The organism is Acidibrevibacterium sp., from assembly GCF_049965395.1.
Lineage (GTDB): Bacteria > Pseudomonadota > Alphaproteobacteria > Acetobacterales > Acetobacteraceae > Acidibrevibacterium > Acidibrevibacterium fodinaquatile.
Genome location: NZ_JBMFWJ010000004.1, coordinates 1 through 55645 on the forward strand (window position 1 = coordinate 1; position 55645 = coordinate 55645).

Sequence of the window (55645 nt, forward strand, 5' to 3'; positions counted from 1 at the left end):
TCATGAACCAGCGGCGTGGTCTCGGTCGGCCCGCTGGTGAGCGACCAGGTCCAGGCGACCCGCAGGGTCTTGACGTTGTCCGGAGTGATTTGCGCAAGCGGGCTGAAGCCGGCGCCGTCATAGGTGCGGCGCCACATCAGCCAATCGGCGGGATCGGGGTGGCGCAGCAGGTCGGCGCTCACCGGGCGCGGCGCCGGGGTCGGCGGCGACTGGGCGGCAGCGGCGCCGGATATCAGCGCGAGCGCCAGCGCCAAGGTGCGCCCCAAAGCGCGCCAGGCGATCGCGGAGGGGGCTTTGGGGAGCGGTGCGGTGCGCATGGCGTCTCTCTCGTGGCCGGGCGTGGGATATTGAGAGATTTCTTGACACAGAGCGAGCCCGCGGACTAGTGGCGCGACCGCCGCCATGCGAGGAACGGATGCGAAGATTGGTGACCCCGCTTTGGGTGCTTTGTTGCGTCGGGCTCGCCGCCGGGGCGCTCGCGGATGCGCCGCCGCCGATCGACGCGAAAAAACTCTTTGCCCGCCATTGCGGCTGGTGCCACGGCGCTTACGGGCTTGCCGCCGACAAAGCGCCGCGGCTCGCCGGCACGGCGATGAGCGAGGACGAAATCCGGGCGCGGATCGAAAACGGCGCGCCGGGCGAAATGCCGGGTTTCGCGAACACGCTTTCGGCCGAACAGGTGGACGCTTTGGCGCGCTATATCAAATCCCTGCCAGCGCCGCCCTGACGCGCCTCTTCGCCCTCACCGCCGCGCGCGCCGCACCCCGAGCCAGGACAGAATGAGGCCAAAGCCCAGGCCCCAGGCGCCATCGACTAGCAGCGAACGAAGCCAGGTCTGCGGCGAAGCGAGGGCGCCGCTCATCGGCAGGCCGTAGGTGAGCACGATGGTCATGATCTCGGTGTAATATTTGAGCGGAATCCATCGCGCGCCGGGCAGGAAGTGCCTGACCCCGGAGACCAAAATCAGCCCGGCGGCGGCGACGATGACCCCGAGCACGAGACCCCACAGCCAAAGCGGCCCGCGCAGCCAGGGGGAAGCGAGGCCGAACACGGCGCCGCCGATCCCACAGAGCAGGCAGTAATTCGCAACCCGCGGCAGGCCGAACGGGATCACCGGGTCCATCGGATAGGGCGCCGGCAGCGCCATCGCGGGGCTAGCGAGGAGGTGGAGTGCTTCCCACATCGCCTGCTCGAACGTCAGCACCGCGAGGGCGGCGGCAACGAAGCCCAAAACAGCCCGTGTCATCGCGGCGACCATCCCGCCCCTCCCTCAGGCGCCGCCAGCGCCGACGCGCGCCGCCTTGGCGCCGAGCCCGTCAAACAGCGCCAGCACCCGATCGAACCAGGGGCGCAGCGTGTCATCGTCGGCGAGCAGCGGAAATTGGCTGATCACGCGCGGCCATTGCAGGCTGCCGGCGACGATGTAATCGGCATAGCTCGGCGCCGCCCCGCCGAGCCAGGGCTGGGCGCGGAGCACCAGCCGAAGCGGGGTCAGGCTGTGGCGCAATCCCGCGAGCCGCGCCTCGCGCCCGGCGGCGAGGTCTTCCAGCGTGCCGCCGAGGCGCGCTTCGCGGCTCTGGCGGAAATAGGGCTGATCGCGGGGATCGAGCGCCGCCCAGATATCGGCGGCCACCATTGAGACGACCCCGACATTCAGGATGGCGTCGGCCCAGGCGTTCAAGAAGCGCGCATGGGCGAGCCCGCCCAGGCCGCCGAACAAGCTCGGCCGGTCGGGGTAGGTGTCTTCGAGATAAGCGGCGATCGCCCAGGAATCGGTGACCACGCGGCCATGATCCTCGATCACCGGCACTTTTTCGGCGCCCAAGGCGGCGAGGCGCGTGGTCTCGTGGAATCGCCACGGCACGGTCTCGACCGCGAGCCCCTTATGGGCCAGGGCGAAACGAGTGCGCCAGCAATAGGGGCTGAAGCGAAGCGCGGGGTCAGCGCCGGCGAGGTCATGGAGGATGATGCTCATGGCGCAAGCCTGCCGCATCACCCCGAAGAGGTAAAGCCTCGATGTCACGGGGCGCGGGGCATCACTGCTGCCAACGCCGGGCAGGCGGCGGGGCGGTCGAAACCTTTCCTTAAGCGAAAGCGGGGACAGTGGCGGGCGAGATAATTCTCTGTTCGGTCTATGACGATATCGCCCCCTTCCGCCCAGGCTTCCGAGAGCTTCGCCAGGGGCAATCACCTCGCTGCCCGCGGCGATTACGTAGCAGCGCTCGCCTGCTACGAGACGGCGCGCACCCTTTGCCCGCTGGCCGCGGGGATTCATTACAATATAGGCCTCGCGCTTGCGCGCTTGGGCCGGGAAAGTGAAGCAGCCCGGTCTTATCGCCGCGCGATCGCGCTCGATCCCACGTCGCACGCGGCGTTCAAGGGCCTTGGCGATGTCTTGCGTGCCCTCGGCCATTTCGACGAGGCGGACACCGCTTATCGCGACGCCATCACATTGGCCCCGAGCCAAGGCCATTATTATCGCGCGCTCGCGCAATGCGGCCTGCTGACCTGCGAAGACCCGCTGTTTTCGGCCATGACGTCCTTGCTCGAGGCGGCCGGGGCGATGCCGGACTCAGATAGGATCGCGCTTCATTTCGGGCTGGCGGAGGTGCTGCGGCGGGCCGGGCGTCATGCGGCCGCTTTCGACCATCTCCTTCGTGGCAACGCCCTGCAGAGAACACGCCTCGTCTATGACGAAGCGGCGATGCTGCGCGTGTTCGAGGGTGTCCGGGCGACTTTCACGCGCGAGATGATCGCGACGGCGAGCGGCGATCGCAGCCGGTCGGCGCTGCCGATTTTCATCGTCGGCATGCCGCGATCGGGGACGACATTGGTGGAGCAGATCCTCGCAAGCCACCCCGCCGTTTTCGGCGCCGGCGAGATTGCGGCGCTGCCCGAGGCTTTGGCGACCTTGGCGGAACGCGCAAGCGGCGGATCAGCGGGGCCCCTCTCTTCGCCGCGTCTTACCGATGCCGACCTGGTTGCTCTCGGGGGGCGCTACCTCGCCCGGCTCAAGGCCGCGGCGGAGCCAGGGCGCTACGCCTGCGTGACCGACAAATATCCCTTCAATTTCCTTAATCTCGGCCTCATCCACATGGCGCTGCCGCAGGCGCGGGTCATTCATTGCCGGCGAGACCCTGTCGATACCTGCCTCTCCTGTTTCGCCAAATTGTTCCATGATGTCCCATTCAGCTACGATCTCGGCGAACTCGGCCGTTATTATCACGCCTATGATGGATTGATGGCCCATTGGGCGGAGGTCCTCCCGCCCGGGATCGTGCTCGATCTGCACCTTGAAGACCTGATCGACGATTTCCCCGGACAGGTGCAAAGGATGCTGGCCCATTGCGGCTTGCCCTGGGATGATGCGTGCTTGTCCTTTCATCGGACAGCGCGGGTTGTTCGCAGCGAAAGCGCCGTGCAGGTTCGCCAAACGCTGCGCCGCGATCTCCACCCGCCGTGGCGGCCGGAGACGGCCATTTTACAGCCGCTTCTCGATGGGCTTCGCGGCCCGCGCTGCGATCGGCCGGAACGCCTCGCTTGCGGGTAATGCGCGCGCGCCGGCGCAAGACCCTTCGCTTGCGGCCAAGGCGCTGACTGTCTAGAAAACCCCTGCTTTGCCGTTTGGCCGCAAGGTGGTTGTCAACAGCGCGGGTGTAGCTCAATGGTAGAGCCCCAGCCTTCCAAGCTGGTTATGGGGGTTCGATTCCCCTCACCCGCTCCAGCCGTGACGGGAACCAGTGCGGCGCAGGGCGGGGCGGCGCAGGGCGGCGCGGGGCGGGGCGGGTTCGATCCCTTCCTGCTGGCGCCGGTCATATTCCTGGTGCTGTGGTCGTCCGGCTTCATCTGCATCAAGATCGGGCTCGCTTACGCCGACCCACTGACCTTTCTCGCCCTCCGCTACGCTTTGGTGCTGGCGTGTCTCGCCCCGGCGATCGCGCTCTGGCGGCCGCGCCGGCCGCGTGGGCGCGAGTGGCGGGATCTCGTCGTCGTCGGGCTGCTCATTCAGTTCGGCTATTTCGCCGGCTGCTATCTCTCCGAGGAGTTCGGGCTTTCTGCCAGCGGGCTCGCGCTGATCACCTCGTTGCAGCCGATTCTGGTTGCCCTCCTCGCGCCCGTCATCGTTGGCGGCGCGGTTGGCGGCCGGCATTGGCTCGGGCTCGCGCTCGGGCTGGTGGGGACGGTGGTGGTGATCGTCTCGCGCGCCGGGGTTGGACAGGTGACGGCGGCGGGGCTGCTCTGGGCCGGGCTCGCGCTCGCCGGAATGACGGCGGGGACGCTCTATGAAAAACGCACCGGCCCGGCGCATCACCCGTTGAGCGCGATCACCGTGCAATATGCCGTCGGCTTCGTGGTGACGCTGGGCTTCGCCGCCGCCCTCGAGCCGATGCGGGTGCTTTGGACGGCGCCGCTCCTGGGCGCGCTCTCTTATCTCGTCCTCGCCAATTCGCTGGTCGCGGTGAGCCTGTTGCTGGCGATGATCCGGCGGGGGGCGGTCGCGCGGGTTTCGGCGCTATTCTTTCTCGTCCCGCCAGCCGCGGCGGTGATCGCCTGGCTCTTGACCGGGGAGGGCATCCCGCCGTTCGCCTGGCTCGGGATGGCGCTGGCGGCAGCCGGGGTCGCGCTCGTCGCCCGCCCGGCGAGGCGGCCGGCGCCCGCTTGTGGCGGGACTGCCGGCGAAAGCTCTTGACATGGGGCGCACCGCATTGTGTCTAGCGCCTTCGCGCGGCGCGGAGGGGTGTAGCTCAATTGGCTAGAGCGCCGGTCTCCAAAACCGGAGGCTGGGGGTTCGAGACCCTCCACCCCTGCCACGCGGCGCGGCGCGTGAGGCGCGGCGTTGTGGGTCGCGGCGTGATGGGTCGCGGGCGGCCATGGTGTCGGCCTCGCGTGTGGCCTGGTGACAAGGGGAATGGGCGGCGTGGCGGTCAATCCGGCGAAGTTTCTGCGCGAGGTGCGCATCGAGGGCGGCAGGGTCACCTGGCCCACCCGCCGGGAGACGGTGATCACCACCGCCCTGGTCGTCGCGCTGGCGGCGCTGGCGGCGCTGTTTTTCTTCGTGATCGATCAGGTGGTCGGGCTCGGGGTCAAGGCGTTGTTCGGATTTGGCGGGTGAGCGCGCACATGCGGCGACAGAGCGGCAGAGCAGCGTTTTGCGGAATGGGAGTTGCGTGATGGCCAAGCGCTGGTACGTGGTGCATGTCTATTCCGGTTTCGAGAAGAAAATCGCCCAGCAGATCAAGGAGCAGGCGGCGCAGAAGGGGCTTGCCGATCAGTTCGGCGACATTCTCGTCCCGGCCGAGGAAGTGGTCGAGCTGCGGCGCGGCCAGAAGGTCAATGCCGAGCGCAAATTCTTCCCCGGCTACGTCCTCGTCCACATGGAGCTGACCGACGAGGCTTGGCACCTCGTCAAGGATACGCCGAAGGTCACGGGATTTCTCGGCGGCCGGCAGCGCCCGAGCCCGATCAGCGACGCCGAGGCCGAGCGGGTGATGAACCAGACCAAGGAGGGCGCCGAGCATCCGCGCCCGGCGGTGCTGTTTGAGGTCGGCGAAAATGTCCGTGTCGCCGAAGGGCCGTTTACCAGCTTCAACGGCACGGTCGAGGAGGTGGACGAGGAGAAAGGCCGGGTTAAGGTCAGCGTCTCGATCTTCGGCCGCGCAACCCCGGTCGATCTCGAATATAGCCAGGTCGAGAAAGCCTGACCCACTACCTCCCTGGGGCCGCCGCGCTCACCCGGGCGTGGCGCCGGCGACGAGGCGGCGCCCGGCGGCGGTGAAGGGGCCGGGCGGGAGCGGGTTCGGAAGCATCGCCAGCGCCAGACCCTCGCATCCTGAGCGCAGCGTGCCAACCGCCTCGCCGCCGCTGAGGATCGGCGTGCCGGGCGGCGGGCAATCGCCCTCGACCATGACCGGGACGAGGCGGCGCTTGACCAGGCCGCGATAGCGGGTGCGGGCGGTCAGCTCCTGGCCCATGTAACACCCTTTGGTCCAGGAAATCGCTTGGAATTCGTCGTAACGCGCTTCGAGGAGCAGGGTCTCGCCGGCCTCGAGGTCGCGCGGACCATCGGGCAGGCCGAGGCGAAGGCGATGCGCGTCCCAATCCCCTTGGCTCGCGTTGGTGGCGAGCGCGAGCGGGCTCAGGATCCGCGTGCCGGCCTCGGGGTGGCGCGGATCGGCGGCTTTGAGGGCTGCCGCCGGCAACCCGTCCGGCGTGCCATGCCAGGCGGCATAGACGCGCATCGCGTCCGCCTCGGTGAGCGTCACGTCCATGCGGAGCCGATAGCGCCCGAGGCGACGGAGCAGATCCGCGATCTGCGCCCGCGCGCTATCGAGAAACAACCGCTCACCATCGGAAAAAATTAGGAAATCGGCGAGCCAGCGGCCATGCGGGGTGAGGAAAGCGGCAAACACCGCGCGCCCCGGCGCGGCCAGCGCGACATCGTTCGAGACCAGACCCTGGAGAAACGCAACGCGATCGGCGCCGGCGAGGGTGATCACGCCGCGGTCGGGAAGTTCGGCAAGCTGGGTCATGCGGGTGACATGGGCGGCGCAGCGACGGGCGGCAAGCCCCCTGGCTTTGGTGGCGAAAATAGGGGATGGAAGGGCATGCAGCGCTTTCGAGTTCGGATCGTCCGTCCCGCCGCGCCGGCCCAGGCGCCGAGCGCGCGCTGATGTGCGGCATCGCCGGGGTGCAAGCAACCGCCGAGGCGCCGGCACCGGCGCCGACGCGGCTCGCGCGCCTTGCCGCGGCGCTCGCTCATCGCGGGCCAGACGGCATGGGCGAGGAGATCGCCGGCCGCGTCGGGCTCGTGCAGACGCGGCTTGCGATCATCGATCTCGCCGGCGGCCGCCAGCCGCTTCACGCCGGCGCCGCGTCTCTGGTCGCCAATGGTGAGATCTATAACTACCGCGAACTGCACGACGCGCTCAGCCAAGGGCCGCACCCGCCGCGCTTCGCCACCGCGAGCGATTGCGAACCGCCGCTTCATCTCTGGCACAAAGACGGGCTCGGCTTCGTCGGCGCCTTGCGCGGGATGTATGCGATCGCGCTCCATGACCGCGCCGCCCGCCGCCTCGTGCTCGCCCGCGACCCGTTCGGCATCAAGCCGCTCTATCTCGCGCAAGGGTCGGAGGGGCTGGTTTTCGCCTCCGAGCCAGAGGCGCTGCTCGCCGCCGGCGTGGTGGCGCGCGCCGTCGCCCCGGAGAGCCGCGAGGAGCTGCTGCAACTCCAATTCACCACCGGCGGGGCGACCATCTATCCCGGCATCCAGCGCGTTTTGCCGGGGGAAATCCTGGTCGCCGCCGACGGGCACGTGATCGAGCGTCATCAGACGCCGGCGCTGCCCGAAGGCGGGCCAGAGGAGATCGACGAGCCGCAAGCACTCGCCCGGCTCGATGCCGCGCTCGCCGACTCTGTCGCGCTGCATCAGCGGAGCGACGTGCCCTATGGCCTCTTTCTCTCCGGCGGGATCGACAGCGCCGCCCTCCTCACCATGATGGCGCGCCTCAACGCGGCGCCGGTGCTCGCCTTCACCGCTGGGTTCGATGTGCCTGGCGCGGCCGACGAGCGCGAGGCGGCGGCAGCACTCGCCCGCGCCGCCGGCGCCCAACACGAGACGTTGGAAATTTCGCGCGCCATGGTCTGGCGCCATCTTCCCGAGATCGTCGCCGCGATGGACGACCCGGCGGCGGATTTCGCCATCATCCCGACCTGGTTCCTCGGCCGCGCCGCGCGGCAGGCTGTCAAGGTGGTGCTCTCGGGGGAAGGCGGCGATGAGATGTTCGCGGGCTATGGCCGCTATCGCAGCGCCATGCGTCCCTGGTTCTTGGGCGGCCGGGTGATGCGCGGGCGGGGGATTTTCGACCGTGTCCCCGGCGTTCTACGCGCCCGCTCCGGCGCCTGGCGCGACGGCATCGCCGCCGCCGAGGCCGCCGCCGCCAGCCCCGGCCGCACCCGCCTGATGGCGGCCCAGGCGAGCGACATCGCCGAATGGCTGCCCAACGACCTCCTGCTCAAGCTCGATCGCTGCCTGATGGCGCACGGCGTCGAGGGGCGGACGCCATTTCTCGATCGCGGCGTCGCCGACGCCGTGTTTCGCCTCCCCGACCGGCTAAAAATCCGCAATGGGATGGGAAAATATCTGCTCCGCGCCTGGCTCGCCGCGCATCAGAAAGCGGCGCGGCCCTTTGCCCGCAAACAAGGCTTCACCGTGCCGGTCGGCGCCTGGATCGCTGAAGACGGTGAACGCCTCGGCGCCCTGGTCGCGGCATCGCCCGGCATCGCCGAAATCGCTCACCCGGACCGCGTCCGCGCCCTCTTCCGCGCGGCGGGTGGCCGGCACGAAGGACAGGCCGCCTGGACGCTGCTCTTTTACGCCCTCTGGCACCGCGCCCACATCCTCGGGCAGACGCCGGCGGGCGATGTGTTTTCCGCGCTGGCGGGGGAGTGACAGAAAAGCGCGAAGAAAAGGTCTTTTTTGAAAAAAGATCTTTTCTTCGTGGGGCAGCGCCTGCGGCGCTGCCGTTCAGGCAGCGCGCATTTGTTCGAGGAAATGGGCAACATTGCGCCGCAGCGTCTCGGATTGTTCGCCGAGGGTGCCAGAGGCGGTCAGAACCTGGTTCGCGGCGGTGCCGGTTTCGCGCGCGCCTTCGCTCACGCCGCCGATGGTTTCCGAGACTTCCGCCGTGCTGCGGGCGGCTTCGGCGATGTTGCGGGTGATCTCCTGGGTTGCCGCCGTCTGCTCCTCGGCGGCGCTGGCGACGTTGCTTGCGATGCCGCTCATCTCGGCGATGGTTTCGTTGATCGTGCCGATGGCGCTGACCACGCCGGCGGTAACGTCGCGGACGGCGGCGATCTGCTTCGCGATGTCTTCGGTTGCGCGGGCGGTTTGCGTCGCCAGCGACTTCACCTCGCTCGCCACCACCGCGAAGCCCTTGCCCGCATCGCCGGCGCGCGCCGCTTCGATCGTCGCGTTGAGCGCGAGCAGGTTGGTCTGGCCGGCGATATCGGAAATCAGCGCGACCACGCTGCCGATTTTCTGCACTGCGTCGGAAAGCCCCCGCACCGCTTCGTCGGTCCGCTCCGCTTCGCTCCGCGCGCGGAGCGCAATCGTCGCCGACGCGCCGATATTGCGTGAGACCTCATGGATCGAGGCGGCGAGCTCCTCGGCGGCGGCGGCGACGGTCTGGACATTGGCCGAGGATTGGGTGGCGCCGCTGGCGACCGCGAGGGCCTGGTCGCTGGTGCGGCTGGCGGTCGCGCGCATGGCGTTGGCGACCTCGTTTAGCGTCGTCGCCGCGCCGGCGAGACCATCGAGTTCGGTGCGCAGCTTGGCATCGAACTCGCCGACCAGGCGATCGACCACTTGCGCCCGGGCAAGCTGCGCGGCACTCGCCGCCTGCTGCTCGGCCTCCAGCCGGCGAGCATCGGCGACCGCCTGCTTGAAAACGCCGATCGCGCGCGCGAGCGCCCCGGTCTCGTCGCGGCGCTCGGTCTCGGTCACCTCCGCGGCGAGATCGCCCTCGGCAAGCCGGGTGGTGGTCGCGGTGAGTTTCTGGAGCGGCGCGACGATGCTGCGCATCAGGAACAGAACCGCGGCGATGGCGAGCCCGATCAGCACCGCACCACCCGCGAGCGAGACATATTTGATGGTGGCGAGCATCCTGTTCTGCTCAACCTGGCGCGCTGCGAAGCGCTCAGCTGCGGTCTTCTCGAATTGCGTCAGATCGGCGCGGACGGCATCCATCTGCGCCTTGCCGGCGCCGCCCGCTTCGCGGTCGCGCGCGTCATCCATCTTGCCGCCGTTGACCGCGGCGATCTCGGCCTCGGCATAATGCTGCCACGCTTGTCCGGCTTTCGCGATCGCCTCTACCCGCTCTTGCTGGTCGGTACTGACGATCTGCTGGCGGAGATCGGCGACCGCATGGCTGAACAGGGCCTCGCTCGCGCGGTAGGGCTCGAGGAATTTCGCATCGCCGCTGATCAGAAAGCCGCGGAGACCGGTTTCCTGATTGACCATCGCGAGTTCGACCTGATGCGCGGCGGTGAGGATCACGAAGGAATTGGCCGTGAGTTCGTTGTCCTGGCGGAGCACGCCGAGCTCCCAGAAATCAAAGCCGCTGCCCACGGCGAGCGGGAGCAGGATGAGGGCGAAGCCGGCGGCGAGTTTCTGGCCGATCGAGAGTGAGGCGAGGAGGCGCATACTAACTTCTCCGAAAATAGCGTGACGTCAGGGCAAGGGCGATCCTACGCGCAGAAAATCACCCATTTCTTAAAGCGGGCAGGACTCTTGCCTTGCGCCGCGTCGCGCCCTAACTGAGCGCCATGACCGAAGAACCCCCCTCCTCACCGCCCGGCGCTGACCGCGAGGCGCCGAGCGGCCCCGAAGCGCTGATGCAAGCGGCGTCGGCGCGCATTCAGGAACTCGAGGCCGAACTCGCGGCGATGAATGACCGCTGGATGCGCGCCGAGGCCGAAAACGCCAATATTCGCGCCCGCGCCAAGCGCGAGGTCGACGAGACGCGGCAATACGCGGTGCAGAAATTCGCCGCCGACGTCGTCGAAGCGGCCGAGAATCTGCGCCGCGGCCTCGCGAGCCTCCCGGCGCCTTCTGAGGGCGAGCCGGAAATCATCGCCCGTCTGCGCGAAGGGCTCGCCGGCATCGAGCGCAGTTTTCTTGCGATCCTGGAGCGTCACGGCATCCGCGCCGAAGACCCGACCGGCGCGATGTTCGACCCCAATCTGCATCAGGCGATGGCCGAGCAGGTGAGCGAAACCCATCCCCCAGGCACCGTTCTGCAAACCTGGACGGCTGCCTGGACGCTGAACGGCCGGCTTTTGCGCCCGGCGATGGTGGTGGTGGCCAAGGCGCCGGAGGAGGCATTGCCGCCGCCGCTCGACACCACGGCGTAACCGTCGCGGCCACGAAAACCACGTCGATGGGCCGGGGAATTTCGTCTCCGGCCCTTGCCCTGACCGAGGGGGCTCAATACATCCAACGCCGACACCAACCACAGAGCGGGGTCGCAGGCGGTGCCGCGAAATCGTTGCATGGGCCGCCCGCCGCCGCTGCGAAGGAGAACGAAAGTCTATGAGCAAGGTTATCGGGATCGATCTCGGCACCACCAATTCCTGCGTTGCCATCATGGAAGGCAAGGATGTGCGGGTGATCGAGAACGCGGAGGGCGCGCGCACCACGCCCAGCATGGTCGCCTTCACGGAAAGTGGCGAACGCCTCGTCGGCCAGTCGGCCAAGCGCCAGGCGGTCACCAACCCGACCAATACGCTCTATGCCATCAAGCGCCTGATCGGCCGCCGCTTCGAAGACCCGATGGTGGCCAAGGACAAGGGGCTGGTGCCCTATGCGATCGTCCGCGGTGACAATGGCGATGCCTGGGTCGAGGCGCGCGGCGAGCGCTATGCGCCGAGCCAGATCAGTGCCTTCGTCCTTACCAAGATGAAGGAGACCGCCGAGGCCTATCTCGGCGAGAAGGTCACCGAGGCGGTGATCACCGTCCCCGCCTATTTCAACGATTCCCAGCGCCAGGCGACCAAGGATGCCGGCCGCATCGCCGGGCTCGACGTCTTGCGCATCATCAATGAGCCGACGGCGGCGGCGCTGGCCTATGGCCTCGACAAGAAGAAAAGCGGCACCGTCGCGGTCTATGACCTTGGCGGCGGCACCTTCGACATCTCCGTCCTCGAGATCGGCGACGGCGTGTTCGAGGTCAAAAGCACCAATGGCGACACCTTCCTCGGCGGCGAGGATTTCGACGCCCGGGTGATCGACTATCTCGCCGCCGAATTCCAGCGCGAGCAGGGGATCGATCTCCGCCGCGACAAGCTGGCCTTGCAACGCCTCAAGGAAGCGGCGGAAAAGGCCAAGATCGAGCTTTCCTCGTCAAAGGAGACCGAAATCAACCTGCCCTTCATCACTGCCGATGCGAGTGGCCCCAAGCATCTCGTGATGAAGCTGACGCGGGCCAAGCTCGAAAGCCTGGTCGATGATTTGATCCAGCGCACGCTCGAGCCCTGCCGCGCCGCCCTGCGCGACGCTGGTGTCACCGCCGGCGAGATTTCGGAGGTCATCCTGGTCGGCGGCATGACCCGGATGCCCAAGGTGATCGAGACGGTGAAGCAGTTCTTCGGCCGCGAGCCGGCGCGCAACGTCAACCCCGACGAGGTGGTGGCGATCGGCGCCGCGGTGCAGGGCGCGGTGCTCAAGGGCGATGTCAAGGACGTGCTGTTGCTCGATGTCACGCCGCTTTCCCTTGGCATCGAGACGCTGGGCGGTGTCTTCACCCGCTTGATCGACCGCAACACCACCATCCCGACCAAGAAGTCCCAGGTCTTCTCGACCGCCGACGACAATCAGACGGCGGTGACGATCAAGGTCTTCCAGGGCGAGCGCGAGATGGCGGCCGATAACAAGCTGCTCGGCCAGTTCGACCTGATGGGCATCCCGCCGGCGCCGCGCGGCGTGCCGCAGATCGAGGTGACCTTCGATATCGACGCCAATGGTATCGTCTCGGTCTCCGCGAAAGACAAGGCGACCGGCAAAGAGCAGCAGATCCGCATCCAAGCCTCGGGCGGGCTTTCGGAGGCTGATATCGAACGCATGGTCAAGGAAGCCGAGGCCAATGCCGAGGCCGATCACAAGCGCCGCGAGTTCGTTGAGGCGCGCAACCACGCCGATGGTCTCAGCCATCAGGTCGAGAAAAACCTGAAGGAGCATGGCGATAAGCTCGCCGCCGCCGATCGCGCCGAGGCGGAAGCCGCCCTGGCTGCGGTGCGGAGCGCGATGGAGGGCGAGGATGCGCAAGCGCTGAAGACAGCGAGCGAGCGGCTTTCGCAAGCGGCGATGAAGATCGGCGAGGTGATGTATAAAGCCGAGGCAGCGGCGTCCGAGGCCGGTGCGGCCGGTGGTGCCGGCGCAGGACAGGGTGGCGGTGCCTCTGCCAATGGCGAGCGTGTCGTCGACGCCGAGTTCGAGGAAGTCGACGAAAAGAAAAAGAAATCCTCCTGATCCCAGCGGTGACGTCTAAGCCGCACGACGTCGCGGGAGGCGGCCGGTCCACTGGATCGGGCGCCCTCCCGCGCGCTGCGGCGTGGCGTGCGAGGAGCTAGATTGATATGGCGAAACAGGATTACTACGCGACCCTCGGGGTCTCGCGCGACGCCTCGGCCGAGGAGCTAAAAAAAGCCTACCGCAAACTCGCCATGCAGTTCCATCCGGACCGCAATCCCGGCGACAAGAAAGCGGAGGCGCGCTTCAAGGAGATCAGCGAGGCCTATGAGATTCTGAAGGACGATCAGAAGCGTGCCGCCTATGACCGCTTTGGCCATGCCGCCTTCGAGAATGGTGGCGGCCCGGGCGCTGGCGCCGGCGGCTTCGATTTCTCGGCGAGTGGCGGGCTCGGCGATATTTTCGATCAGATGTTCGGCGAATTCACCGGCGGCCGCCGTGGTGGGCGCGGCCCGCGTGCCGGCAATGATCTTCGCCAAGCGGTCGAGATCGATCTCGCCGAAGCGTTCCATGGCACCAAGGTCAATCTCCGTGTGCCGACCCGGGTGGTGTGCGACGCCTGCGCCGGCAGCGGCTCGGAGGACAAGACCCGTAGCGCCGAGACCTGCCCGACTTGCGGCGGCGCCGGCAAGGTGCGGGCGCAGCAGGGGTTCTTCGTCATCGAGCGCACCTGTCTCACCTGTCATGGCTCAGGGCGGGTGGTGCGCAATCCGTGCCGCGCCTGTCAGGGCTCGGGCACGGTGCCGCGCGAGCGCACGTTGCAGGTGACGATTCCGGCCGGCGTCGAAGACGGCACCCGCATCCGTCTCACCGGCGAGGGCGAGGCGGGCGCCAATGGCGCGCCAGCCGGCGATCTTTATGTCCATGTCGGCATCCGCCCGCATCCGCTGTTTCAGCGTGACGGCGCCAATATTTTTTGTCGCGTCCCGCTCAGGATGACGCAGGCGGCGCTCGGCGGCGAGATCGAGGTGCCGGTGATCGATGGCTCGCGCGCCAAGGTAAAGATTCCCCCGGGCACGCAGAACGGCGATCAGTTTCGGTTGCGTGGCAAGGGGTTCTCGGTGCTGCGGAGTGCGGCGCGCGGCGACATGTATATTCAGGTCGCGGTGGAAATCCCGCAGCATCTCACCCGCCGCCAGCGTGAATTGCTCGAGGATTTCGAGGCCGAGACCAAGGCGCATGGCAAGGATAGCCCTGAGGCGGAAGGCTTCTTCGCCAAGGTCAAGGAATTCTTCGAAGGCAACCGCTGATTTTCGCCCAGACCGGGCAGCGCCACCGGCGCTGCCCCACCGATAAAAGTCTTTTTGCTTCTTTTTCTGAAGTCAAAAGAAGTTTTTTCCTGTTTCCGCCTTACTTTATACCAGACATACCCGACCGCGTCATTTCCGCCGCTGCCGGAACAGGATCCCCTCTTTCTCCAGTCCCTGGATTTCCTCGGCGCTGAAGCCGTGGCGCGCGAGGATAGCGTCGGTATGCTCGGCGAAGCGCGGTGGCGCGGCGCGTGGCCCGCCGGGGGTACGGGAAAGCTTGATCGGCGTGCCGAGGCCGCGCCAGGCGCCGATGTCCGCGACCATGCCGCGCGCCGCCGTGTGATCATTGGCCAAAGCCTCATCGACCGCGCGCACCGGGCCGGCCGGGAGGCCGGCGCGGAGCAGGCGAAGCGTGAGTGCGTTCCCATCGGCCTCGGCGAGAACGGCGGAGAATGCGGCTATCAGCGCGGCGCGATGCGTGAGGCGATCGGCGTTGGTGGCAAAGCGTGGATCGTTGGCGAGATCCGGCACCCCGAGTTCGGCGCAGAGTTTGCGGAACTGCCCGTCATTGCCGGCGGCGATGAAGATTTGCCCGGTGCGCGTCTGATAGGTCTCATAGGGTGCGAGGTTGGGATGCGGGTTGCCGGTCGCGACCGGGCGGCGGCCGTTGAGAAAATAATTCGCCGCCTGCGGGTGCAAAAGCGCCATCGCGCAATCATGCAATGTCATGTCGAGAAACTGGCCGCGGCCGGAGCGCGTGCGCTCGACGAGCGCCATCAGGATGGCGATTGCGGCATAGAGCCCGGTCGCGAGATCGACCACCGGGGTTCCGATGCGGAGCGGCCCGGTCGAAGGATCACCGTTGACGCTCATGAGCCCGGTCATCGCCTGCAGGATGGCGTCGTAGCCGGGAAGGCCGCCGAGCGGCCCCTCGCCCCCGAAGCCGGAGACGCGGCAATGGATCAGGCCCGGGAAGCGCTGTTCCAGGCTCGCATAGCCGAGCCCCCATTTCTCCATCCCGCCGGGCTTGAAATTCTCGACCAGGACGTCCGCGCCTTCGAGCAGGCGGAGCAGCACCGCGCGGCCAGCCTCGCTCCCGATATCGAGGGCGAGCGCCCGCTTGTTGCGGTTGACGCCGAGGAAGTAGCTGGCGTCGCGGCTGCCATCGGGTTGGTCGAGAAAAGGCGGGCCCCAGTCGCGGACCTCATCGCCTTGCGGCGGCTCGATCTTGATCACCTCGGCGCCGTGATCGGCGAGGATCATGGTGCAATAGGGGCCGCCAAGGACGCGGGTAAGGTCGATCACCTTGATCCCGGCGAGCGCGCCGGGGGAAAGCGGAAGGGGCATGGTTCGGGTTCCGTCGGGTTCGGTCAGGCGCCCCAGACGCGGGCGCAAAAGCCGGGATAGGTCGGGCGCATTTCATCGCAAACCGGCCCGCGCAGCAAGGCGAGCTCGGCAGCACTCGGCAGCGGCGTTGCCGGCACCGAAGGCGGCGTCTCATAGGCAAATCCGGTTTGCGCCGCGATCCCGGCCGGCGTCTCCCCGGGATGGCAGGAGGCGAGGGTGAAGCGCTTGCCGTCGAACGTGAACACCGCCCGCCCGGTGACCAGCGCCTGCGCCGTGCCGCGGCGGAAATGCCCTTGTGGCGAGATACCCGGGGCGGAGATGAAGGCGACCCGCGGCACCAGGACGCGGGGGGAATGTTCCTCGCGGAACAGGATGGTGCGCGGCGTCATCAGATACATGAAGGCCGAGCCGAAACTGCCGGGGAACCGGGCCTCGCGCCCCGGCCATTCGCCGGTGCCAATCAAGTTGATATTCGCCTCGCCATCGATCTCGCCGCCACCCAGGAAAAAGAGATCGATCCTGCCCTGGCCGGTGAGATCGAAGAGTTCGCGCGTGCCCTCGCTGAACGGATTGCCCTGGGTTTTGTGCAAAAGCGAGAGCCGCGCTTCGTGGCCACGCTTTTTCACCAGCCAGCAGGCGGCGGCCGGGATCGGGCTTGCGGCACCCACCGCGATATGGCGCGCCGGCGGCGCCGCGGGGTCGAGGATTAGGCGCGCGAGGATCGTTGCCAGAAACTCCTCCGGCGCGATCCTTTCCCCGTTCGCCGCCGCCAGCGCCATCACGCCGGCTCGCGCGCCGGCATCAGGCGGTCTGCGAGGAAGGCGGAAAAGCCCTCGGCGCTGCGCGCGGCGCGGGCGTACTCGCGCAGAACCGCGCTCTCGGCCGGGTATTCATCGAGCAGCGCGAGCGGGGCCGCGCCGCGCGGCGCATGCGCGATGCCGGTGACATAGGCGCCGCTGATGACGCCGGGCGCGAGACGCTCATCGTCTAGCATGTTGCCACTGATTCGCCGCTCGACGGTCACGAAGCTATCGCGCGCGGCATGCGCCATGGTCGCCAATTCGCGCCGCCGCCCGACCCAGACATTGCCCGCCGCGTCAGCGAGAGAGGCATGAAATAGCGCGAAATCGGGCCTGACCGCCGGGATCAGCAAAATCGGGTCGGGTTCGGCAGCGAAGGGATTGTCGATCACCCGCCAATCCGGACGATGGGCGAGCACGTCCGAGCCGAGCACGCCACGGAGCGGCATGAAGGGAACACCCTTTTCGGCCGCCTGCAACGCGGTATGGATCGCAGGACAGGTGGCGTCGCGCATCGTCAGGGTGCCGGCGGCGAGTGCCGCGACGAAGCGCGGCGCAGTGCCGGCCTCGCCAAGGCTGACGGCGGAGGTCTCGATCTCGGCGACGCACCCCGCGCCGATCAGGAGATCGGCGAGAAAGCCGCCGACCGGGACGCAGAACAGGCGCAATCCCCGCGCCCTGCGGCGGATCAGCGCCAGCGCGAGCGCCACCGAGCCGAGCGAATTATCCGGCGGCAACGCGATCAACGCGCCATCGGGCACGCGGGCGGCGAGATCATCGGGGGACAGCGCTCCGGTCATGGTTTCCTCCTGCGGCAATCAAGGAAAATTAAGCACTTCTTTTTCTGAAGAAAAAGAAGCAAAAAGACGTTCTTCCCGGTTTCTCGGAATGGCAAGCGTCCATGGACGGGCAGTGCCATGGACACTGCCCGACAGGGAAAAGTTTTTTTGGTTCTTTTTTACAAAAAAGAACCGCTTTTACTCGCCTCCGACGAACCGCTCCAGCCAGTGGATGGTGTAATCCCCGGCGAGGAAATCTTTGTCGCGCACGATGCGTTGATGCAGCGGGATCGTCGTTTTGATGCCATCGATGACGAATTCATCGAGCGCGCGGGCCAAGCGAGCAACCGCTTCCCGCCGGCTCGGGGCATGGACGATCAGCTTGGCGACCAGGCTGTCATAATAAGGCGGCACCACATAGCCGGCATAAAGCGCCGAATCGACCCGCACGCCAGGCCCACCGGGGGGATGAAAGACGTTGACGCGCCCCGGGGTTGGTGAAAACGTCAGCGGATCCTCGGCATTGATCCGGCATTCGATGGCGTGGCCAGAAAAGCTTATATCGGCCTGGGTGTAGCCGAGCGTCTCGCCGGCGGCGAGGCGGATCTGTTCCTGCACGAGATCGATTTCGGCGATCAGCTCACTGACCGGGTGCTCGACCTGAAGCCGCGTGTTCATTTCGATGAACGCGAACTGGCCGTCCTGGTAGAGGAATTCGAGCGTGCCGGCATTGCGATAGCCGAGTTCGGCGAGCGCTGCCGTCACCCGCGCGCCGAGGGCGTCGCGCGCGGCGGCGTCGAGCGCCGGCGAGCCGGCCTCTTCGAGCAGCTTCTGATGGCGGCGCTGGAGGCTGCAATCGCGCTCGCCGAAATGGACGACGTGACCATGTCCGTCGGCCAGCACCTGCAATTCGATGTGGCGCGGGCGGTCGAGATATTTTTCGAGATAGACCTGGTCGTTGCCGAAGGCGCTGGCCGCCTCGGTGCGCGCAACCCGCCATGCCTCCTCGAGGTCGGCGGCACTCGCCGCGACCTTCATGCCGCGCCCGCCACCGCCGGCGGCGGCCTTGATCAGCACCGGATAGCCGATCCGCCCGGCCACAGCGCGGGCCTCGTCCAGGGTCGCGACGGCGCCATCCGAACCCGGCACCAGCGGCACGCCGAGCCCGGCCATCGCGGTCTTGGCGGCGATCTTGTCGCCCATCATGCGGATATGCGCCGGGCTTGGTCCGATGAAGGTAAGGCCATGCGCCTCCACCATCTCGGCGAAGCGCGCATTTTCCGAGAGAAAGCCATAGCCGGGATGGATCGCATCCGCCCCGGTAATGGCGGCGGCGGAAAGAATGGCGGGGATGTTGAGATAGCTCTCGCGGGCGCTCGGCGGGCCGATGCAGACACTCTCATCAGCGAGCCGGACATGCATCGCGGTCGCGTCCGCCGTCGAGTGGATGGCAACCGTCGGGATGCCGAGTTCACGGCAGGCGCGCTGGATGCGGAGCGCGATCTCGCCACGATTGGCGATTAGGATTTTCTGGAAGAAGGCCATCTCAAGCGAGGATCAAAAGCGGCTCGCCGAATTCCACCGGCGCCCCAGCGGCAACGAGAATGCGGCTCACCGTCCCCGCTTTCGGCGCCTTGATCTGGTTGAAGGTCTTCATCGCCTCGATCAGGAGAAGGGTCTGCCCGGCCTCGACCGCTTGGCCGACCGTGACGAAATTCGGCGCCCCAGGCTCGGGCGCGAGATAGGCGACGCCGACCATCGGGCTCAGAACGGCGCCGGGATGCTTGGCCGGATCGTCCGGGAGCGCGGCTGGCGCGTCGCCCGCGGCTGGAATCGCGGGCACGGCGCCGGCCGGCGCCGCGGCGGCCGACATCATGAGCGGCGCCGGCGTGCGCTTGATGCGGATGCGCCGGTCCTGCTCGGCGATCTCGATCTCGGTCAAGCCGGTTTCGCCAAGGATTGCGGCAAGCAGGCGGATCGCCGCGGGATCGAAGGGCAACTCACTCATGCCGCCTCCTCTTGCAGCAGTTCGGCGATCGCCTGCAACGCCAGCGCATAGCCGCGTGCGCCAAGACCGCAAATCATCCCCTGCACCGCTTCAGAGGTGAAACTGTGGCGGCGGAAAGGCTCGCGGCGATGGATATTGGTCAGATGCACCTCGATGATCGGGCACTCGAGGGTAAGCAACGCATCCATCAGCGCGATCGAGGTATGGCCATAGCCGGCCGGGTTGATGATTACCCCGGCGGCGCGCTCACGGCATTCCTGGACCCAGGAAATCAGCTCGCCCTCGCTATTGGTTTGGCGAAAATCTATCGCGAGATCAAGCGCCTCGGCGATCTCGGCGCAAAGCGCTTCGACATCGCCGAGGGTCGCCGCGCCATACAGCGCCGGCTCGCGGGTGCCGAGTAGATTGAGATTGGGGCCGTTGAGCACGGCGATCAGAGGGCGTGTCATGCCGGTGCAGTAGCATGAACCGCCGCCCCGCTCCACCCATCGGCGATGAAATGATGTGTGAAAGGCGCATATTTCCCCTTGCGCCGCAGGGGGGAGGGGTCTATGTGCCGCTTCTACGCAGCAACGCACGTGCCTCTAACCTTAGTGGTTACGCAACGACGTCAAGCGTTCTGGCAATCGTCTGGTCGCTGGTTCGTTCGACCGTTTCGCAACTCCGCCCGTCGTCTCGCTACAGACGGGCGCCTGTTTTTCCGGGGAGGCACGGTGCTATGACGCCGAAGATCGCCCGCTATTTGTCTGAGGTTCAGCCGGCATCGCCGTGCCTGGTGGTCGACGTCGATCGCGTCGAGGAGAATTACCGCGCGTTGCGCGCGGCTCTCCCGCTCGCGCGCATCTATTATGCCGTCAAGGCCAATCCGGCGGCGCCGATTCTCGAGCGCCTGGTGCGGCTTGAGAGCGCGTTCGACGCCGCGAGCTTCGAGGAGGTCGCCGCCTGTCTCGCCGCCGGCGCGCGCCCCGAGGCGATCAGCTTCGGCAACACCATCAAGAAGGCGAGCGCGATTGCCGCCGCGCATCACGCCGGCATCTCGCTTTTTGCCTTCGATTCCGCCGAGGAGCTGGAAAAAATCGCCCGCCACGCGCCGGGAAGCCGGGTCTATTGCCGCATCCTGGTCGCCAATGACGGGGCGGATTGGCCGCTTTCGCGCAAATTTGGCACCAGCGTCGAACAGGCTCGCGCCTTGATGCTGCGCGCCGGCGAGATCGGGCTCGACCCTTACGGGCTTTCCTTTCACGTCGGCAGCCAGCAAAAGCATGGCGCCGCCTATGAGGCGGCGATCGGCCAGGTCGCGATGCTGTTCACCGATCTCACCGAGCGCGGGGTCAATCTCCGCCTGCTCAATCTCGGTGGCGGCTTCCCGGTCCGCTATCGCGACGAGGTGCCGGACATCGATCACTTTGCCCACGCCATCACCCGGGCGCTGACCCGGCATTTCGGCAATGCCATTCCCGATATCGCGATCGAGCCCGGGCGCTTCGTGGTTGGCGATGCCGGCGCGGTGCGAAGCGAGGTGGTGCTGGTCAGCCGGCGCGACCCGGAGAGCGATCTCCGCTGGGTCTATCTCGATATCGGGCGCTTCGGCGGCCTCGCCGAAACCGAGGGCGAGGCGATCCGCTATGCCATCACAACGCCGCATGACGGCGGCGCGACCGGCCCGGTCGCGATCGCCGGGCCGACCTGCGACGGCGCCGACATTCTCTATGAAAAAGCCGACTACCGCCTGCCGTTGGCGCTCGCCAGCGGCGACGCCGTCACCCTGCTCGCGACCGGCGCCTATGTCAGCACCTATGCCAGCCAAGGCTTCAACGGCTTCGCGCCCTTGGCCGAACATTATATCTGAATATCTGACGTTCGCGACATCCCGACATGGGGGGAGGTGCCCACCCCCGGCGGGGGCGCTTGTGTGTCCAAATTAGTTATATCGTATAGTTATATTATATCATGATTTTGTCATAAAATTGTCTTCACAATGATCACGAAACGGTGATCTCAGACGATTAGGGTTCGCGCGCTTTCCCCACCAGCGACGCGGACCCCGTGATGTTGATGATCTCTTTGTCGAGGCGCCCCTCGCGGCGCCTCTCCTTTGCCCTCGCCACCGCGCTTGCCACCATCCCCGCTGCCGTCAGCTTCGCCCCGTTCGCGGCGCGCGCGCAGCAGGCGAGCGATGACGGCTTGGATGCGGTCGAGAAGCAAATCCAGGATCTGCAAAAGCAATTGCAGCAACTGAAAAAACAGCTCGCCGCCGAGGCCAAGGCGAAAGCGGCGGAGGCCGCTAAGCTGAAGGCTGCGGAAAACGCCGCCCCGAGCAACGCCGCTATCGCGCCCGGGGGCGGGCCGGGCACCGCCGCGGCGATGGGGCTTGCCACCGCCCCGCTCGCCGCCGGCGCGCTTCAGGCGCAAGGTGGGGCGCCGCCGCCGCTGGTGCCGCAGCAAGTACCGCCCAATATCGCGCCGCCGGCGGCCGGCGGCACCAACGTCAACTTGACGCCGCCGCAGGCTTTCTCCGATCAGGTGCCGATCACCACGGTGCCGCCGCCGCCGGGCTCGGATTCGCTCTCGTCGGCGAGCCCGGCGATCCTCACCCAGATGGCGCCAGGGTATTCGCTACGAGTCGGCGGCCTCGCGCTGACGCTCGGCGGCTATGTCGAAGCGCCGCTCATCTACCGCGACCATGCGGAAACCACCGGCATCAATTCAGGGTTCGGCACCGCCATTCCGCTGCCCAACAACCCGGAATATTATATGTCGGAAATACGGGGTGATGCGCGTCAGAGCCGCTGGGCGGCACTCGCGCAGGGCAATATCTCGGATTCGATTTCGGTCGCCGCCTATCTCGAGGGCGACTTCCTTTCCGCACCGCCCACCGCCAACGCGATCCAGAGCAATTCCTACACGCCGCGCTGGCGCCTCTATTATGCGCAGGTCGACGATTCCGACCTCGGACTCCATGCGGCGTTTGGCGAGATTTGGTCGCTCGTGGTGCCGTTCAAAGTGGGGATGGTGCCGCGTCAGGAACTGATCCCGATCGATCCTGAGGCGCAATACGTGGTCGGCTTCCAATGGAACCGGAATTTCGGTCTCCGTTTGGTCAAGAGTTTCGACGATAACATCTTCAATGTCGGTCTCGCCATCGAAAGCCCCGAGACGGTCTATGCGCTCGGGCCGAATGGGGTCGGGGCGCCGGGAACCACCAGCTATTACTTCCCAGGTGGGCCCACGTTATATTCAGGCACCAGCTACACCAACGAGTTGACGCCCGATGCCGTGCTCAAGGTCACCGCCGATCCGGGCTTTGGCGGGCATTACGAGGTCTATGGCGTAGCGCGTTCCGCTCAGACCCGCACCACGCTCGGCGACGGCGGGCAGAACCACGTGGTTGGGATGGGCGGCATCGGCGGCACCGCGCTCTATTCCCTCTTCGACCAGAAGCTCGACCTATACACCACGGAGTCGTGGGGGTACGGGATGGGGCGCTATACCTCCTCCGGCTTGCCTGACGCGACGATCGGCCCCAACGGCGCCGCCAAGCCGTTGCCGGCGGCGACGTTCCTGCTCGGCGCCATCGGCCATCCCACCGATGCGATCGATATCTACTCTTATCTCGGCCGCGAGCAGGTCTCAGCGGAGAGCTTCAATGCCAACGGCAAAGCCTATGGCTATGGCAACCCGCTTTATTCCAATGCCGGCTGTGACATTCAACTCGGCGCGCCGTGCGTTGCCAATTTCTCCTCGTCCACCGAAGTCACCGTCGGCGCCTGGTGGCGTTTCCTCGAGGGCAACAATGTCGGCGTCTTCCTTGTCGGCCCGCAATATGAATATATCCGCCGCGGTGATTTTCGCGGCATTGGCGGCGCGCCGACCGTCAACGAGCAGATGTATATCCTGAGCTTCCGCTATTACCCCTTCCAGTAGCCGGCGGTTGCGGTCGTCGGGGGTGGCGGCGTTGCGTTTGTCCCCCCGGCGGCCTATGGCCTGGGCATGGCAACGAAACGACTCCGCCCCGGCCTGCTCTGATGCGCATTCTGTTCATCTCGGCCAACCGCATCGGCGATGCGGTGATCACCACCAATGTGCTAGACTACCTTATTCGCACCTATCCCGAGGCGCGGATCACCGTGGTTTGCGGCGGGGTCGCGGCCGGGGTGTTCGAGCGCATGCCCAATCGCGAACGCACCCTCGTTCTCGACAAGCGCCGCTATGATCTGCATTGGCTCGCGCTGTGGCGCGGCGTTGTCGGGACGCGCTGGGATCTGGTGGTCGATTTCCGGCGCTCGCTGATTTCCTATCTGGTGTGGACGCGAAAGCGCGCCCTCAAGCCGCGGCGCTCGTTGGGGCGCAAGCACGAGCAATTTGCCGCGGCTCTCGGGATCCGCCCGGCGCCGCTTCCTGTGGTTTGGGTAAACGACGCCGATCGCGCCCACGCCGCGGCATTTTTGCCCGGCGATCGCCCAGTGATCGGCTTTGGCCCGACCGCGAATTGGCCGCCGAAAGCCTGGCCGGCGGCGCATTTCGCAGCGCTCTTTCAGCGTCTCGCCGCCGAGCGTCTGCCGGGCGCGGCGGCGGCGGTTTTCGCCGGGCCGGGCGAGGCGGAGCGGGCGATGGCGGCGCCGCTGCTGGCGCTTCTGCCCGAGGCGATCGATCTCCGTGGCCAGCTCAGCCTGCCCGAGGCCGCCGCCTGCTTGCAGCGCTGTGCCCTTTATGTCGGCAATGATAGCGGCCTCATGCATCTCGCCGCCGCCGCCGGGGTGCCGACGGTCGGGCTGTGCGCCGCAACCCGCGATCGCGCCGCCGAAATGGCCCCGGCCGGTCGCTTCGCCGATTGGGCGCTCGGGGAGTCGGAAGACATGAGCGCGCTCAGCGTCGAGACCGCTTTCGCGACCGCGCTTCGGCTGATGGCGGACGCGGCGACGGCGTGACTGGGCAGCGCCGTAGGCACTGCCCAGCGGACAAACGTTTTTTGGTTCTTTTTTTCAAAAAAGAACATTTCTCCTCATTTCCGCGAGCGCCGCGAGCAGGCGGGGGAAAGCCGCGCCGGGCAGGCCGAAGCGGAGCCAACGCGGATGGGCGGGAAAGCGGCGGACCAGGATGCCGGCGGCGCCGAGGTGCGCGAACACCGAAGCCGCGTCTTCGCTTTCGACCAGGCGAAACAGCGCGGTGCCGCCACGCGGGGCGAGACCGGCGGCGGCGAGCGCGGTATCGAGTCGGGTGGCATCCTCGGTGAGCCGCGCCGCCATCGCCGAGCGCCAGGCGGCATCGGTGAGCATCGCGGTCCCGATCGTGATCGCCGCACCGCTGACCGGCCAGGGGCCGAGCGCGGCGCGGAGCCGCGATGCGAGGTCCGCCGGCGCGAGCGCGAAGCCGAGCCGGAGCCCGGCGAGCCCGCTCGCCTTGCCGAACGAGCGCAGCACGATGACGCCGCGCGCGGGCAACCGCGGCACCACGGAAACCCCGTCCGGCGCGAAATCTGCGAAGGCTTCGTCCACCACGAGAAGGCCGCCGCGTGCCGCCAGGGGTGCTGCGAGAGCGCTGAGGTCGGCGGCGGTGATCACCCGCCCGTCAGGGTTGTTGGGATTGCAGAGCACCACGATCTCTGCCGCCTCTGCCTCCGCGAGGGTTGCGACCTCGCGCACGCGATGCCCGGCGTGGCGCCAGGCGAACGCGTGCTCGGCATAGGTCGGCGTGAGCACCGCGACCTCCGCCCGGGGGAGAAGCAGCGGCAACAGCCCGATCAGCGCTTGTGAGCCCGGGGCTGCGACCGCTTCGCCCGCCGCCAAGCCATAGGTCCGCGCCGCCGCCGCTTCCAACGCCGCCAGGGCTTCGGGCTCGGGAAGCCGGGTGAGATGCGTCTCGGGAAGCGCCGGCGCCGGGTAAGGATAGGGGTTGATCCCGGTCGAGAGATCGAGGATCGGCGTCGGCGCATCGGGAAACAGCCGGCGAAACGCGCCGAGCCGCCCGCCATGAACGGGCGGTGCCTCTTGGCCGCTCATCGCCGCCCCGCCATGAATGCCCCGCGATGCGCGCTCATCTCACCCTCCTCGCCGCCGGCCTGATCTTTGATGCCGTGTTCGGCTATCCGGCTTGGCTTTACCGCCGCATCGGCCATCCCGTCACCTGGCTTGGCGCGCTGATCGCAACGCTCGAGCGGCGTTGCAACCGCGCGACCCTCGGCCCCGCGCGGCGCCGGGCGCTGGGGGTAATGGCGCTGACGCTGGTGCTGCTCGCCGCCACCCTGCCGGCGATCGGGGTGGAGGTGCTCTGTCATCGCCTGCTGCCCGGCATCATGGGTGATCTCGTGCTCGGCGTGATCGCCTCTTCGTTGTTGGCGGCGCGCAGTCTCCATGACCATGTTCGTGCGGTTGCCGAAGCGCTTGCGCGCGGCGGCCTCGCCGGCGGGCGGGCGGCGGTTGGCGCAATCGTCGGGCGCGACCCCGCGGCGCTGGACGAAGCCGGTGTCCTCCGCGCCGCGATCGAGAGTCTCGCCGAGAATTTTTCCGATGCCGTCATCGCGCCCGCCTTCTGGGGCGCGCTGTTCGGCCTTCCGGGCCTTGCGCTTTACAAAGCCGCGAACACCGCCGACAGCATGATCGGCCATCGCACCGCGCGTTTTGCCGATTTCGGTTTTGCCGCGGCCCGCTTCGATGACCTGATCAATCTCCCGGCGGCGCGGCTTGCGGCCCTCTTGCTCGCGCTCGCGGCGCCGCGGCGTCTGCCGGCGGCGCTGCGGGCGGCGTTGCATGATGCGCGGCATCATCGCTCGCCCAATGCCGGCTGGCCGGAGGCGGCGATGGCGGGCGCGCTCGGGCTCCGCCTCGCCGGGCCACGCGTTTATGAGGGCATCGCCGTGTTCGACGCTTGGATGGGCGATGGGCGGGCTGAGGCGAATGCGCGCGATCTCGCCCGCGCGCTCGCGCTCTATCGCCGTGCCGTCGCGCTCACCCTCGCTCTCGTGCTGGTTTTCGCCGTCATCGCGCGAGGCTGAGGAGGGCCGCGAGATCGATATGGCGGGCGAGATGATCGGCCAGGGCATCGAGCGTCGTCTCGATCAGGTGGTCGAACGAGAGCAGCCGTGACGCGGCGCCAAAACGCGCGAGCCAGCCGGCGCGGGCCGCATCATCGGCGAACATCCCGTGCAGGTAGGTGCCGAAAACCCGGCGATCGAGGGAGGCCGCCCCCTCTGCGCGGCCATCGGCGAGGCGATGCAGAGAATGGGCGAGGGCGGGGCCGAAACTCTCGCCGAGATGCATCTCATAGCCGCGCACCGGGGTTTGATCGAGGAGATTGACGCCGGCCACTTCTGCGAGACGTTTTGCCGGCCCGAGAACGGTACGGAACGCGAGCAGGCCGAGACCGGGCGAGTGGCCGGCCTCGCCTTCAATCCCGTCAGGATCTGCGATGTCCTCGCCGAGCATTTGAAACCCGCCGCAAATCCCGATCAGCGCGCCGCCCTGGCGATGATGGGCGAGAAGATCGATGTCCCACCCTTCGGCGCGCAACGCCGCGAGATCGGCCCGTGTCGCTTTCGAGCCGGGGAGAAGAATGACATCAGCAGGCGGCAACGGCGCGCCGCGCGGCGCGAGTGTCAGCGCGATGTCGGGCTCGGCAAAAAGTGGGTCGAGATCGTCGAAATTCGCGATATGGGGCAAAAGCGGCACCACGAGGCGAAGCCGCCCCGCGCGGGCAACGCTCGGGGCGAGATCGGCGGCATCTTCCGCCGGCAGATGGCGCGCTTGCGCAAAAAACGGCACGAGGCCGAGCGCTGCCCAGCCGGTGCGGGCGGCGATGAACTCCATGCCATCAGCGAACAGCGCGGCATCGCCGCGCATCCGGTTGATGATGAACCCCTTGATCAGCGCTTCATCTTCCGCCGCGAGCACGGTTTTGGTGCCGATCACGCTCGCGATCACGCCGCCGCGGTCGATATCGCCGATCAGTACCACGGGCAGCCCGGCGGCGCGCGCAAATCCCATATTGGCGATGTCGTTTTCGCGGAGATTGACCTCAGCGGCACTGCCTGCGCCTTCGACCAGAACCAGATCATGCGCCGCGCCGAGTTCGGCGAAGCTTTCGAGAATGGCAGGCAAAAACGCGTGCTTTTTCACCTGCCAGGCGCGCGCCGGCGCCGCCCCGACCACGTGGCCGCGCAACACGATCTGCGCCCCGATCTCGCTTTGCGGCTTGAGCAGCACCGGGTTCATATGCACGCTCGGTGCGATCCCCGCGGCCCGCGCCTGCAGCGCCTGCGCCCGCCCGATCTCGCCGCCCTCCGGTGTCACCGCGGCATTGTTCGACATGTTCTGCGGCTTGAACGGCGCGACACGGAGCCCGCGCCGCGCAAACGCACGACAAAGCCCGGCAACGATCAGCGACTTGCCGACACTCGAGCCGGTGCCTTGGAACATCAGCGCGCGCGCTGTCATGAAAGATCTTCTTTTTCTGAAGAAAAAGAAGCAAAAAGACTTTTGTCCCGTTTCCTCAGAGCGGCCAGTGCCGCAGGCACTGGCCAACGGGGAAAAGTTTTTTGGTTCTTTTTTTCAAAAAAGAACAGATTCTTCCTCAAACTCATGGAACTCTTAAAACTCGATCCCCTGCTGCGCGCGCACGCCGGCGGCGAAATGATGTTTCGTGAGTGTCATTTCCGTCACCAGGTCGGCCGCCGCGCAGAGTTCCGGCTTGGCGTTGCGCCCGGTGATGACGATGTGCTGCATGGGTGGCCGCGCCGCGATCGCTGCGAGAACCTGATCGAGCGCGAGATAATCATAGCGAAGGGCGATGTTGAGTTCGTCGAGGATGACGAGCGCGATGTCTTCGCGGGCAAGCAGGCGGGTGCTCACCGCCCAGGCGTGCGCGCAGGCGGCGATGTCGCGGGCGCGGTCCTGGGTTTCCCAGGTGAAGCCTTCGCCAAGCGTGTGCCATTCCATGAGATCATCGAAACGTGCCAGCGCCGCGCGCTCGCCGCTCTGCCAGGCGCCTTTGATGAATTGCACGACGCCGACCCGCCGCTGATGGCCGAGCATGCGCAGAGCGAGGCCGAAGGCCGCGGTCGATTTGCCCTTGCCTCGCCCGGTATGGACGATGAGGAGGCCTTTCTCGATGGTTTTCGCCGCAACCTCGACGTCCTGAACCGCCTTGCGTTTGGCCATGCGGGCGCGGTGGCGGGCGTTTTCGGGCGGCTCAGCAGTCTCATTCATGGGCGTTTCACCTCGATCGGATAGCCGGCGACCATCATCAGCACCCGATCGGCGCGGGCCGCAAGTCTTTGATTGAGCGCGCCGGCCTCGTCACGGAACCGCCGCGCGAGCGCATTATCGGGCACGATGCCGAGCCCAACCTCGTTCGCGACGAGCGCGATCGGCGCGGGATGGGCGAAAAGCGCCTCCTCGAGCGCCGCCGCCGCGAGCGCGATATCGTTGCCGGCGAGCATCAGATTGGAAAGCCAGAGCGTCAGGCAATCGACCAAAGTCGGGAGCGGCGCCGCATCGCTGATCGCCGCGGCGAGCGCGATCGGCGCCTCGATCGTTCGCCAGCGTGGCCCGCGCCGAGCGCGGTGGGAGGCGATCCGCGCCGCCATTTCGGCGTCCCCGGCTTCGGCGGTCGCGATATAGGCGAGCGGGCCGGGATGGCGCGCGATCAGGCGCTCGCCCTCGGCGCTTTTCCCTGAGCGCGCACCGCCGAGAATGAGGGTCATCCGCGCCATCGCCGCCCAACCTCCCGCATTGACTTCCGAACCCGCCCGCCCATAAAACCACAGCGATGGTTCTTCCGCGAGGGAGATGAAAAGGGAACGCGGTGCCGGGCGCATGGGGCGCCCCAAAGCCGCGGCTGCCCCCGCAACTGTGAGCGGAAAGCCTCTGTCCAAACGCCACTGGGATTTCCGGGAAGGCGGGCGGGGGCGACGGATCCGCGAGCCAGGAGACCTGCCATCACCCTTGATCGCGCCACCAGGCGGGGTGCCCTGGCGGCGACGGCGCGTTGCGCCGCTTCCGTTGCCGCGATGGCGGCTGCGGGCGATGCCGTGCCCCGGAGAGTGCCGCATGCGATCTGCCAATGTCACCAATTCGGGGTCGGGCAAAATCCCCGCGACCATCATCACCGGCTTTCTCGGCGCCGGCAAAACCACTTTGGTGCGTCACACGCTCGAACAGGCTGGCGGGCGGCGCATCGCGATCATCGTCAATGAATTCGGAGAACTTGGCATCGACGGGGACTTGCTGAAAAGCTGTGGCATTCCCGGCTGCGCCGAGGACAGCATCGTCGAACTCGCCAATGGCTGCCTGTGCTGCACGGTCGCCGAGGATTTTCTGCCGACCATGGCCGCCCTCCTCGATCGCGCCGAGCCGCCCGAGCATATCCTGATCGAAACCTCGGGCCTCGCGCTTCCGAAACCGCTGATCAAGGCGTTCAACTGGCCAGACGTGCGCGCACGCACGACGGTCGATGGCGTGATCGCGGTGCTCGATGCCGCGGCGGTGGCGGCGGGGCGGTTCGCCGACGATCCGGCGGCACTCGCCGCTCAACGCGCCGCCGATCCGGCGCTCGATCACGACAACCCGCTCGCCGAGGTGTTTGAGGACCAGATCAACGCCGCCGATCTCGTGCTCCTCAATAAAGCCGATCTCCTCGATCCCTTGGCGCTCGCGGCCTTGGCCGCTGACATTTCGAAGAAAATTCCACGCGCGGTGAAAATTCTCAGCATCACGCAGGGAAAAATCGATCCCGGCATTCTGCTCGGGCTCGCCGCCCAGGCCGAGGACGATCTCGCGGCGCGCCCGTCCCATCACGATGCTGTCGATGGCGCGCATGAACATGATGATTTCGAGAGTTTCGTCCTCGATCTTCCCGAAACGGCTGAGCCGGAGCCCCTGATCACGCGGCTTCGCCTGCTCGCTGAGCAGCACGACATTCTCCGCGTCAAGGGATTTCTCGCGCCGCCCGATAAGGCGTTGCGCTGCGTGATCCAAGGCGTCGGGGCGCGGTTTCAGCATTATTTCGATCGCCCATGGCGCGCCGATGAGCCGCGCCGGGCGCGCCTCGTGGTGATTGGCGAGCGTGGTCTCGATCGCGCCGCGATCAGCGCCGCACTGACGCACTGAGCCGATGCATCTCCTGGTTCGCGAGACGCGCGCGCTCGATGAAGACGAAGCGGCGATCGATCTCGGCCAGAGTCCGGCCGACATGGTATTTCTCTCGTTTGCCGCAAGCGATCTCGCCGCCGCCGCACGCGCTTGGGCACGGTTGCGGGCGGGATGGCAGGAGGCGGCGGCGCCGCGCCTTCGCCTTGCCAATCTGCGACAACTCCGGCATCCGATGTCGGTCGATCTCTATCTTGAAAACGTTGCGGCAAACGCGCGAGTCATCATCGTTCGCTTGCTCGGCGGCCTCGATTACTGGCGCTATGGGGTGGAGGAACTCGCCGCCCTCTGCCGCGCGCGTGGGATCGCGCTCGCGCTGCTCGCCGGCGATCAGCGCGAGGATGCGGAACTCGCGGCTCTTTCCACTGTGACGGCGGCGGCGCTTGCGCGGCTCGATCGCTTCTTTCGCGAAGGCGGCGTTGACAACGTTGCCGGCGCTCTCGCGCTCGCCGCCCATCTCGGTGGTTTCTGCGAGGATAGCGGCGCGCCGGTCGTCGCGATGCCGTCTTGCGGCGAATACGCTCTGATCACGCCGGACGTCACGCGGCAAAGTGCTTGGGCAGAGGCGGCGATCGTCTTTTACCGCGCCCATCTTCTCGCCGGTGATATCGCGCCGATCGAGGCTTTGGCCGCGGCGCTGGCGCGCGCCGGCGTTGCCGCGCGGCTGCTCTTTGTCGATTCGTTGAAGGAGGCGACGGCAAGGGCGTTTATCGCCGAAACCCTTGCCGCGACGCGTCCTGGAATCGTGCTCGCGGCGACCGGGTTTGCCGCGCGCGGCGAGGATGGAACACCCTCGCCGCTGGAAGCGGCGGAAGCGCCGATTTTGCAACTCGTGCTTGCTGGCGGATCACGCGAGGATTGGGAAAAATCGCAGCGTGGCCTCGCACCCGCCGATCTTGCAATGCAGGTGGTGTTGCCCGAGCTCGATGGCCGCCTGCTCGCCGGTGCGATCTCTTTCAAAGCGCCGGCAAGCCCCGCCAGCGATTGCGAATTCGTGCCCGAGCAGCACGCGCCCGATCCCGGCGGGATCAACCGCGCCGCGGACCTTGCAATCGGCTGGCTGCGGCTTGCCGCGACACCGCCCGCCGAGCGGCGGCTTGCGATCGTGCTTGCCGATTATCCGACCCTCGTTGGTGGGCGCGCGCATGCTGTCGGGCTCGATACTTTGGGCAGTCTCGCTGAAATATGCGATCTCCTTGGCGCCGGCGGCTACACCATTGCACCCTTCGCGCGCGAAGCCTTGGCGGGATCGCTGTGTGACGCCGAGCCGACGCCTATCCTCTCGCTTGCGGCGTATCACGCGCTCTATGCCGAATTGCCGGCGGCGGCGCGCGAGCGGATCATCGCTGCTTGGGGCGCGCCGGAAGCGGATCCCGCTTGCGTTGGCGGGCATTTCACGCTGCGCCATCTTCGTCTCGGCAATATCCTTGCCGCGATCGAGCCCGATCGGGGTGAGGCGCGGCGGCGCAAGGAAACCTATCACGATCCCGATCTGCCACCGCGCCATGGCTATGTCGCGTTTCACCTTTGGCTCCGCCATCGCGAGCGCATCCATGCTCTTGTTCCGCTCGGCGCGCACGGCATGCTGGAATGGCTGCCGGGCAAGGCGGTGGCGCTGCATGAGGCGTGTTTTCCAGCACTGCTCGTGCGCGGTCTTCCGGTGATTTATCCTTTCATCGTCAACAATCCCGGCGAGGCGGCGGCGGCGAAGCGGCGGCTCGGCGCACTTACGCTCGGCCATCTGACGCCGCCCTTGATGCGCGCCGGCTTGCATGGTGAGGCCGCCGCGCTCGAACGCCTGATCGACGATTATGCGGCGGCGTCCGGGCTCGATCGAGAGCGCGCACGCCATCTTCGCCGTGAGATTCTCGCGCGCGCGCGCTCATCCGGCCTTGCCGCCGAAGCCGGGTGCGAGGATACCGCGCGCGAGGACGAACTGCTTGCCAAACTCGATGCCTATCTCTGCGATATCAAGGATCGCCTGATCGGCGACGGGTTGCATGTGTTTGCGCGCGCGCCGGCGCAACGGAGCGCCTTGTTGGCGGCGCTGCGCGAGGCGGCGCCGACGATCGGCGAAGCGGAGATCGCTGCCCGCCTCGATGCCTCGGCGCCGAATGAAGCGCGGAACTTTCTCGCCGCCCTCGATGGCCGCTTCATTCCGCCCGGCCCGGCGGGCGCCCCCTCGCGAGGGCGGGTCGATGTGTTGCCGACCGGGCGCAATATCATCAGCCTCGATCCGCGCGCCATCCCCACGCGCGCCGCCGTCGCGCTCGCCGAGAAACATGCCGCCTCTTTGCTCGAGGAACATCTGCGCCGGCATGGCGCCTGGCCCAAGCGGCTGGTGATCGATCTCTGGGGGAGTGCGACGATACGGACCGGCGGCGAGGCCTTCGCGCTCGCCCTGGTGCTGCTCGGGGCGCGGCCGCTTTGGGACGCGGGCTCGCACCGCGTCAATGGGATCGCGGTGCTCGCGCTCGCCGAACTCGACCGGCCGCGCATCGATGTGACACTGCGCATTTCCGGCCTGTTCCGCGATGCCTTTGCCACCCAAATCGCGTTGTTCGACGATGCCGTCACGATGATCGCGGCGCGCGACGAAGACGCGGCATGGAACCCGCTGGCTGCGCGCGCGCGGCAAAGCGAGGAGGTGCGCCGGATCTATGGCCCGGCGCCCGGCGTCTATGGCCTCGCACTCGGCGATTCGGGTGATCCCGAGACGGGATCAGCGGAGTTCGGCCGTACCTATCTCGCCCAGTCGGCATTCGCCTATGGCACGGGGCACGACGGGCTTGCTGATCAAGCGGGATTGGCGGCCCAGATTGCCGGCGCCGACGCCTATTTTCATATCGCCGATCATAATGAACATGACGTCCTCGCCGATGACGAAATCGCTGCCCACGCCGGCGGCTTTGCCGCGGCGGCGGCGCTGCTTGGCGCAAGCCCCGCGCTCCATTACGCGCGTCCCGCGACCGACGGCTTGCGTGTTGTGACCTTGGCCGAGGAGATCGCGCAGGTGACGCGCGCGCGCGCCGCCAACCCGCGCTGGATCGCGGGACAAATGCGCCACGGCTATCGCGGGGCCGCCGAAATCGCGCGCGCGGTCTCGCCGCTTTCGCTCTTTGCCATGACTTTGCCTTCGCGTTTCGATCGCCAGTTCGATCTCTTGTTTGCGGCAACCCTTGGCAACCCCGAAGTCGATGCGTTTCTCGCCCAAGCCAATGGGGAGGCGCGCCGGGCGCTCGCCGGGCGCTTTGCCGCGATGCGCGCGCGCGATCTCTGGCGCTCGTGGCGCAATGATGTCGGCGAAATCCTTGCTGGCATTCTCGAACCATGAGCAAGCGAGACTATCTCCGCGACGGCGCTGCCATCTATGAGCGCTCTTTTGCGATCATTCGCGCCGAGGCTGATCTCGCGCGGTTTTCGCAAGCGGAAGCGACGATCGCGGTGCGCATGATCCATGCGTGCGGCATAGTCGAGATCGCCGATGATCTCGTGTTTCACCCCGATTTTTGTGATGCCGCGATTGCGTCACTTGCCGCTGGCAAACCGATTTTCTGTGACGCCAACATGGTCGCGGAAGGGGTGACGCGCGCCCGCCTTGCGGCCGCCAATCCGGTGATCTGCACGCTTGCGGCACCGGGCATCGCGGCGCTTGCGTCGCGGCTCGCAACCACACGGTCGGCGGCCGCGCTCGATCTTTGGGGAGAGGCCCTCGCCGGCGCCCTCGTTGTCATCGGCAATGCGCCAACCGCGCTGTTTCGCCTTCTCGAAATGCTCGATGCCGGCGCGCCGCGGCCGGCGGCGGTGATAGGGATGCCGGTCGGCTTCGTCGGCGCCGCGGAGTCGAAAGCCGCGCTTGCCGCGGATGGCCGGGTGCCGTTCCTCGTTCTGCCTGGTCGGCGCGGCGGCAGCGCGATGGCGGCGGCGGCGGTGAATGCGCTTGCGGGGCTCGCGCGCCGATGACAAATGATGTCACGAGGGCGGGCGTCCTGCGGGTGATCGGCGTCGGCCCTGGCGATCCCGAATTGATGACGCTGAAGGCGGCGCGGCTCTGCGCGGCCGCCGGCGTCGTCGCCTATTTCGCCAAACGCGGCGAGCGCGGCCATGCCCGCGCCATCGCAGCAAACCATATCCGGCGCGATTGCGAGGAAATCCGCCTCGAATACCCGCTCACCACCGAAATTCCGAGCGACGATCCACGCTATCGGCGCGAGATTGCGGCGTTTTACAAGGATGCCGCGGCGCGGCTTGCGGGGCTGCTGGGCGCCGGGCGCGACATTGCCCTGCTTTGCGAGGGCGATCCGATTTTCTATGGCTCTGGCCTTCATCTTCTCGAACGTCTCGATGCCGATTTCGCGACCGAAATCATCCCTGGCGTCTCCGGCATGAGCGGCTGCTGGGCGCGGGCGCGGCTGCCCTTGCTGCGCGGCAGCGACTGCCTTGTGGTGCTGCCCGCGACCCTCGATGCGGCGACGATGGCCGCCAAACTCGCCTCCGTCGAGGCCGCCGTGATCCTGAAACTCGGGCGTAATCTCAGCAAGGTTCGTAAAGTTCTGGAGGATGCCGGCCGGCTCGTTGACGCCGCCTATATCGAGCGGGGCACGATGGCGGAGGAGTGCGTGATGCCGCTTGTCGCGCGCGATCCGGCGTTACCCGCGCCCTATTTCTCGCTGCTTATCATCCCCACCCGCGGCAGCCGGCGATGAGCGGGCGGGTTTTCGTCATCGGAATCGGGCCGGCGGGTGAGGCGATGATGACGCAAGAGGCGAAAGACGCGCTGGCGCAAGCGAGCGATGTCTTCGGCTATGGCCCCTATCTCGCGCGCCTTGCCGAAATCCCGGGTCAAAGTCGGCATCCGTCCGATAACCGCGTCGAACGCGCGCGCGCCGAGCAGGCGCTGGCGCTGGCCGCAGCGGGCAAGCCGGTCGCCCTGGTCTCAGGCGGTGATGCCGGCGTTTTCGGCATGGCGGCGACAGTGTTCGAGGCAATAGAAGCCGGCGATCCCGCGTGGCGGGCACTCGATGTCTCCATCATCCCCGGGATCACCGCGATGCTCGCGGCGAGTGCCCGGCTCGGCGCGCCGCTCGGGCATGATTTCTGCGCGATCTCGCTCTCGGACAACCTCAAGCCCTGGGCCTTGATCGAAAAGCGCTTGCGGGCGGCGGCGGACGCGGATTTCGTCATCGCGCTTTACAACCCGATCTCGCGCGCACGGCCCTGGCAGCTCGGCGCGGCGTTCGCGATTTTGCGCGAGACGATCCCGCCCGAGACCCCGGTCGCCTTCGCGCGCGCGATCGGGCGCGCCGATGAGCGGATCACGCTGTTTTCGCTCGCGAGCGCCGATCCCGCGCACGCCGACATGGCAACCCTGGTCATCATCGGCGCGCGGGCGAGCCGGCTGATCGCGCGCCGCGATGCACGCGCGTGGTTTTACACGCCGCGTTTTGCGTCATGAAGCCGCCCGAGCCAGGCGAGCGCGCCGTCGCGATCGGTGACGACGGGACCGCTCGCTGGCGGCGGCGGGCGGGCGATCATCACCACCGGAATCGCGAGCGCCTGCGCCGCATCGAGCTTTGCGCGCATCGCGCCGCCGGAATTCTTGCTCACCAGAACCTCGATCGCCCGCGCGGCGAGCAGCGCGCGCTCGTCATCTTCCGAGAATGGCCCGCGTGCACTGATGATATCGCAATCGGGCGGGAGGAAGGCGGGATCGGGTGGATCGACGCTGCGGATCACATAATGATGCCAGGGGGCGGCGCGGAAGGGCAGGAGATCCTGGCGGCCGATGGTGAGAAAAACACGCCGCCGCTTTGGCCCAAGCGCCTGCGCCGCGGCGGCGAGGTCGCGGACGATGGTCCAGCGCTCGCCGGGTTTGGCGACCCAGGGCGGGCGGGTGAGGGTAAGCAGCGGCACCCCGGCGATGGCCGCCGCCTTGCGCGCGTTGGCCGAAATCTGCAACGCAAACGGGTGCGTTGCATCGATCATGGCGGCGATTCGGTGCGTTGCAAGAAAGGCGGCGAGACCGGCAGCGCCGCCGAACCCACCGCAGCGCCAGGGGATCGGCGGCGGCGCTGGGTTTTTCGTCCGGCCGGCGAGCGAGAGCAGTGGCGCGAAACGCGAATCCGGCGCGAGCACCCGGGCGAGTGCCATGGCCTCCCCGGTGCCGCCGAGAATGAGTATGCTCATGGCGTCGGGTGGCGGCGTTTCCGGGGCGACGTGCGGTGACAATGGATCAACCATGGCTCGGGATTCTCGGCATTGGCGAGGATGGTGTCGAGGGGCTTTCAGCGCCGGCCCGTGCCCGGCTTGCGGCGGCGCGGGTGGTGTTCGGCGGCGCCCGCCATCTCGCCCTCGCCGCCTCGCTGATCAGCGGCGAGGCGATCGCCTGGCCGGCGCGTTTGAAAACCGCGATTCCGGCGATCCTCGCCCGCCGTGGCGTCCCGGTCGTGGTGCTGGTCTCGGGCGATCCCTCATGGTTCAGCCTCGGCAGTCTGCTCGCCGAGCACGTGCCGATGGCGGAAATAGCGATTTTGCCGGCGCCGTCCGCGTTCTCGCTCGCTTGCGCCCGGCTCGGCTGGCCGCTTCAGCATGTGACGACGCTCTCGCTCTGCGGCCGGCCGCTTGCCGCCCTCATCCCGCATGTGCAGCCCCATCGTCGCGTTCTCGCGCTCTCGGCCGATGCGACGACGCCCGGCGAGGTCGCGGACCTGCTCCGCGCGCGCGGTTTTGGGCCGAGCCGGATCCATGTCCTCGAAGCGCTCGGCGGGCCGGGTGAGCGCCGGCGCGACACCACGGCCGCGGATTTCGCGCTCGAAGATATCGGCCCGCTCAACCTCATCGCCCTCGAACTCGTGGCAGTGCCGGGTGCTGCGGTCATTCCGCGCGCCGCCGGGCTCGCCGATGAGTTTTTCGCGCATGACGGGCAGATCAGCAAACGCGAAGCGCGCGCGCTGGCGCTTTCGGCGCTGGCGCCAAGGCGGGGCGAATTACTCTGGGATATCGGCGCCGGCGCGGGTTCCATCGCGATCGAGTGGCTGCTCGCCGATCCCGCCAATCGGGCGATCGCGATCGAGGCTGACCCGACGCGGGCGATGCGCATTCGCCTCAATGCCGAAAATCTTGGTGTCCCCGGGCTCGAGGTGGTCGCAGCCGCCGCGCCGGCGGCACTCGCGGGACTTTCCCGGCCCGATGCCGCCTTCATCGGCGGCGGCGCGCGCACCGAAGGGATGATCGAGGCCGTTTGGGCGGCCCTTGCGCCGGGCGGGCGGCTGGTTGCCCATGCCGTTGCGATCGAAACCGAAATGGTACTGATGGCAGCGCGGGCGGCGTTTGGCGGGCGGATGACCCGGATCGGGATCGAGCGGCTCGAGGCGCTCGGAACGTTGCACGGGTTTCGCCCGGCGATGACAGTGACGCAATGGGCGGTGGAAAAGCCGTGACGGACGCGGTGGTGGTGGCTGGCCTTGGCTGCCGGCGCGGTGTCGCGCTCGCGGCGGTTCTGGCGATCTTGCGCGATGCCGAGGCCGCTTCCGGCGCGCGCCCGACGCGGCTTGCCATCCCCGATTTCAAACGCGAGGAAGTCGCCTTCGCCGCTGCTGCCGCTGAACTCGGCCTGCCGCTTTGCCTGATCGGGGAGAATGCCCTCGCGGGCGCGCAGAAGCAGACGCAAACCCAGTCGGACGCGGCGCGGCGGGCAACCGGGTTCGCCGCCATCGCCGAGGCGGCGGCGTTGGCCGCGCTCGCCCCGGGGGCGCGGCTCATCCTGCCCCGCATCACCGGCGCGGGCGTCACCTGCGCGCTTGCCGAAGGCCTCCCGCGATGACGGTGCATTTCATCGGCGCGGGGCCGGGGGCGGCCGATCTCATCACCCTCCGCGGCCGCGATCTGCTCGGCCGTTGCCGCGTCTGTCTTTACGCCGGCTCGCTGGTTGCCCCAGAGATTCTGGCGTTTTGCCCGCCGGGGGCGCGCCTCGTCGATACCGCGCCGCTCTCGCTCGATGCCATCGAGCGCGAGTTTCTTGCGGCCCACGCGCATGGTGAGGATGTCGCGCGGCTGCATTCGGGCGATCTCGCGGTCTATAGCGCGGTCGCCGAGCAGATCAGGCGTCTTGCCCGCCTCGGTATTCCCTATACGCTGACCCCCGGGGTTCCCGCCTTCGCCGCCGCCGCCGCCGCGATCGGGCGCGAATTGACTCTGCCCGAGCGCGCGCAGAGCGTGGTGCTGACGCGGATTTCTGGCCGCGCCTCGAAAATGCCGGCACGCGAACGCCTGAGCGCCTTTGCCGCGACCGGGGCGACACTCGCGATCCATCTCGCGATCCAGGCGCTGGCGCGGGTGGTTGGCGAGCTTATGCCGGTTTTCGGTGCGGATTGTCCGGTTGCGATCGTTGCCCGGGCGAGCTGGCCGGATCAGCGCATCGTCTGGGGCCGGCTCGGCGATATCGAGGCGCGCCTGGCCGCCGATCCGATCGGGCGCAGCGCCCTGATCCTGGTCGGGCCGGCGCTGGCGGAGGAGGATTTCGCCGAAAGCGCGCTCTATGACGCCGCTTATGTGCGCCGGTTCCGCGGGGCGCGATGAACCGGGGCAAAGGGCGCGCGGCCGAGGAGATCGCCGCCGCGATCGAAAACCAGAATTTCGAGCGCGATGCCGCTGCCCGCAAGCAGATCGGCCGCAACCGTCCAGGCGGCGCCAGCGATGGCATCAGCGAGCGCAAAGCCGGCATCGCGCGCGAGAGTTTCGGCATGGAGCGCGGTTTCGGCGCGGGCGATGGCATCGGCAAGCGGCGCTGGCGCGCCGGCCCGTTGCGCGAGGGTGGCCAGCGCGGCGAAATCGACCAAGCCGCGCTTGGCGTGGAGATCGAGCCTTCCCTGGCCGAGTTTCGCGAGCTTCGCGATGCCGCCGGCGATCGAGAGCCGCGGCACCGGGTGCTGGCGGAGATATTTCAGCATCCCGCCGACGAAATCGCCCATGTCGATCAGAGCCGTCTCGGAGAGTCCGTGCAGCTGCCGCACCGCCGCTTCCGAGGTTCGCCCGGTCGCGCCCGCGATATGGGTGAGCCCGGCAGCGCGGGCGACGTCGATGCCGCGCTGGATGCTGGCGATCCAGGCGGCGCAGGAATAGGGGATGACGATCCCGGTGGTGCCGAGCACCGAGAGCCCGCCCTGTATGCCAAGCCGCGGGTTCAGCGTCTTTTCGGCGAGCTTCTCGCCGTTTTCGATGGAGATTTCGACGATGACATCGCCGGCCGCGCCGTGGCTTGCGGCGACTTCGCCGATCGCGGCGCGGATCATCTGGCGCGGCACCGGGTTGATCGCCGGCTCGCCGGGCGGGATCGGCAGGCCCGGGCGGGTGACCATGCCAACCCCGGGTCCGGCGCGAAAGACAACGCCGGCGCCGGCCGGCGCGGGCGAAACGCGGACCCGGATCAGCGCGCCATGAGTGATATCGGGGTCGTCGCCAGCGTCCTTGACCACGCCGGCGGTCGCGAAATCGGCGGAGCGGGCGGTTTCGGCGAGGGCGAAGGCCGCTTCGCCGCCGCCAGGCAGGGTGATGGTGACGGGATCAGGGAAGGCACCGGCGAGCAACGCCGCATAGGCCGCCTTGGCCGCGGCGGTGGCGCAAGCGCCGGTGGTCCAGCCCCGGCGGAGCAGGCGGGCATCGTTCACGCCGCTCGCTATATCGCGCACTGCGCCCGGGTGCCAGAGAGAGGAGGTTTTATAAGAAGATATTGTTCTTTTTTGAAAAAAAGAACCAAAAAACTTTTATCTGTTCGCGTGGCGGTTGCAGCGTGTCTCCGCAAAAATAACGGAAAAAAGTCTTTTTGCTTCTTTTTCTTCAGAAAAAGAAGATCCTTTCTTTTTTCCTTACTGCCATGAGCGCACGCGGGCTGATCATCGCCGCGCCATCCTCGGGTGCGGGCAAGACGACGCTGACGCTGGCTATTCTGGCGGCGTTGGCGCGGCGCGGGGTGCGGGTGCGGGCCGCGAAAGCGGGGCCGGATTACATCGATCCCGCCTTTCATGCCGCTGTGACCGGCCGACCCGCGCTCAACCTCGATAGCTGGGCGATGGCGCCGGCGCTGCTCGCGGGCCTCCTCGCCGCAGCCGGAGAGGGGGCTGATCTCCTGGTGATCGAGGCGGCGATGGGGTTGTTTGACGGCGCTCGCGGCGGCGAAGGCGCCGGCGCGGCGCTTGCAGCACGGTTCGGTCTTCCGGTGATCCTGGTCCAGGATGTGACTGGCCAGGCGCAATCGGCCGCCGCGGTCGCCGCTGGTTTCGCCCGCTTTGCCGCGGGCGTCACGCTTGCCGGGGTGATTTTGAACCGGGTCGCGAGTGCCCGCCATCGCGATCTCATTCTCCCCGCCATGGCGGCGGTCGGGATCCCGGTTTTTGGGGCTTTTCCGCGCGATAAGGAAGTTTCGCTGCCGGCTCGCCATCTCGGCCTGGTGCAAGCTGGCGAACATCCCGATCTCGAACGCCGCATCGCCGCGCTCGCCGATATCGCCGAGCGGACACTCGATGGCGACGCCATCCTGGCCGCAGCGCGCCCGCTGCCCGCACTCTCTCTGCCTCTCCGGCCAGCTCTGCCGCCGCCTGGCCAGCGCATCGCGTTGGCCCAGGATCGCGCGTTCAGCTTCGTCTATCCCCATCTTCTTGCCGGCTGGCGGGCGCAAGGGGCGGAAATCTTGCCCTTTTCCCCGCTTGCCGACGAGCCGCCGCCACCGCGCGCCGATGCCTGCTGGCTTCCCGGCGGCTATCCTGAGCTCCATGCCGCAACCCTTGCCGCAGCCACGCGGTTTCACGCCAGCATGGCGCGTTTCGCCGAGACCCGCCCGATCCATGGCGAATGCGGCGGCTATATGGTGCTCGGGCGGTATCTCGAGGACCAGGACGGGGTGCGCCATCCCATGCTCGGCCTGCTTGGGCATGGCACGAGCTTCGCCGGCCGGCGTCTGGCGCTCGGCTATCGCCGCGCCGTGCTCTGCAGCCCCTCCGTGCTCGGGCCGCGCGGGGTGGTGCTGCGTGGGCACGAATTCCACTATGCCAGCGCCATCGACTCCGGCATCGATCCGCCGCTCGCGACCCTGTCCGACGCGGCAGGCGAGAGTCTCGGCCCGGCCGGTGGCCGGCGCGGGCAGGTCAGCGGCGGATTTTTTCACGTCATCGCGCAAGAGGAGACCTCATGACCGCACCCAGCAGTATCGCGGCGCTTCGCGCCCGCATCCACGATCTCCGCCCCGGCAATGACGCCGCCGAGACCGAGGCGCGGGCGCGCCAGGAGATTTTGACCAAGCCGCCGGGCAGTCTCGGGCGGCTGGAGGAGATCACGTGCTGGCTCGCGCGCTGGCAGGGGCGCGCCATGCCACGCCTCGAGCGCGTTGAAATTCTGATTTTCGCCGGCAATCACGGCGTCGTCGCCGAAGGGGTCGCGGCCTATCCCGCCGCGGTGACAGCGCAGATGGTGGCGAATTTTGCAGCCAAGGGCGCCGCGATCAATCAACTGGCCGAGGTCGCCGGCGCCGAACTTCGCGTCTTTCCCCTCTCGCTCGAGACGCCGACGACGAACTTCGTCCACGCGCCGGCGATGGACGAGGCGGAATTTCTTGCCGCCGTCGGCGCCGGGATGGCGGCGGTCGCCCCGGACGCCGATTTGATCTGTCTCGGCGAGATGGGGATCGGCAATACCACCGCCGCCGCGGCGATCGCCGCCGCTCTGCTCGGCGGTGGCGGCGCGCGCTGGGCCGGGCGTGGCGCCGGTGTCGATGAGGCGGGTCTGGCGCGAAAGCGCGCCGTGATCGACGCAGCACTCGCCCGCCACGCTGACGATCTCGGCGATCCGCTGGCGGTGGCGCGCACGCTTGGCGGGCGCGAGCTCGCGGCCATTCTCGGCGCGGTGCTGGCGGCGCGCGCGCATGGCGTGCCGGTGCTGCTCGACGGCTTCGTCGTCACCGCCGCTGTGGCACCACTCGCCCGCCTCAACCCGCGTGCCCTCGATCACACGTTGATCGCCCACGCCTCCGCCGAGGCCGGGCATCGGCTGCTGGTCGAGGCTTTGGGGCAACGGCCGCTGCTCGATTTCGGCATGCGGCTCGGCGAGGGATCGGGCGCGGCGCTCGCGGTGCCGCTGCTCCGCGCCGCTTGCGCCTGCCATGCCGGCATGGCGACCTTCGCCGAGGCGGGCGTTGCCGACAAAATCTGACCTGATCGGCGATTTCCGAACGGCGCTCGCCATGCTGTCGCGGCTTCCGGCCGGCGGCGGGGCGGTGACGCCGCGCATCGCCTGGGCGTTTCCGCCGGTCGGCGCGTTGCTCGGGGCGATCGGGGGTCTCGCATACGTGCTCGCCGCCACCCTGCATCTGCCGCTATGGCTCGCCGCGTTCTGGGCGCTAGCGGCGGAGATCTGGGTTGCCGGCGGCCTGCACGAGGATGGGCTCGCCGATAGCGCCGATGCGCTCGGGGCCGAAGCGAGCCCCGCGCGCCGGCTCGAAATCCTGCGTGATTCGAGGATCGGCGTCTTCGGCGCGCTGGCGTTGATCTTGGCGCTCGGTATTCGCGCGAGCGCGATCGCGGCGATTGCGGCGATGGGGGGCGCGGGCGCGGTTCTGGCCGCCATGATGGTGGCCGGCGCGGCCGCGCGCGCGGCGATGGTCGGTGTTCCCTTCCTGCTCGCGCCGGCACGGCGGGACGGGCTCGGCGCTGGGCTCGGCCGGCTGCCGGCGGGGGCGAGCCTCGTCGGGGTCGGGCTTGCCGGCGCGCTCGCGCTCACGCTGCTCGGGCCGGGGCGGGCGCTTGGCGTCGCGCTCATCGCGGCGTTGGCGCTCTTCGTCGTCGCCGGGCTCGCGGCGCGGCGGCTCGGCGGTTATACCGGAGATATTTATGGGGCGGTCGCGGCGGTCGCGGCCTGCTGCGTGCTCAGCCTGCTTGCCGCGGTCGGATGAGGGAAGAAAGAATGGTCTTTTGTGAAAAAAAGAGCCAAAAAACGTTGCCGACAAAAACTCGTCTCGGGCAACGATTGGCCGCCCTGCCGCTGCTCGCACTCCTTGCCGCCTGCGCGACCCAAGCGCCACCGCCGGCGGCGCCGCGCGCCAGCGCCGCCACCTGGCGGTTCGACGCGACACCCGAGCGCTGCACCGCGCGCGCCGCCTTTCCCGAGGAGGAGGATGATCCCGCGGCCCTCACCCTGGTCGCCGAGCGCGGCGGCGGCATGAGCTTCACCTTCTCGAACACCGCGCACCCGCTGGCGCCGCGCCCGCCGGGTCTGGCGGCGACGTTGCATTTCGTCGCAACCGACGGCGGTGGCTGGACGATCCCAGCAGCCCTCGAGGCGCCGCGCGTCGTCGACACCGAATTGCCGCTGAACGAAACGACGCTGGCCGAGGCGCGAACCCTGCTCGCCGGCGGCACGCTGAGCGCGAGCGGCCATGTGCGCGGCTTGCCGGCGCTGGCGCTGCCGCCGGCGGGGGATGGCGGCGCCAAATTCCTCACCTGCGCCGCGCGTTTTGCCGGGCTTGCGCCAGACTAGTAAAATTCCAGCACTCCGTGCCGGCAGCGAGCGACAGGAATTGACTCGGGCGGGCCGAAGGTCGTTATCGGATTGCAGATTATCACCATGCGATGGGCGATGCTGCCTCTCTCCGCCGCGCCTCATACGCTCCTGGCCGGGATAGGCCGTGCATGGCGACGCGGCCCAAGATTTCTTATGCCCTGTCAGTAACCCATATGCTGCTGCATGGTTTCATTGTCCTGCACCACCGGCTGGTTGCGGTTGGCGCAGCCGAGTGTCACGCCGAGGGACGCCAGCATCGCCGCCCAGAGAAAAAATTTCATCCTTGCTCTCCCATTTTTGCCGGCGCGCATGCGCCGACGATCAATAACCCATTCGCGGCATCTGGCCCGGCACAGGCTGCTGCTCCTGGGATTGCGTCGTCGGAGACGGATGGCACGCCGCGAGACCGACCAGCATGAACGTGGCCCAGAGCAGCGATCTCATGGAACATCCTCCTCGCGTTACATGCCGTGAAGCGGGGGCATCGCCCCTGGCGGCTTCTGGTCCACACGTGGTGGCGTGGTTTGAGAGTGGCAAGCGGCGAGGATGAGGCACGCGATCAAAACCACGCGAAGGAAACCTGTCATCGCGAGCCTCCCGGCTTTGTCTCCCGCGCCCGCCGAAATCCGCGGTTATCTTACTGGCAGGCGAGACATTCCTCATAATCGGCGACCCGCGCGGCTGGCGGCGGTGCGGCCATCGCCGGCGCAGCCCCGGCCGGCGCCTCCTCCGGGCGGATCGCTTTCTCGCTCACATTATCGGCGCGCTGGATCGAGAGGCTGCGGCAGTAATAGAGGGATTTGAGACCGCGTTTCCACGCCAACAGATGAATCTGGTGTAGATCGCGTTTATGCACATTGGCGGGGAGGAAAACGTTGACCGACTGGCTCTGGCAAACGAACGGCGTGCGGTCGGCGGCGTGTTCGATCACCCAACGCTGATCGAGTTCGAACGCGGTCTTGAACACCGCCTTTTCGTGCTCGGTAAGGAAATCGAGATGCTGCACGCTGCCCTTGTTGAGCGTGATCGAGGACCACACGGCATCGTTGTCCATCCCCTTTTCCGCGAGCAGGGCCTGGAGATGGCGGTTGCGCACAGTAAAACTGCCGGACAGCGTCTTCTGGAGAAAGACATTGGCGGCGATCGGCTCGATCCCAGGGCTCGCATTGCCGGCGATGATCGAGATCGAGGCGGTGGGCGCGATCGCGATCTTGTTCGAGAAGCGCTCGGAGAAGCCATAGTCGGCGGCGTCGGGGCAGGGGCCGCGCTCTTCGGCGAGCAGCCGCGACGCGGCATCCGCCTGGGTGCGGAGATGCTGGAACATGCGCTTGTTCCAGACCTTGGCGATGACGCTTTCGAATGGCACGTGCTGTGCCTGCAGGAAGGAGTGGAAACCCATCACCCCGAGCCCGACCGAACGCTCGCGCATCGCCGAATATTTGGCGCGTTCCATGCCTTCCGGCGCGCGGTCGATGAAATCCTGCAGGACATTGTCGAGAAAGCGCATCACATCCTCGATGAAGAGGGGATGATCCTTCCACGCGAACCAGTGCTCGAGATTGACCGAAGACAGGCAGCAGACCGCGGTGCGCTGGCGGCCGTGCTGGTCGATCCCGGTCGGCAGCGTGATCTCCGAGCAGAGATTGGAGGTTTTGACCTCGAGCCCGGCGAGTTTCTGATGCTCGGGGCGAAGGCGGTTCACCTGGTCGGAGAAGATCAGATACGGCTCCCCGGTCTCGACACGGGCGGTCAGAATCCTGATCCAGAGCGCGCGAGCGGAGATGCTGCGCACCACCGCGCCATCCTTCGGTGAGACCAGCGCCCAGGGCTCATCCGCCTCGACGGCGCGCATGAACGCGTCCGAAACCAGGATGCCGTGATGGAGATTGAGCGCCTTGCGATTCGGATCGCCGCCGGTCGGGCGGCGGATTTCGACGAATTCCTCGATCTCTGGGTGCGAGACCGGCAAATAGACCGCCGCCGAGCCGCGCCGGAGGCTGCCTTGCGAGATCGCCAGCGTCAGGCTGTCCATCACCCGGATGAATGGGATGACGCCGGAGGTCTTGCCGTTCTGGCCGACTTTTTCGCCGATCGAGCGCAGATTGCCCCAGTAACTGCCGATGCCGCCACCCTTGGAGGCGAGCCAGACATTCTCGTTCCAGAGCCCGACGATGCCCTCCAGACTGTCGGACGCCTCGTTCAGGAAGCAGGAAATCGGCAAACCGCGCGCCGTGCCGCCATTGGAGAGCACCGGCGTTGCCGGCATGAACCAGAGCCGGCTCATATAGTCGTAAAGCCGCTGCGCATGCCCCTGATCGTCGCCGTAATAGCTTGCAACGCGGGCGAAGAGATCCTGATAGCCCTCGCCCGGGAGCAGATAGCGATCATCAAGCGTCGCGCGGCCGAAATCGGTCAGCAACGCGTCGCGACCACGATCGACATGGATCTGCTGGCGCCCGGGCAATTGAATATCGATGTCGAGCACGGCTTTTCCCTCTTTGGCTGCGATCGGCTGAGCCCCTATCCTGCCGTAAAATTCGGCCGCGTCAATCTATATCTTGATTGGTTAATCGCCGATTACCACTACCCCTGGGATGTCTGGTCGATTTGCTGGATTTCCTGCGAGTCGCCCGCGGCCTCTTTCAGGGCGGTTTCGTCGTTCGGCCGCAACCGGCTCGGGAGCAATGCGCCCTGCTCCTCCAAGACCGGATAGGCGGCGGCGGCGACGAAATGGGTGTTTATCCGCAGAAGGTCCCGCAAAACGTCGAGATGCAGCGTGCTGGTCTCGGTGCTGTCGATTCGCCCCGCGCGCAGGCGCGCGAAATGCGCCGCCGTCGCCCGCGCCTCGAGATCGCGGAGCGCCTCCTTTTCCGCGGCCAACAGGCGCGCGGTCGCAAGATCGCCGGAGAGAAAGACCGAGGCAGCGGTGCGCAAATTCTTCACCAGCCGGGCGAACATCTGATCGAGTTCGGCCCCGCCCTCGGGCGAAAACGCGATGCCGCGCTTGATGCGCTTGGCGGCATGGGCGAGGAGGTTTTTGTCCACGACATCGCCGGCGTTTTCGAGATGGGTGGTGAAGGCGAGCACCTGCGCGAGACGCTGATGATCCGCCTCGCTCATCGATTCGGGATCGAGCAGGGTGAGATAGGCTTTGATCGCGGCGTTCAGCCGATCCAGCACGTCATCGAGCCGCCGCGTCTCGCCGACCCGCCGCCGGTCGCCGCCGATCAGGGCGGCACGCGCGCCGGCGAGCATGGTCTCCAGCACGTCCGCCATGCGCAGCGCTTCGCGCGCGGCGGCGGCGATGGCGATCGTCGGCGTCTCACGCGCGGCGGCGTCGAGATAGAGCGGCCGCCCGGGATCGATTGCGGCGACGCGCGAGGGCAGCAGCCACGCCAAGAGCCGCGCATAGGGGGTGAGGGCCGGGAAGAAAATGAGCGCGAGAACGAGATTGAACGCGGTGTGGAAATCGGCGACGGCGCGCGCCGGGTCCGGCTCCAGCACCACCAGCGACCGCCCGATCGGGCCGAGCAGCAGCAAGGCGACGATGACGCCGGCGACGCGGTTGAGCAAATTGCCCATCGGCAGCCGCCGCGCCGCCGGATCGTCGCCGGCGCTCCCTTCGAGCAGCGGATTGATCGCGGTGCCGAGATTGGCGCCGAGCACGAGCGCGAAGGCGGCATCCGGCGGCACCACCCCGCGCGCCGCAAACGACATGATCACCAGCACCACGGCGACCGAGGAATGCGCCGCCCAGGTGAGCAAGGCCGCGAGCAAGACGTCCATCAGCGGCTGCGTGGTGAGAGCCCCGAGCAGCAGCCGGAGGCTGGAGACGTCCTCATAGGGCGTGATCACCTGAAGCAGGAGATGAAGCGCCAGCAGCATGAGCCCGAGTCCGATGCCAACCCGCCCGAGATCGCGCACCTGGCTCGCGCCGCCACGGCGAAAGGCGATCACGCCGGCGAGGATGAACAAGGTCGCGATGCGCGAGACATCGAACGAGAGCACTTGGACGATCAGCGTCGTCCCGACATTGGCGCCGAGCATCACCGCAAGGCCGGGAACCAGCGCCAGCATGCCTTCGGCGGCGAAGGAGGCGACCATCAGCCCGGTTGCGGTGCTGCTTTGCAAAATCGCGGTGATGCCGAGCCCGGCGAGGAAGGCGGCCGGCCGACGCGCCAGCGCGATCCCGAGAAACCGCCGCAACGAGGGCCCAAAGGCGCGCTGCACCCCGGTTTGCACCATATGCACCCCCCAGAGCAGGAGGGCGATCAGGCCGGCGAGATCAACCAGGGTCAGTGTCGCGTCCAACCGATCCCTCCCTCGGGCGAAAGGCTCCCTTATATGGGGGCGGGAAGGGCGCCGGGCCAGTCAAAAAAAGAACCAGAGGCGCCGCTGGCCCGCGCGGCAAGCCGGATCAGCCTGCCGGCGACCCGCCATTGAGGGCGGCGAAAACCCGCTCCGGGGTCGCCGGCATGTCGAGGTGATGGATGCCGCGCGAGCGCAGCGCATCGATGACCGCGTTCATCACCGCCGGCAGCGCCCCGGCGCAGCCCGCCTCGCCGCACCCCTTGGCGCCGAGCAGGTTGGTCCGCGCCGGCACCGGGTGAAAACCATTGTCGATAGCAACGAGATCGCCGGCGCGCGGCAGGGCGTAATCCATGTAGCTGCCGGTGAGCGGCTGGCCCTCGCTGTCGTACTGCGTTGCCTCCATCAGCGCCTGGCCGATCCCCTGGGCGATCCCGCCCTGCACCTGCCCCGCGACCAGAAGCGGATTGACCACGGTGCCGAAATCATTGACCGCGGTATAGCGCGCAACCCGCACGCACCCGGTTTCGGGGTCGATCTCGACTTCGGCGATGTGGCAGCCATTGGGGAAGGCCGAGGGGGCGCCTTGATGGATGTGGCGCACATCGAGGCTCGCCGGCACGTCCTCGGGCGGCGGGCTTTCGCGCAAGCGCGCGGCGAGGTCAAGGAGCGAGATCGCGCGGTCGGTCCCGGCGATGGCGAAACGGCCGCCGCCTGGGCCAATCGCGAATTCGATGTCCGCCTCGGCGGCTTCGAGCAAATAGGCCGCCGCCTTCTTGCCGCGCGCGATCACCAGATCGCTTGCTTCGAGGATTGCCGCCCCGCTCGCCATCAGTGATTTCGACCCGCCCGTGCCGCCACCGGCGATCAGCGCGTCGCTGTCACCCTGCAGCAGCCGGACCCGATCGATCGGGATGCCGAGCTTGGAAGCCAGCACCTGGGCGAACGGCGTGCGATGACCTTGGCCGTAATCGAGGGTGCCGGTGATGATCGTGACGCCGCCATCGGCGTCGAAGCGGATGCCGCCCATCTCGCGCGATGGCGGCGCCGTGACTTCGAGATAATGCCCAATCCCGCGCCCGCGCAAGAGCCCGCGCGCGGCACTTTCGGCGCGGCGCGCGGCAAACCCGTCCCAGTCGGCGCGGGCCAGGGCCTGATCCAGAACCGCTGGAAATTCGCCGCTGTCATAGGTCATGCTGCTCGGCGCGGCATAGGGCATCGCCTCGGGGCGGATCAGGTTGCGGCGGCGGAGTTCGATGGGGTCGATGCCCATTTCCACGGCCGCGGTCTCGATCAATCGCTCGATATAGTAGTTCCCCTCCGGCCGCCCGGCGCCGCGATAGGGGCCGACCGGCGTCGTGTTGGTGAACACACACGCGGTGTCGATCTCGATCAACGGGGTCGCATAGACGCCAACGATGTTTTTGGCGGCATTGGCGGTCGGCGGCACGGTCGCGGCGTTGGTGAGGAAGGCGCCGGCATTGCCAAAGCCCGTGAGGCGGACGGCGAGGATCTTGCCCGCGGCATCGAGTGCCAGTTCGGCGTGCATTTCGTGGTCGCGGCCGTGGCTGTCCGAAAGGAAGCTCTCGCTGCGTTCATCGGTCCATTTCACCGGCCGGCCGAGGCGTCGCGCGGCCTCGAGCAGCACCGGATATTCCGGGTAGCAGCCCGCTTTCATCCCGAACGAGCCGCCGACATGGCCAGTCAACACATGGATTTTCTCGACGCCGACGGCCATGACCTCGGCCAGCGCCGCGCGCAAGCCAAAGACACCTTGGCAGCCGACATGGAGCGTGAAACGGCCAGATTGGGCATCGTATTCGCCGATCGCGCTGCGCGGCTCCATCGGGCAGACAACGATGCGGTTATTGCGGAGATCGAGGCTCGTCACATGCGCCGCCCGCGCGAACGCCGCCGCGACCTGCTCGCGATCGCCATAATGATAACGAAGCGCGATATTGCCCGGGGCACTCTCATGGAGCTGCGGCGCGCCGGCGGCGGCCGCCTCGCGCGCCGTGGTGACCGCGGGCAGCGGCTCGATCTCAAGCAGGATCGCTTCCAGTGCGTCTTTCGCCTGTGCCACGCTCTCGGCGACGACGCAGGCGACCGGCTCGCCGACATAGCGCACGCGATCGCTCGCGAGCGGCGGGTAAGCGGGCGAGATCAGCGGCGCCGCGTCACTCCCCGGCTGCTGGAACCCTTGCGGGATGCGCCCGATCCCGGCTTCGCGCAGCATCGCGCCGGTCACGATCAGGTGAACGCCGGGCATGGCGCGCGCCGCCTCGAGATCGATCGCCGTGATCTGGCCATGGGCGTGGCGGCTGCGCAGCATCACCGCGTAGAGCTGCCCGGCGCACGCGAGATCATCGCTATAGCGGCCTTCACCGCGCAGCAGGCTGGGGTCTTCAAGGCGGGGCACGGGCTGGCCGAGGGCGAATTTTTCCAAGCCAAGATCAGGCGTGTCGAACGGTGGGTTCATCGGGAATGATCTCCGTGGCGAGGGCGCCAAGGGTGAGATGGCATGAGGCGAGGATGCCGCCTGGGCGCCGCCTGGGCAAGCGCCTCGGCGAATCGGTTGACAAAACAGCAAATAAGCGTGCACGCGAGGGGCGTTTGAGGAGCCTTGAGAGCACGCCATGACGCTCGCATTCTCCGCATTGCTGTTCGCGCTCGCCGCCGGCGCCAGCGCCCTCGGCGGCGCGCTTGGCATGGCGAGCGGCATTTTTATCGTGCCCCTGCTCACACTCTTCGCCGGGGTTGGCATTCATACCGCCATCGCCGCCAGCATCGTCTCGGTGATTGCCTGTTCGACCGGGAGTGCGGCGGCCTTTCTCCGCGCCGGCCTGACCAATTTGCGCGTCGCGTTGGTTTTGGAAACGGCGACGACCGCCGGGGCGCTGGCCGGGGTTTTGCTGATCGGCGTGTTTCCGATCCCGGCGCTGTTTTTTTTGTTCGCGTTCATCCTGCTGCTGTCGGCGCGACAGATGATGGCAAGGCGCCGCGAGAAAGCGACAGCCGCAGCCAATGGCGACGGGCGCGATTGGGCCTCGCGTCTTGATCTTCACGCGAGCTATCCCGATCAGGCGGGTGGCGATGAGATCGCCTATCGCGTCGGGCGGTTGCCGTTGGCCCTCGTGCTGATGTTCGGCGCCGGGCTGGTTTCGGCGCTGCTTGGGATTGGCAGCGGCGTTCTCAAGATTCCCGCGATGGATACCGCTCTGCGCCTTCCCATCAAAGTCTCCTCGGCGACCTCCAATTTCATGATCGGCGTCACCGCGGCGGCAAGCGGCGTCGCTTATTTCGCGCGCGGCGATATCGATCCCGTGATCGCTGGCCCGATCGCGGTCGGCTCGGTCATCGGCGCAGCACTCGGAGCGCGCTTTCTGATTGCGGTCTCGGGCGACAGGCTGCGGTTGGTTTTCGTCGGGGTGCTGCTTATCCTCGCGGTGCAAATGCTGCTTGCGGCCTTCGGGGTCAACTTCCGGGGGCAGGCGTGATGGGCGGCAGATCCGGCCGCCATCCCCGCCTCGAGCCCTTGCTCGCGCGGACGCTGACACTCGGCACGTGGCTTGCGAGCGCGATCATTCTCCTCGGCTTTGGGCTGACGCTGATCGACGGCCGCGCGGCGGGCGTTACTCTGATCACCGCCGGGATCGCGATTTTTCTTCTGCTGCCGGTGCTGCGCGTTTTGCTGATGCTGATCGTATTCGTCGGCGAGGGCGATTTCCGCTATGGCGCCATCGCCGCTCTGGTGCTCGCGATCATCGCCCTCGGCGCCGCTCTCGGCCTACGCATCGGGGGCTCACCGGGGTAGCGCTCGCGCCTTTGCCCTTTGCGGCGCAATCCGCGCCAGAATAAAGTGCAAGAAAGAGGTTCTTTTTGAAAAAAAGAACCAAAAACTTTTTTATCCGTGGGTCAGTCGCTGCGCCGTGGCAAATCGTTTCGCATGGCCTGTCATGACCGCACGGCGCTGATCTGGATGGTCGGCGCGATGTCGGTATAGTTTGGGATGTCGGCCATGATCTCTTTCGCGTGGGGATGAAACGCCGCTTGGAAGGCGTCGACGCTGTCGAAATAGAGATGGGCGGCGCCGACGAAAGCGGGCGGCGCGCCCGGCGTGCCGCCGGCGAGGCCCTCATCGATTTCGGTTTTCTTGAGGGCGGCGCCAAGCTTTCCTTGCACCATCGGGATATGCTTGGTTGCGTAATACTGCATGTCGAAACGCTTGTTTTCGCCATGCGGATAAAGAACGCTGACCTTGATCATCCTCGACCTCCCCGATTTTGTGTCTTGCGGCGATGAGGTAACCACGCCCGGTCAAGACCGGCAAGCCCCCTTCCGCCGGTCAGCAATGATGCGGGGGCGCAAGCTTGAATTGATCGAGCTTCCCCTGCATCACGAAATCGCCGAAATCCATGTTCAACTGATCGGCGACGCCGTTTTCCCAATAATGCATGCCGACCTCGTAATCCGGCTCGGACGCATCCGGGGTGCGGTCGAAAAACGCCACATGCACAGTCCCGCTCGGCAGCGCCGCCAGCGGCGCGAAGCGGAACGGCTCGGGCTTGTGCCATGAGGTGATCACCACCGAGGTATCCTGCGCCCCGGTATCGCCGGTGCCATCGAACAGCGGCAGGGCGAGCACCTTCTTGCCCTGTTCGGCGGCGGCGATGATGGTCGCGGTATGCCACATCGGGAACAGCGTGCCGGCGGGGAGTTTCTGCACGTTTACCTTGGGCAGCGAATAGCGCACCTCGCCGGCGCCGCCGGGATGATCGACGGACGCCTCGCCGGAGGTCACCTCGGTGGTCGCGGCGTCGGTGGTCTGGCGCATGCGGAAACGCATTCTAAGACCATCTTTCGATTCCCAGGTGGCGTAATCGGACACCATGCGGACATCCTGGCCGTCGCGGTTGGTGATGGTCATGTCGAGGCGCTGCTGCACCGCCCAGCCATCGCAGGCATCCATGACCTCATAGCTCATCGTGCCGGTCGCCGCGATGACGTCGCCGCCATGGCTGGTATCGAGGGTCAGCTTGTAAAAGGCGCGATGGGCGGCAAGTCCGGCGGCGATTTTCGCGGCCGTCGGCTCGCCGAGATGCGCCGCCGGGTTATCGGCAGCCGGCGTCAGCGGCATCGGCGGCTCGGCAAAGGCCGCCCAAGGCAGCGTGATCAGACAAAGCGCGGCCGCAATGGCCAGAAGCCAAGGTTTCATGCGCGTGGCACTCCGCATACGGTCTGATGACATTAGGGGTGCCTTGGCACCTTCGCTAGCCACCGCGTTGCCGGCACCGCTCACGAGCCCGTTTTTCGCGGCGGCAGATCGAGCCGGAGCGACAATTCGCGCAGCCGTGCCGGCGCCACTTCGGCTGGCGCGCCCATCATCAGATCCTCGCCCTGCTGGTTGAGCGGGAACAGGATGACCTCGCGGATATTGGGCTCGTCGGCGAGCAGCATGACGATGCGGTCGATCCCCGGCGCCGCCCCGCCATGCGGCGGCGCGCCATAGCGGAAGGCGTTGAGCATGCCGCCGAACCGCGCCTCCACCACATCCGCACCGTAGCCCGCGATCGCGAAGGCCTTGAGCATGATATCGGCGCGATGGTTGCGGATCGCGCCCGACGACAGCTCGATGCCGTTGCAGACGATATCGTATTGATAGGCCTTGATCGTCAGCGGATCCGTGTTCTCCAGCGCGGCAAGCCCGCCTTGCGGCATGCTGAACGGGTTGTGGCTGAAATCGATCTCACCGGTCTCTTCATTGCGCTCATACATCGGGAAATCGGTGATCCAGCAAAAGCGAAAGGCGCTTTTCTCGCAGAGATCGAGGTCGGCGCCGAGGCGCGTGCGCACCTGGCCCGCGAATTTTTCCGTCTCCGCCCGGCTGCCTGCGGCAAAAAACACCGCATCCCCCGGGGCCGCGCCGCACAACGCGCGGATCGCCTGCGCGCGCTCGGGCTCAAGGTTGCGCGCGATCGGCCCCTTGGCGCCGTCAGCCTCGAAAACGAGATAGCCGAGCCCGCCGGCGCCCTCGGCGCGTGCCCACTCGTTCAATTTATCGTAGAACGAGCGCGGCCGCGCCGCCGCCCCCGGCGCCGCAATGGCGCGCACGATACCGCCTTGCGCCGCGATCTTGGCAAACAAGCCGAACCCGGAGCCCGTGAACTCGGCCGTGACGTCCCGGATCCGCAGCGGGTTGCGCAAATCGGGCTTATCGGAGCCAAACGCGAGCAGCGCCTCGTCATAGGGGATGCGCGGAAATGGCGCCGGCGTGACGGCGCGGCCGGCGGCGAATTCTTCGAAGACGCCAGCGATCACCGGCTCGATCGCGGCGAACACGTCCTCTTGCGTGACAAAGCTCATCTCGAAATCGAGCTGATAGAACTCGCCCGGGGAGCGGTCGGCGCGCGAGGCTTCATCGCGGAAACAGGGCGCGATCTGAAAATAGCGATCGAAGCCGGCAACCATGCAGAGCTGCTTGAATTGCTGCGGCGCTTGCGGGAGAGCGTAGAATTTGCCGGGATGCAGCCGTGCCGGCACCAAAAAGTCGCGCGCGCCCTCGGGCGACGAGGCGGTGAGGATCGGGGTCTGGAACTCGGTGAAGCCGCGTTCGATCATCCGCCGGCGGATCGAGGTAATGACCTGGCTGCGGAGCAAGATGTTGCGATGGACGCGCTCGCGCCGCAGATCGAGGAACCGATATTTGAGGCGCAGGTCATCCGGATATTGCCCATCCCCGGCGACCTGGATCGGCAGCACATCGGCGGCCGATTGCACTTCGAGCGCCGCGACGCGTAGCTCGATCGCGCCGGTCGCAAGCTTCGGGTTGACCGTGCCCGGCGCGCGCGCCACCACCTCGCCGGTGACGGTGATCACGCTCTCGACCCGCAGCCGCTCGGCCTCGGCGAAGACCGGGCTATCTTGCGCGATGACGCACTGCGTCAGGCCGAAATGGTCACGGAGATCGAGGAATAAGAGGCCGCCATGGTCGCGCTTGGCATGCACCCAGCCGGACAGCCGGGCGACCTCGCCGATGTGGCTCGCGCTGAGTTCGGCGCAATGGTGGCTGCGATAGACATGCATGATGGCGATCCTCGGCCTCGGCGGGGCGGGGCGAAAAGGGGCGGATGGGCGCGGCAGACAAGCCAGCGTCCGCGCCCCTGTCAAGCCCCGCCGCCAAGCGGGCTTTTCCGGGGCGCCGGGCTCGTGTAGAGGGGGCGCGATGTCGCGCTCCTCTCGCCCCGATTTCCCCGCCCCGCATTTGATCACGACGACGGCAGACCTCGCCGTGTTCTGCGCACGCCTGCACGGCGAGCGTTTCGTGACGATCGATACCGAGTTCATGCGCGAACGCACCTACTGGCCGGAACTCTGCATCGTTCAGGTCGCCGGCACGCACGAGGTCGCGATCATCGATGCCGAGGCCGAGGGGATCGATCTCGC

Annotated in this window: 50 protein-coding genes, 2 tRNA genes, 1 pseudogene and 1 riboswitch (1 of these 54 cut by a window edge); of the genes and pseudogenes, 30 read left to right on the forward strand and 23 right to left on the reverse strand. The window is 67.3% G+C overall.

The window, feature by feature from the left end; translation table 11 throughout:
• Positions 1 to 317, reverse strand: a pseudogene (locus ACP5M5_RS02390) (hypothetical protein); the annotation flags it as partial.
• A 110-nt stretch (positions 318 to 427) separates the two neighbouring features.
• On the opposite strand from ACP5M5_RS02390, the gene ACP5M5_RS02395 reads away from it, so the two are divergent.
• Positions 428 to 727: a c-type cytochrome gene (locus tag ACP5M5_RS02395; protein ID WP_427935285.1), complete on the forward strand. Its 300-nt coding sequence runs from the start codon at positions 428 to 430 to the stop codon at positions 725 to 727.
• A gap of 15 nt (positions 728 to 742) precedes the next feature.
• Here ACP5M5_RS02395 and ACP5M5_RS02400 read toward each other — a convergent pair whose 3' ends face one another.
• Positions 743 to 1246: a hypothetical protein gene (locus ACP5M5_RS02400; protein ID WP_427935286.1), complete on the reverse strand. Its 504-nt coding sequence runs from the start codon at positions 1244 to 1246 to the stop codon at positions 743 to 745.
• 24 nt (positions 1247 to 1270) lie between these two features.
• Positions 1271 to 1975 (reverse strand): glutathione S-transferase N-terminal domain-containing protein, encoded by a 705-nt coding sequence (locus tag ACP5M5_RS02405; RefSeq protein WP_427935287.1) that lies wholly within the window; start codon positions 1973 to 1975, stop codon positions 1271 to 1273.
• Between the two features lie 159 nt (positions 1976 to 2134).
• Here ACP5M5_RS02405 and ACP5M5_RS02410 point away from each other — a divergent pair, with 159 nt between their 5' ends.
• The 6 genes from ACP5M5_RS02410 (at position 2135) to nusG (ending at position 5702) form a co-directional block, all read left to right on the forward strand.
• Positions 2135 to 3550: a tetratricopeptide repeat-containing sulfotransferase family protein gene (locus tag ACP5M5_RS02410; protein ID WP_427935289.1), complete on the forward strand. Its 1416-nt coding sequence runs from the start codon at positions 2135 to 2137 to the stop codon at positions 3548 to 3550.
• Positions 3551 to 3650: 100 nt separating this feature from the next.
• A tRNA-Gly gene (locus ACP5M5_RS02415) sits at positions 3651 to 3724 on the forward strand.
• A 3-nt stretch (positions 3725 to 3727) separates the two neighbouring features.
• Positions 3728 to 4690 (forward strand): DMT family transporter, encoded by a 963-nt coding sequence (locus ACP5M5_RS02420; RefSeq protein WP_427935290.1) that lies wholly within the window; start codon positions 3728 to 3730, stop codon positions 4688 to 4690.
• Positions 4691 to 4734: 44 nt separating this feature from the next.
• Positions 4735 to 4811, forward strand: a tRNA-Trp gene (locus tag ACP5M5_RS02425).
• A gap of 98 nt (positions 4812 to 4909) precedes the next feature.
• Entirely contained in the window at positions 4910 to 5113 is a 204-nt protein-coding gene (gene secE, locus ACP5M5_RS02430; protein WP_114913424.1) for a preprotein translocase subunit SecE, read from the forward strand.
• A 58-nt stretch (positions 5114 to 5171) separates the two neighbouring features.
• Positions 5172 to 5702: a transcription termination/antitermination protein NusG gene (gene nusG / locus ACP5M5_RS02435; protein WP_114913425.1), complete on the forward strand. Its 531-nt coding sequence runs from the start codon at positions 5172 to 5174 to the stop codon at positions 5700 to 5702.
• Positions 5703 to 5729: 27 nt separating this feature from the next.
• Here the strand turns inward: nusG and ACP5M5_RS02440 are convergent, their stop codons facing one another.
• The gene (locus ACP5M5_RS02440) at positions 5730 to 6530 is read right to left on the reverse strand and encodes a YgfZ/GcvT domain-containing protein (RefSeq protein WP_427935292.1); all 801 of its coding nucleotides are present in this window, start codon (positions 6528 to 6530) and stop codon (positions 5730 to 5732) included.
• A gap of 140 nt (positions 6531 to 6670) precedes the next feature.
• Between ACP5M5_RS02440 and asnB the strand changes: the two genes are divergently transcribed.
• A complete protein-coding gene (gene asnB, locus ACP5M5_RS02445; RefSeq protein WP_427935415.1) occupies positions 6671 to 8449 on the forward strand; it encodes an asparagine synthase (glutamine-hydrolyzing) in 1779 nt (592 codons plus the stop codon).
• Between the two features lie 75 nt (positions 8450 to 8524).
• Here asnB and ACP5M5_RS02450 read toward each other — a convergent pair whose 3' ends face one another.
• A complete protein-coding gene (locus ACP5M5_RS02450) occupies positions 8525 to 10201 on the reverse strand; it encodes a methyl-accepting chemotaxis protein (protein WP_427935293.1) in 1677 nt (558 codons plus the stop codon).
• A 122-nt stretch (positions 10202 to 10323) separates the two neighbouring features.
• Here ACP5M5_RS02450 and ACP5M5_RS02455 point away from each other — a divergent pair, with 122 nt between their 5' ends.
• The 3 genes from ACP5M5_RS02455 to dnaJ all read left to right on the forward strand — a co-directional run bounded on the left by ACP5M5_RS02455 (position 10324) and on the right by dnaJ (position 14274).
• Positions 10324 to 10911 carry a nucleotide exchange factor GrpE gene (locus tag ACP5M5_RS02455; RefSeq protein WP_427935294.1) on the forward strand — a complete coding sequence of 196 codons (588 nt, stop codon included), beginning with the start codon at positions 10324 to 10326 and terminating at the stop codon, positions 10909 to 10911.
• 178 nt (positions 10912 to 11089) lie between these two features.
• On the forward strand, positions 11090 to 13024 hold the full coding sequence (gene dnaK / locus ACP5M5_RS02460; protein ID WP_427935296.1) for a molecular chaperone DnaK: 1935 nt from the start codon (positions 11090 to 11092) through the stop codon (positions 13022 to 13024).
• A 107-nt stretch (positions 13025 to 13131) separates the two neighbouring features.
• Positions 13132 to 14274, forward strand: coding sequence for a molecular chaperone DnaJ (gene dnaJ / locus ACP5M5_RS02465; RefSeq protein ID WP_427935298.1), 1143 nt, complete (start codon positions 13132 to 13134; stop codon positions 14272 to 14274).
• A 129-nt stretch (positions 14275 to 14403) separates the two neighbouring features.
• Here dnaJ and ACP5M5_RS02470 read toward each other — a convergent pair whose 3' ends face one another.
• The 6 genes from ACP5M5_RS02470 to aroQ all read right to left on the reverse strand — a co-directional run bounded on the left by ACP5M5_RS02470 (position 14404) and on the right by aroQ (position 19657).
• Entirely contained in the window at positions 14404 to 15621 is a 1218-nt protein-coding gene (locus ACP5M5_RS02470; protein ID WP_427935300.1) for a CaiB/BaiF CoA transferase family protein, read from the reverse strand.
• 23 nt (positions 15622 to 15644) lie between these two features.
• Positions 15645 to 16400 (reverse strand): CoA synthetase, encoded by a 756-nt coding sequence (locus tag ACP5M5_RS02475; RefSeq protein WP_427935301.1) that lies wholly within the window; start codon positions 16398 to 16400, stop codon positions 15645 to 15647.
• The gene (locus ACP5M5_RS02480) at positions 16400 to 17221 is read right to left on the reverse strand and encodes a CoA transferase subunit A (RefSeq protein WP_427935302.1); all 822 of its coding nucleotides are present in this window, start codon (positions 17219 to 17221) and stop codon (positions 16400 to 16402) included. Before ACP5M5_RS02480 ends, ACP5M5_RS02475 begins: the two co-directional genes overlap by 1 nt.
• A gap of 177 nt (positions 17222 to 17398) precedes the next feature.
• Positions 17399 to 18745, reverse strand: a complete 1347-nt coding sequence (gene accC / locus ACP5M5_RS02485) for an acetyl-CoA carboxylase biotin carboxylase subunit (protein WP_427935303.1) — start codon at positions 18743 to 18745, stop codon at positions 17399 to 17401.
• Between the two features lies 1 nt (position 18746).
• Entirely contained in the window at positions 18747 to 19208 is a 462-nt protein-coding gene (locus ACP5M5_RS02490; RefSeq protein WP_427935305.1) for an acetyl-CoA carboxylase biotin carboxyl carrier protein, read from the reverse strand.
• Positions 19205 to 19657 carry a type II 3-dehydroquinate dehydratase gene (gene aroQ, locus ACP5M5_RS02495; protein WP_427935307.1) on the reverse strand — a complete coding sequence of 151 codons (453 nt, stop codon included), beginning with the start codon at positions 19655 to 19657 and terminating at the stop codon, positions 19205 to 19207. The genes ACP5M5_RS02490 and aroQ overlap by 4 nt, the downstream gene beginning before the upstream one ends.
• A gap of 269 nt (positions 19658 to 19926) precedes the next feature.
• On the opposite strand from aroQ, the gene ACP5M5_RS02500 reads away from it, so the two are divergent.
• The 3 genes from ACP5M5_RS02500 to ACP5M5_RS02510 all read left to right on the forward strand — a co-directional run bounded on the left by ACP5M5_RS02500 (position 19927) and on the right by ACP5M5_RS02510 (position 24136).
• On the forward strand, positions 19927 to 21057 hold the full coding sequence (locus tag ACP5M5_RS02500; protein WP_427935308.1) for a type III PLP-dependent enzyme: 1131 nt from the start codon (positions 19927 to 19929) through the stop codon (positions 21055 to 21057).
• A 200-nt stretch (positions 21058 to 21257) separates the two neighbouring features.
• Positions 21258 to 23132, forward strand: a complete 1875-nt coding sequence (locus ACP5M5_RS02505) for a hypothetical protein (protein WP_427935309.1) — start codon at positions 21258 to 21260, stop codon at positions 23130 to 23132.
• 101 nt (positions 23133 to 23233) lie between these two features.
• Positions 23234 to 24136: a glycosyltransferase family 9 protein gene (locus tag ACP5M5_RS02510; RefSeq protein WP_427935311.1), complete on the forward strand. Its 903-nt coding sequence runs from the start codon at positions 23234 to 23236 to the stop codon at positions 24134 to 24136.
• 54 nt (positions 24137 to 24190) lie between these two features.
• Here the strand turns inward: ACP5M5_RS02510 and cobD are convergent, their stop codons facing one another.
• Positions 24191 to 25207, reverse strand: a complete 1017-nt coding sequence (cobD, locus tag ACP5M5_RS02515; protein WP_427935312.1) for a threonine-phosphate decarboxylase CobD — start codon at positions 25205 to 25207, stop codon at positions 24191 to 24193.
• A 26-nt stretch (positions 25208 to 25233) separates the two neighbouring features.
• On the opposite strand from cobD, the gene cbiB reads away from it, so the two are divergent.
• Positions 25234 to 26199, forward strand: a complete 966-nt coding sequence (gene cbiB / locus ACP5M5_RS02520; protein ID WP_427935313.1) for an adenosylcobinamide-phosphate synthase CbiB — start codon at positions 25234 to 25236, stop codon at positions 26197 to 26199.
• On the opposite strand, the gene ACP5M5_RS02525 is transcribed toward cbiB, so the two are convergent.
• The 3 genes from ACP5M5_RS02525 to cobU all read right to left on the reverse strand — a co-directional run bounded on the left by ACP5M5_RS02525 (position 26183) and on the right by cobU (position 28914).
• On the reverse strand, positions 26183 to 27637 hold the full coding sequence (locus ACP5M5_RS02525; protein ID WP_427935315.1) for a cobyric acid synthase: 1455 nt from the start codon (positions 27635 to 27637) through the stop codon (positions 26183 to 26185). The genes cbiB and ACP5M5_RS02525 overlap by 17 nt on opposite strands.
• 153 nt (positions 27638 to 27790) lie before the next feature.
• Positions 27791 to 28408, reverse strand: a complete 618-nt coding sequence (cobO, locus tag ACP5M5_RS02530; protein ID WP_427935316.1) for a cob(I)yrinic acid a,c-diamide adenosyltransferase — start codon at positions 28406 to 28408, stop codon at positions 27791 to 27793.
• Complete coding sequence (gene cobU / locus ACP5M5_RS02535; RefSeq protein WP_427935318.1) at positions 28405 to 28914, reverse strand: bifunctional adenosylcobinamide kinase/adenosylcobinamide-phosphate guanylyltransferase; 510 nt, start codon at positions 28912 to 28914, stop codon at positions 28405 to 28407. Before cobU ends, cobO begins: the two co-directional genes overlap by 4 nt.
• Positions 28915 to 28954: 40 nt before the next feature.
• Positions 28955 to 29156: riboswitch (cobalamin riboswitch) on the forward strand.
• Between the two features lie 95 nt (positions 29157 to 29251).
• Between cobU and cobW the strand changes: the two genes are divergently transcribed.
• From cobW to cobJ, 5 genes are read left to right on the forward strand one after another with little or no spacing between them, the layout of a single operon-like run.
• On the forward strand, positions 29252 to 30310 hold the full coding sequence (gene cobW / locus ACP5M5_RS02540; protein ID WP_427935320.1) for a cobalamin biosynthesis protein CobW: 1059 nt from the start codon (positions 29252 to 29254) through the stop codon (positions 30308 to 30310).
• A 4-nt stretch (positions 30311 to 30314) separates the two neighbouring features.
• On the forward strand, positions 30315 to 33683 hold the full coding sequence (gene cobN, locus ACP5M5_RS02545) for a cobaltochelatase subunit CobN (RefSeq protein WP_427935321.1): 3369 nt from the start codon (positions 30315 to 30317) through the stop codon (positions 33681 to 33683).
• Positions 33680 to 34312 (forward strand): precorrin-8X methylmutase, encoded by a 633-nt coding sequence (locus ACP5M5_RS02550; RefSeq protein WP_427935322.1) that lies wholly within the window; start codon positions 33680 to 33682, stop codon positions 34310 to 34312. The genes cobN and ACP5M5_RS02550 overlap by 4 nt, the downstream gene beginning before the upstream one ends.
• Positions 34309 to 35055 carry a precorrin-2 C(20)-methyltransferase gene (locus ACP5M5_RS02555; protein WP_427935323.1) on the forward strand — a complete coding sequence of 249 codons (747 nt, stop codon included), beginning with the start codon at positions 34309 to 34311 and terminating at the stop codon, positions 35053 to 35055. Before ACP5M5_RS02550 ends, ACP5M5_RS02555 begins: the two co-directional genes overlap by 4 nt.
• Entirely contained in the window at positions 35052 to 35804 is a 753-nt protein-coding gene (cobJ, locus tag ACP5M5_RS02560; protein WP_427935325.1) for a precorrin-3B C(17)-methyltransferase, read from the forward strand. Before ACP5M5_RS02555 ends, cobJ begins: the two co-directional genes overlap by 4 nt.
• On the opposite strand, the gene ACP5M5_RS02565 is transcribed toward cobJ, so the two are convergent.
• A complete protein-coding gene (locus tag ACP5M5_RS02565) occupies positions 35780 to 36535 on the reverse strand; it encodes a cobalt-precorrin-6A reductase (RefSeq protein ID WP_427935326.1) in 756 nt (251 codons plus the stop codon). The two genes, cobJ and ACP5M5_RS02565, sit on opposite strands and share 25 nt — an antisense overlap.
• A gap of 41 nt (positions 36536 to 36576) precedes the next feature.
• Here ACP5M5_RS02565 and cbiE point away from each other — a divergent pair, with 41 nt between their 5' ends.
• Genes cbiE through cobM form a run of 3 tightly spaced genes read left to right on the forward strand, consistent with a single transcriptional unit; the run spans position 36577 to position 38926 of the window.
• Entirely contained in the window at positions 36577 to 37788 is a 1212-nt protein-coding gene (gene cbiE, locus ACP5M5_RS02570) for a precorrin-6y C5,15-methyltransferase (decarboxylating) subunit CbiE (protein ID WP_427935417.1), read from the forward strand.
• Positions 37785 to 38171, forward strand: coding sequence for a cobalamin biosynthesis protein (locus ACP5M5_RS02575; protein ID WP_427935328.1), 387 nt, complete (start codon positions 37785 to 37787; stop codon positions 38169 to 38171). The genes cbiE and ACP5M5_RS02575 overlap by 4 nt, the downstream gene beginning before the upstream one ends.
• A complete protein-coding gene (gene cobM / locus ACP5M5_RS02580; protein ID WP_427935330.1) occupies positions 38168 to 38926 on the forward strand; it encodes a precorrin-4 C(11)-methyltransferase in 759 nt (252 codons plus the stop codon). Before ACP5M5_RS02575 ends, cobM begins: the two co-directional genes overlap by 4 nt.
• On the opposite strand, the gene ACP5M5_RS02585 is transcribed toward cobM, so the two are convergent.
• Complete coding sequence (locus ACP5M5_RS02585; RefSeq protein WP_427935331.1) at positions 38896 to 40014, reverse strand: cobalt-precorrin-5B (C(1))-methyltransferase; 1119 nt, start codon at positions 40012 to 40014, stop codon at positions 38896 to 38898. The two genes, cobM and ACP5M5_RS02585, sit on opposite strands and share 31 nt — an antisense overlap.
• A 206-nt stretch (positions 40015 to 40220) precedes the next feature.
• Here ACP5M5_RS02585 and ACP5M5_RS02590 point away from each other — a divergent pair, with 206 nt between their 5' ends.
• The 4 genes from ACP5M5_RS02590 to ACP5M5_RS02605 are packed head-to-tail and all read left to right on the forward strand — an operon-like array spanning position 40221 to position 43870.
• The gene (locus tag ACP5M5_RS02590; protein WP_427935332.1) at positions 40221 to 41534 is read left to right on the forward strand and encodes a cobyrinate a,c-diamide synthase; all 1314 of its coding nucleotides are present in this window, start codon (positions 40221 to 40223) and stop codon (positions 41532 to 41534) included.
• The gene (gene cobT / locus ACP5M5_RS02595; protein ID WP_427935334.1) at positions 41531 to 42547 is read left to right on the forward strand and encodes a nicotinate-nucleotide--dimethylbenzimidazole phosphoribosyltransferase; all 1017 of its coding nucleotides are present in this window, start codon (positions 41531 to 41533) and stop codon (positions 42545 to 42547) included. Before ACP5M5_RS02590 ends, cobT begins: the two co-directional genes overlap by 4 nt.
• Positions 42531 to 43286 (forward strand): adenosylcobinamide-GDP ribazoletransferase, encoded by a 756-nt coding sequence (locus ACP5M5_RS02600; RefSeq protein WP_427935335.1) that lies wholly within the window; start codon positions 42531 to 42533, stop codon positions 43284 to 43286. The genes cobT and ACP5M5_RS02600 overlap by 17 nt, the downstream gene beginning before the upstream one ends.
• A 44-nt stretch (positions 43287 to 43330) precedes the next feature.
• Positions 43331 to 43870: a hypothetical protein gene (locus ACP5M5_RS02605; RefSeq protein WP_427935337.1), complete on the forward strand. Its 540-nt coding sequence runs from the start codon at positions 43331 to 43333 to the stop codon at positions 43868 to 43870.
• 661 nt (positions 43871 to 44531) lie between these two features.
• On the opposite strand, the gene ACP5M5_RS02610 is transcribed toward ACP5M5_RS02605, so the two are convergent.
• The 3 genes from ACP5M5_RS02610 to ACP5M5_RS02620 form a co-directional block, all read right to left on the reverse strand.
• Complete coding sequence (locus ACP5M5_RS02610) at positions 44532 to 46379, reverse strand: ribonucleoside-diphosphate reductase subunit alpha (protein WP_427935338.1); 1848 nt, start codon at positions 46377 to 46379, stop codon at positions 44532 to 44534.
• Positions 46380 to 46477: 98 nt separating this feature from the next.
• A complete protein-coding gene (locus ACP5M5_RS02615) occupies positions 46478 to 48205 on the reverse strand; it encodes a Na/Pi cotransporter family protein (RefSeq protein WP_427935340.1) in 1728 nt (575 codons plus the stop codon).
• 106 nt (positions 48206 to 48311) lie between these two features.
• Positions 48312 to 50681, reverse strand: coding sequence for a xanthine dehydrogenase family protein molybdopterin-binding subunit (locus ACP5M5_RS02620; protein WP_427935341.1), 2370 nt, complete (start codon positions 50679 to 50681; stop codon positions 48312 to 48314).
• A gap of 157 nt (positions 50682 to 50838) precedes the next feature.
• Between ACP5M5_RS02620 and ACP5M5_RS02625 the strand changes: the two genes are divergently transcribed.
• Together ACP5M5_RS02625 and ACP5M5_RS02630 are read left to right on the forward strand one after the other, a co-directional pair.
• The gene (locus ACP5M5_RS02625; RefSeq protein WP_114913104.1) at positions 50839 to 51699 is read left to right on the forward strand and encodes a sulfite exporter TauE/SafE family protein; all 861 of its coding nucleotides are present in this window, start codon (positions 50839 to 50841) and stop codon (positions 51697 to 51699) included.
• A complete protein-coding gene (locus ACP5M5_RS02630; protein WP_427935343.1) occupies positions 51699 to 52016 on the forward strand; it encodes a DUF1634 domain-containing protein in 318 nt (105 codons plus the stop codon). Before ACP5M5_RS02625 ends, ACP5M5_RS02630 begins: the two co-directional genes overlap by 1 nt.
• 140 nt (positions 52017 to 52156) lie before the next feature.
• Here ACP5M5_RS02630 and ACP5M5_RS02635 read toward each other — a convergent pair whose 3' ends face one another.
• The 3 genes from ACP5M5_RS02635 to aspS all read right to left on the reverse strand — a co-directional run bounded on the left by ACP5M5_RS02635 (position 52157) and on the right by aspS (position 55285).
• Complete coding sequence (locus ACP5M5_RS02635; protein ID WP_114911414.1) at positions 52157 to 52468, reverse strand: EthD family reductase; 312 nt, start codon at positions 52466 to 52468, stop codon at positions 52157 to 52159.
• Between the two features lie 79 nt (positions 52469 to 52547).
• The gene (locus tag ACP5M5_RS02640; RefSeq protein ID WP_427935345.1) at positions 52548 to 53417 is read right to left on the reverse strand and encodes a cell envelope integrity EipB family protein; all 870 of its coding nucleotides are present in this window, start codon (positions 53415 to 53417) and stop codon (positions 52548 to 52550) included.
• Positions 53418 to 53497: 80 nt separating this feature from the next.
• The gene (gene aspS, locus ACP5M5_RS02645; RefSeq protein ID WP_427935346.1) at positions 53498 to 55285 is read right to left on the reverse strand and encodes an aspartate--tRNA ligase; all 1788 of its coding nucleotides are present in this window, start codon (positions 55283 to 55285) and stop codon (positions 53498 to 53500) included.
• A 139-nt stretch (positions 55286 to 55424) separates the two neighbouring features.
• Between aspS and rnd the strand changes: the two genes are divergently transcribed.
• Positions 55425 to 55645 carry the 5' portion of a ribonuclease D gene (gene rnd, locus ACP5M5_RS02650; RefSeq protein ID WP_427935348.1) on the forward strand. The gene runs 973 nt beyond the window's last position, so 221 of the gene's 1194 nt are visible here — the first part of the coding sequence; the start codon lies at positions 55425 to 55427; the stop codon falls past the right edge of the window.

Excerpts from the sequence above, each read along its gene's own strand:
- ACP5M5_RS02400 (WP_427935286.1), bottom strand. The coding sequence starts at position 1,246 with ATGACACGGGCTGTTTTGGGCTTCGTTGCCGCCGCCCTCGCGGTGCTG.
- ACP5M5_RS02405 (WP_427935287.1), bottom strand. The coding sequence starts at position 1,975 with ATGAGCATCATCCTCCATGACCTCGCCGGCGCTGACCCCGCGCTTCGC.
- ACP5M5_RS02410 (WP_427935289.1), top strand. The coding sequence starts at position 2,135 with ATGACGATATCGCCCCCTTCCGCCCAGGCTTCCGAGAGCTTCGCCAGG.
- secE (WP_114913424.1), top strand. The coding sequence starts at position 4,910 with ATGGGCGGCGTGGCGGTCAATCCGGCGAAGTTTCTGCGCGAGGTGCGC.
- nusG (WP_114913425.1), top strand. The coding sequence starts at position 5,172 with ATGGCCAAGCGCTGGTACGTGGTGCATGTCTATTCCGGTTTCGAGAAG.
- ACP5M5_RS02440 (WP_427935292.1), bottom strand. The coding sequence starts at position 6,530 with ATGACCCAGCTTGCCGAACTTCCCGACCGCGGCGTGATCACCCTCGCC.
- asnB (WP_427935415.1), top strand. The coding sequence starts at position 6,671 with ATGTGCGGCATCGCCGGGGTGCAAGCAACCGCCGAGGCGCCGGCACCG.
- ACP5M5_RS02450 (WP_427935293.1), bottom strand. The coding sequence starts at position 10,201 with ATGCGCCTCCTCGCCTCACTCTCGATCGGCCAGAAACTCGCCGCCGGC.
- ACP5M5_RS02455 (WP_427935294.1), top strand. The coding sequence starts at position 10,324 with ATGACCGAAGAACCCCCCTCCTCACCGCCCGGCGCTGACCGCGAGGCG.
- dnaK (WP_427935296.1), top strand. The coding sequence starts at position 11,090 with ATGAGCAAGGTTATCGGGATCGATCTCGGCACCACCAATTCCTGCGTT.
- dnaJ (WP_427935298.1), top strand. The coding sequence starts at position 13,132 with ATGGCGAAACAGGATTACTACGCGACCCTCGGGGTCTCGCGCGACGCC.
- ACP5M5_RS02470 (WP_427935300.1), bottom strand. The coding sequence starts at position 15,621 with ATGCCCCTTCCGCTTTCCCCCGGCGCGCTCGCCGGGATCAAGGTGATC.
- ACP5M5_RS02475 (WP_427935301.1), bottom strand. The coding sequence starts at position 16,400 with ATGGCGCTGGCGGCGGCGAACGGGGAAAGGATCGCGCCGGAGGAGTTT.
- ACP5M5_RS02480 (WP_427935302.1), bottom strand. The coding sequence starts at position 17,221 with ATGACCGGAGCGCTGTCCCCCGATGATCTCGCCGCCCGCGTGCCCGAT.
- accC (WP_427935303.1), bottom strand. The coding sequence starts at position 18,745 with ATGGCCTTCTTCCAGAAAATCCTAATCGCCAATCGTGGCGAGATCGCG.
- ACP5M5_RS02490 (WP_427935305.1), bottom strand. The coding sequence starts at position 19,208 with ATGAGTGAGTTGCCCTTCGATCCCGCGGCGATCCGCCTGCTTGCCGCA.
- aroQ (WP_427935307.1), bottom strand. The coding sequence starts at position 19,657 with ATGACACGCCCTCTGATCGCCGTGCTCAACGGCCCCAATCTCAATCTA.
- ACP5M5_RS02500 (WP_427935308.1), top strand. The coding sequence starts at position 19,927 with ATGACGCCGAAGATCGCCCGCTATTTGTCTGAGGTTCAGCCGGCATCG.
- ACP5M5_RS02505 (WP_427935309.1), top strand. The coding sequence starts at position 21,258 with ATGTTGATGATCTCTTTGTCGAGGCGCCCCTCGCGGCGCCTCTCCTTT.
- ACP5M5_RS02510 (WP_427935311.1), top strand. The coding sequence starts at position 23,234 with ATGCGCATTCTGTTCATCTCGGCCAACCGCATCGGCGATGCGGTGATC.
- cobD (WP_427935312.1), bottom strand. The coding sequence starts at position 25,207 with ATGAGCGGCCAAGAGGCACCGCCCGTTCATGGCGGGCGGCTCGGCGCG.
- cbiB (WP_427935313.1), top strand. The coding sequence starts at position 25,234 with ATGCGCGCTCATCTCACCCTCCTCGCCGCCGGCCTGATCTTTGATGCC.
- ACP5M5_RS02525 (WP_427935315.1), bottom strand. The coding sequence starts at position 27,637 with ATGACAGCGCGCGCGCTGATGTTCCAAGGCACCGGCTCGAGTGTCGGC.
- cobO (WP_427935316.1), bottom strand. The coding sequence starts at position 28,408 with ATGAATGAGACTGCTGAGCCGCCCGAAAACGCCCGCCACCGCGCCCGC.
- cobU (WP_427935318.1), bottom strand. The coding sequence starts at position 28,914 with ATGGCGCGGATGACCCTCATTCTCGGCGGTGCGCGCTCAGGGAAAAGC.
- cobW (WP_427935320.1), top strand. The coding sequence starts at position 29,252 with ATGCGATCTGCCAATGTCACCAATTCGGGGTCGGGCAAAATCCCCGCG.
- cobN (WP_427935321.1), top strand. The coding sequence starts at position 30,315 with ATGCATCTCCTGGTTCGCGAGACGCGCGCGCTCGATGAAGACGAAGCG.
- ACP5M5_RS02550 (WP_427935322.1), top strand. The coding sequence starts at position 33,680 with ATGAGCAAGCGAGACTATCTCCGCGACGGCGCTGCCATCTATGAGCGC.
- ACP5M5_RS02555 (WP_427935323.1), top strand. The coding sequence starts at position 34,309 with ATGACAAATGATGTCACGAGGGCGGGCGTCCTGCGGGTGATCGGCGTC.
- cobJ (WP_427935325.1), top strand. The coding sequence starts at position 35,052 with ATGAGCGGGCGGGTTTTCGTCATCGGAATCGGGCCGGCGGGTGAGGCG.
- ACP5M5_RS02565 (WP_427935326.1), bottom strand. The coding sequence starts at position 36,535 with ATGAGCATACTCATTCTCGGCGGCACCGGGGAGGCCATGGCACTCGCC.
- cbiE (WP_427935417.1), top strand. The coding sequence starts at position 36,577 with ATGGATCAACCATGGCTCGGGATTCTCGGCATTGGCGAGGATGGTGTC.
- cobM (WP_427935330.1), top strand. The coding sequence starts at position 38,168 with ATGACGGTGCATTTCATCGGCGCGGGGCCGGGGGCGGCCGATCTCATC.
- ACP5M5_RS02590 (WP_427935332.1), top strand. The coding sequence starts at position 40,221 with ATGAGCGCACGCGGGCTGATCATCGCCGCGCCATCCTCGGGTGCGGGC.
- cobT (WP_427935334.1), top strand. The coding sequence starts at position 41,531 with ATGACCGCACCCAGCAGTATCGCGGCGCTTCGCGCCCGCATCCACGAT.
- ACP5M5_RS02620 (WP_427935341.1), bottom strand. The coding sequence starts at position 50,681 with ATGAACCCACCGTTCGACACGCCTGATCTTGGCTTGGAAAAATTCGCC.
- ACP5M5_RS02625 (WP_114913104.1), top strand. The coding sequence starts at position 50,839 with ATGACGCTCGCATTCTCCGCATTGCTGTTCGCGCTCGCCGCCGGCGCC.
- ACP5M5_RS02630 (WP_427935343.1), top strand. The coding sequence starts at position 51,699 with ATGGGCGGCAGATCCGGCCGCCATCCCCGCCTCGAGCCCTTGCTCGCG.
- ACP5M5_RS02635 (WP_114911414.1), bottom strand. The coding sequence starts at position 52,468 with ATGATCAAGGTCAGCGTTCTTTATCCGCATGGCGAAAACAAGCGTTTC.
- ACP5M5_RS02640 (WP_427935345.1), bottom strand. The coding sequence starts at position 53,417 with ATGAAACCTTGGCTTCTGGCCATTGCGGCCGCGCTTTGTCTGATCACG.
- aspS (WP_427935346.1), bottom strand. The coding sequence starts at position 55,285 with ATGCATGTCTATCGCAGCCACCATTGCGCCGAACTCAGCGCGAGCCAC.